30 protein-coding genes are annotated in these 42,116 nt (G+C 39.0%); 13 read left to right on the top strand and 17 right to left on the bottom strand.

Annotated elements, in window-relative coordinates:
• Nucleotides 1–959: 959 nt before the first annotated feature.
• Entirely contained in the window at nt 960–4,088 is a 3,129-nt protein-coding gene (locus HRT55_RS08495) for a S8 family serine peptidase (protein ID WP_291620403.1), read from the top strand.
• A gap of 839 nt (nt 4,089–4,927) precedes the next feature.
• Here HRT55_RS08495 and HRT55_RS08490 read toward each other — a convergent pair.
• Nucleotides 4,928–5,455, bottom strand: a complete 528-nt coding sequence (locus HRT55_RS08490; RefSeq protein WP_291620401.1) for a PEP-CTERM sorting domain-containing protein — start codon at nt 5,453–5,455, stop codon at nt 4,928–4,930.
• A 387-nt stretch (nt 5,456–5,842) separates the two neighbouring features.
• Between HRT55_RS08490 and HRT55_RS08485 the strand changes: the two genes are divergently transcribed.
• Nucleotides 5,843–6,328, top strand: coding sequence for a DUF4124 domain-containing protein (locus HRT55_RS08485; RefSeq protein WP_291620399.1), 486 nt, complete (start codon nt 5,843–5,845; stop codon nt 6,326–6,328).
• A 111-nt stretch (nt 6,329–6,439) separates the two neighbouring features.
• Here HRT55_RS08485 and clpB read toward each other — a convergent pair whose 3' ends face one another.
• The 3 genes from clpB to rluD all read right to left on the bottom strand — a co-directional run bounded on the left by clpB (nt 6,440) and on the right by rluD (nt 11,218).
• On the bottom strand, nt 6,440–9,016 hold the full coding sequence (clpB, locus tag HRT55_RS08480) for an ATP-dependent chaperone ClpB (protein ID WP_291620396.1): 2,577 nt from the start codon (nt 9,014–9,016) through the stop codon (nt 6,440–6,442).
• Between the two features lie 212 nt (nt 9,017–9,228).
• Nucleotides 9,229–10,263, bottom strand: a complete 1,035-nt coding sequence (gene pgeF / locus HRT55_RS08475) for a peptidoglycan editing factor PgeF (protein ID WP_291620394.1) — start codon at nt 10,261–10,263, stop codon at nt 9,229–9,231.
• Complete coding sequence (rluD, locus tag HRT55_RS08470) at nt 10,244–11,218, bottom strand: 23S rRNA pseudouridine(1911/1915/1917) synthase RluD (protein WP_291615373.1); 975 nt, start codon at nt 11,216–11,218, stop codon at nt 10,244–10,246. Before rluD ends, pgeF begins: the two co-directional genes overlap by 20 nt.
• Nucleotides 11,219–11,392: 174 nt before the next feature.
• Between rluD and HRT55_RS08465 the strand changes: the two genes are divergently transcribed.
• The gene (locus tag HRT55_RS08465; protein WP_291615371.1) at nt 11,393–12,151 is read left to right on the top strand and encodes an outer membrane protein assembly factor BamD; all 759 of its coding nucleotides are present in this window, start codon (nt 11,393–11,395) and stop codon (nt 12,149–12,151) included.
• Between the two features lie 172 nt (nt 12,152–12,323).
• Here HRT55_RS08465 and HRT55_RS08460 read toward each other — a convergent pair whose 3' ends face one another.
• Nucleotides 12,324–13,358 carry a hypothetical protein gene (locus HRT55_RS08460; RefSeq protein WP_291620393.1) on the bottom strand — a complete coding sequence of 345 codons (1,035 nt, stop codon included), beginning with the start codon at nt 13,356–13,358 and terminating at the stop codon, nt 12,324–12,326.
• A gap of 347 nt (nt 13,359–13,705) precedes the next feature.
• A complete protein-coding gene (glnB, locus tag HRT55_RS08455; RefSeq protein ID WP_291620390.1) occupies nt 13,706–14,044 on the bottom strand; it encodes a nitrogen regulatory protein P-II in 339 nt (112 codons plus the stop codon).
• A gap of 150 nt (nt 14,045–14,194) precedes the next feature.
• Between glnB and nadE the strand changes: the two genes are divergently transcribed.
• Nucleotides 14,195–15,040: an ammonia-dependent NAD(+) synthetase gene (nadE, locus tag HRT55_RS08450; protein WP_291620388.1), complete on the top strand. Its 846-nt coding sequence runs from the start codon at nt 14,195–14,197 to the stop codon at nt 15,038–15,040.
• A gap of 91 nt (nt 15,041–15,131) precedes the next feature.
• Nucleotides 15,132–15,758, top strand: a complete 627-nt coding sequence (locus HRT55_RS08445; RefSeq protein WP_291620386.1) for a GspH/FimT family pseudopilin — start codon at nt 15,132–15,134, stop codon at nt 15,756–15,758.
• Between the two features lie 33 nt (nt 15,759–15,791).
• On the opposite strand, the gene HRT55_RS08440 is transcribed toward HRT55_RS08445, so the two are convergent.
• On the bottom strand, nt 15,792–16,883 hold the full coding sequence (locus tag HRT55_RS08440; protein WP_291620384.1) for an ABC transporter substrate-binding protein: 1,092 nt from the start codon (nt 16,881–16,883) through the stop codon (nt 15,792–15,794).
• A 241-nt stretch (nt 16,884–17,124) separates the two neighbouring features.
• On the opposite strand from HRT55_RS08440, the gene HRT55_RS08435 reads away from it, so the two are divergent.
• The 6 genes from HRT55_RS08435 to HRT55_RS08410 all read left to right on the top strand — a co-directional run bounded on the left by HRT55_RS08435 (nt 17,125) and on the right by HRT55_RS08410 (nt 25,044).
• Nucleotides 17,125–18,384, top strand: a complete 1,260-nt coding sequence (locus tag HRT55_RS08435) for an HlyD family efflux transporter periplasmic adaptor subunit (RefSeq protein WP_291620382.1) — start codon at nt 17,125–17,127, stop codon at nt 18,382–18,384.
• Nucleotides 18,385–18,394: 10 nt separating this feature from the next.
• A complete protein-coding gene (locus HRT55_RS08430) occupies nt 18,395–19,189 on the top strand; it encodes an ABC transporter ATP-binding protein (RefSeq protein ID WP_291620380.1) in 795 nt (264 codons plus the stop codon).
• Nucleotides 19,190–19,191: 2 nt separating this feature from the next.
• On the top strand, nt 19,192–21,630 hold the full coding sequence (locus HRT55_RS08425) for an ABC transporter permease (RefSeq protein ID WP_291620378.1): 2,439 nt from the start codon (nt 19,192–19,194) through the stop codon (nt 21,628–21,630).
• A 110-nt stretch (nt 21,631–21,740) separates the two neighbouring features.
• Nucleotides 21,741–23,117: a sigma-54 dependent transcriptional regulator gene (locus tag HRT55_RS08420; RefSeq protein WP_291620376.1), complete on the top strand. Its 1,377-nt coding sequence runs from the start codon at nt 21,741–21,743 to the stop codon at nt 23,115–23,117.
• Nucleotides 23,118–24,545: an ATP-binding protein gene (locus tag HRT55_RS08415; RefSeq protein WP_291620374.1), complete on the top strand. Its 1,428-nt coding sequence runs from the start codon at nt 23,118–23,120 to the stop codon at nt 24,543–24,545.
• Nucleotides 24,546–24,609: 64 nt separating this feature from the next.
• A complete protein-coding gene (locus HRT55_RS08410; protein WP_291620372.1) occupies nt 24,610–25,044 on the top strand; it encodes a hypothetical protein in 435 nt (144 codons plus the stop codon).
• 117 nt (nt 25,045–25,161) lie between these two features.
• Here the strand turns inward: HRT55_RS08410 and pepN are convergent, their stop codons facing one another.
• The gene (gene pepN, locus HRT55_RS08405; RefSeq protein ID WP_291620370.1) at nt 25,162–27,876 is read right to left on the bottom strand and encodes an aminopeptidase N; all 2,715 of its coding nucleotides are present in this window, start codon (nt 27,874–27,876) and stop codon (nt 25,162–25,164) included.
• A gap of 582 nt (nt 27,877–28,458) precedes the next feature.
• Here pepN and HRT55_RS08395 point away from each other — a divergent pair.
• The gene (locus HRT55_RS08395; protein WP_291620368.1) at nt 28,459–29,343 is read left to right on the top strand and encodes a hypothetical protein; all 885 of its coding nucleotides are present in this window, start codon (nt 28,459–28,461) and stop codon (nt 29,341–29,343) included.
• A gap of 171 nt (nt 29,344–29,514) precedes the next feature.
• On the opposite strand, the gene HRT55_RS08390 is transcribed toward HRT55_RS08395, so the two are convergent.
• The gene (locus HRT55_RS08390; RefSeq protein WP_291620367.1) at nt 29,515–30,978 is read right to left on the bottom strand and encodes a hypothetical protein; all 1,464 of its coding nucleotides are present in this window, start codon (nt 30,976–30,978) and stop codon (nt 29,515–29,517) included.
• Nucleotides 30,979–31,211: 233 nt separating this feature from the next.
• On the opposite strand from HRT55_RS08390, the gene HRT55_RS08385 reads away from it, so the two are divergent.
• Entirely contained in the window at nt 31,212–32,678 is a 1,467-nt protein-coding gene (locus tag HRT55_RS08385; protein ID WP_291620365.1) for a MipA/OmpV family protein, read from the top strand.
• Nucleotides 32,679–32,838: 160 nt separating this feature from the next.
• Here the strand turns inward: HRT55_RS08385 and HRT55_RS08380 are convergent, their stop codons facing one another.
• From HRT55_RS08380 to HRT55_RS08345, 8 genes are all read right to left on the bottom strand, one after another.
• Nucleotides 32,839–34,164, bottom strand: coding sequence for an aminotransferase class III-fold pyridoxal phosphate-dependent enzyme (locus tag HRT55_RS08380; RefSeq protein ID WP_291620363.1), 1,326 nt, complete (start codon nt 34,162–34,164; stop codon nt 32,839–32,841).
• 101 nt (nt 34,165–34,265) lie between these two features.
• Nucleotides 34,266–34,742 (bottom strand): MarR family transcriptional regulator, encoded by a 477-nt coding sequence (locus tag HRT55_RS08375; protein WP_291620361.1) that lies wholly within the window; start codon nt 34,740–34,742, stop codon nt 34,266–34,268.
• A 63-nt stretch (nt 34,743–34,805) separates the two neighbouring features.
• Nucleotides 34,806–35,510: a TorF family putative porin gene (locus tag HRT55_RS08370; RefSeq protein ID WP_291620359.1), complete on the bottom strand. Its 705-nt coding sequence runs from the start codon at nt 35,508–35,510 to the stop codon at nt 34,806–34,808.
• Between the two features lie 31 nt (nt 35,511–35,541).
• On the bottom strand, nt 35,542–36,759 hold the full coding sequence (locus HRT55_RS08365) for a BCCT family transporter (protein WP_291620357.1): 1,218 nt from the start codon (nt 36,757–36,759) through the stop codon (nt 35,542–35,544).
• Nucleotides 36,760–36,987: 228 nt separating this feature from the next.
• Nucleotides 36,988–38,676: a choline dehydrogenase gene (gene betA, locus HRT55_RS08360; RefSeq protein ID WP_291620355.1), complete on the bottom strand. Its 1,689-nt coding sequence runs from the start codon at nt 38,674–38,676 to the stop codon at nt 36,988–36,990.
• Nucleotides 38,677–38,782: 106 nt separating this feature from the next.
• Nucleotides 38,783–40,246 (bottom strand): betaine-aldehyde dehydrogenase, encoded by a 1,464-nt coding sequence (gene betB / locus HRT55_RS08355; protein ID WP_291620353.1) that lies wholly within the window; start codon nt 40,244–40,246, stop codon nt 38,783–38,785.
• On the bottom strand, nt 40,237–40,854 hold the full coding sequence (betI, locus tag HRT55_RS08350; protein ID WP_291620351.1) for a transcriptional regulator BetI: 618 nt from the start codon (nt 40,852–40,854) through the stop codon (nt 40,237–40,239). Before betI ends, betB begins: the two co-directional genes overlap by 10 nt.
• Before the next feature lie 712 nt (nt 40,855–41,566).
• Nucleotides 41,567–42,076, bottom strand: coding sequence for a PEP-CTERM sorting domain-containing protein (locus HRT55_RS08345; protein ID WP_291620349.1), 510 nt, complete (start codon nt 42,074–42,076; stop codon nt 41,567–41,569).
• Nucleotides 42,077–42,116 lie beyond the last annotated feature (40 nt).

The following is a 42,116-nucleotide window of genomic DNA, read 5'->3' as shown; positions in this document are numbered from 1 at the left end:
ATCAAACTCTTCAATTAAAAATCGTTTGTGTAACCTCATCACAAGTGATGTGTTACTGCTCAATGAATTCTGTCGTGATACCAACCGAAGTTGATATCGCATTACATAGTCGCTACCTATCTCGCTAGAAATAAGTAACTATATTTGTTTGCATGAACATCATTCATTAAGCGTTTTTGTTTTCCTCTCGAAAGAGTCAAACTATGTAAAACAACATTAATGTGAGTGCTCACACAAATTGCATGATAACTAATTGTTAAAGAATCTCACCTTGAAGAAGGTAAGGAGCAAATAATCTCATTCGTTATTTGCTTGACTTCGTTGCTGTTACCCCGAAGCAGGTGGCGTATAATACGCTCCCTAGTTTTGATGTCAACGTTTATTTAAAATGAAATTAAAAGTCTACGTTAAGTTAACTGATTCACCTTAAAAGTAATTAGATAACATATCAAAACAGTCCTTTGATGATTCAATTTGCGTGAACCCCTTGGAACTGAGGCGCATTATAGAGAGAGTTCATTTTTGATCAAGGGTTATTTTTACTTTTACGTTTACTTGTTCACAATTCAAACACGAACATCACATACTTTATATGTGTCAGGTTTTTTTACATTACATTAACAACCAGGCATGGTAACTCATTATAAACATAAACACTTTAAAAACAGAGTGATAGATACAATCAACATCTGTTAACTATTATAAAAGTGACTAATCCTGCATTTATTCTTAATATTTATGTAAATTCTTTTTACAATTCATAAGAATTTCTTATTAGGATTATCCTAATTAGCTCTGTTAAAGCGCTACCCTGCTGCATTGTTAACAACTTTGCAACAAAGGCACTATTATTGCTTATATATGTCACTCGCTATTTTTCATTGAGCAGCTGCTAATGAAAATAAAGAAAGTGTAATAAATATACACAGCGAAGATATAACAATAAACCGGAGATAAACATGCATTTTAAGAAATCCATAGTAGGGAGTCTGATTACATTAGCAATCACGGCTGGTGCAAGCACCACTGTATTTTCTAACGAAATCACTGGCGATATTAGTAAATTTAAATCTGTAGGCAGTGAACTTAATAGCAAACAAAAAACAACTGGCTATATTATCCAATTAAAAGGTAATACTGCAATTGCCCAAGCTCAAGATATTGGTGAGCTTTTACCAAGCAATCAATTAGTCGCTAATACAGGTAATCGTTACAACGCCTATACGCCGGCAATGAAAGCCTATACTCAAGCAATGGAAAAAAAGCAAAAGAAAGTTGCTAGTTCAATTGACTCTCTCGAAATTTTACATTCTTTTAAGCATACCTATAATGGCTTTTCAGCCAAGCTGAATTCTAAGCAAAAAGCACAATTAGAATCTCACCCTGACGTAGTTGGCGTGTGGGAAGATAGATTAGAAGTTATTAACACCGCTAATACCCCTGAATTTCTAGGCCTTACAGGACCTGGTGGCCAACACACCATGAATATAAAAGGTGAAGGTGTCATTATCGGTATTATCGATACGGGTATTTGGCCTGAAAATCCAAGTTTCTCCGATGATGGTTCATACACTGATCCAGCAGACCTTGGCTGGCAAGGTGCTTGTGATACCGGTACTGATGAAGCATTTACCTGTAACAATAAATTGATTGGTGCTCGTTACTTTAATGCAAGTTTTAGCAGCCAATACGATGTTCAATATGCTTTAGGTGAATTCGACTCGGCTCGCGATGCAGACGGTCATGGTAGTCATACGGCTAGTACAGCAGGTGGTAATGAAAATGTAGCTGCTATGCTTTCAGGTGCAGCTGCAGGAACTGTTTCAGGCATGGCTCCACGTGCGCGTATCGCTGCATATAAAGCTTGTTGGAATAGTGATTATGTTAGCCCAGAAGGCAATAAAGAACGTGGTTGTTTCTACGGTGATACTATGGCGGCAATTGATGCTGCAGTAACTGATGGTGTTGATGTTATTAACTACTCTATCGGTGGTAGTAAAACAGATTTAACCATTCCATCAACTGCAGCAATGCTAAATGCCGCAGCTGCTGGTGTTTTTGTTGCAGTTTCTGCAGGTAATAGTGGTCCAGATAAAGAGACTGTTGGTACTCCTGCTCCTTGGGTAACCAGTGTCGCTGCATCTACATATAATGGAACTTCTACTATTATTGGTAAAGCGCTTGATGTTACTTCTGGTTCTTTAGTTGGTACTTCACTTATGTCTGTGCCTGCAGGTTTTGCTCCGGCAACAGTTGGTCTTGCCGGTGAGCTTGCTCTAGCAGAACCAGTTGAAGCCTGTAATGATGCACCTATAACTAATGGCGCTGAATTAGCTGGTAAAGTAGCACTTATTGCTCGTGGCTCATGTTCTTTTACTGAAAAGTTCATCAACGCGCAAAATGCTGGTGCAATTGGAGCACTTGTTTATACATATGATGGCACCTCACCATTTTCTATGGGTGGTGAAGATCCAGCAGTAGCTATTACTGGTTCAATGATCTCTTTTGCTGATGGTCAAGCATTAACGGCAAGTGTTCTAGCTGAAAGTACTTCAGTGATCTTTACTGACACAGCAGCTTCAGGTGAAGCGGTTGAAGTGGGTAATACCATTGCATCGTTCTCATCACGTGGTCCAAACTTAAACACTTACGACATTATCAAGCCAGATATTACGGCCCCTGGTGTTAAAATATTAGCGGCAACTACATCTGCACCAATGTTGGGTACACAAGGTGAGACATTTAAGTATCTACAAGGTACATCTATGTCTAGCCCGCACATTGCCGGTATGGCTGCATTATTTAAAGAATCTAATAGTTCTTGGAGTCCTGCGCAAATTAAATCTGCAATGATGACAACTGCTCGTCAAAACTTAACGAAAGAAGATGGTTCAACACAAGCTGACCCATATGATTTTGGTTCTGGTCATATAGCGCCAGTTTCAGCTTTAGATCCAGGTCTATTATTTGATACTAACCTTGCTGATTACCTAGCCTTCCTTTGTGGTCAAGACAAAGAAAGCTTTGTTGCTGCGTACGATACTAGTTGTGCTGATTTAGCAACTGCAGGTTTTAGTACCGATGCTAGTCAATTAAACCTACCTTCAATCGCTATTGCCGAGTTACTAGAACCTGAAACAATTTTCAGAACAGTTACCAATGCAACTCCGATTGGCTCTTCTTACACGGCTACAATTGAAGCTCCAGCTGGTTTTGAAGTGAGTGTACAAACGTTTGACGCTAATGGCGATGAAACAGCTGAAACTACACTAGATGTAGCAGCTGAAGGCGGCAAAGCTAGCTTTGCATTAACTTTTACTAAAACTGACACTACTGAAGTTGATGCTTGGAAATTTGGTGCAATTACCTGGACAGATAGCGCTGGTCACTCAGTACGTTTACCACTAGCAATTAAAGCTGTACCTACAGTGAAAATTGAAGTGCCTGAATTGCTATCTGCTGATCTTAACCGTGGTCGTTTCCGCTTCCCAGTTAAGATGCTTTACTCTGGTAGAACAAGTATTAAACATGCTGGTTTAGTTGCACCATTTGGAACAGCTGGTACTGTTGAAGCTGATCCAGCTAAAGAGTTTGAATTTTTAGGTGCTGGTACAACTTACCACATGTTCCATATTCCTGAAGGTACACAAGTTGCTCGCTTTAGTTTAGCTGATGCACTTGTAGCAGAGGAAGGTGCTGACCTAGACCTATACGTTTATCGTTGTGATAAATGGTCTTGTGCTCAAGTTGCTAACTCACTTACCGATGGTTCAAATGAAAACGTTATATTAACTAACCCTGAGCCTAGAGCAGATGTTAGCGTTGGTGATGTTTATTTAACTATGATTCATGGTTACTCAACAGGTGACGCTCCTTCTACAGATTACACTATGGTAGGTTGGATTGCAGATCAAGCTGAGAGTACTACGCGTGTAATGTCTAGCCGTCGTGCAATTAAAGGTCGTTTCAACTACACAACTATTATGACTAGAGGCCTACCAACAGGTACTACTTATATGGGTGCTGTTACTTACTTTAATGGTGAAGGTGAAGCTGAAGGTACTACAGTACTTGAACTAAAAAACTAGTAAATAACATTCTCTAGCAAACTCCGTTCAATTAGGATTAGCTAGCTGTTATAGACAGAGCCCACTTAAAGTAAATTTAAGTGGGCTTTTTATTAAGCTTTTCTTAGCAAACAAACTATCAACCAAACAATACTCACTACAAAACCTGCAGCCATCTGCTGTTATTACCCAAGCTTACCTTGCTGTACTTAAGCTATACATTTGCGGCAAGCTGCTTAATGCTGTCAACAACTGCAAAGCTAAAGCTCGGCTAAAAAACACTCACAATTAACTATGAGCTGGTAAAATATTTACCCTGTCATATCAGCGCTACCGCTTCCCGTTAAAGTAAGCTATTAGTTACTCTCAAAAATAGAGATAGCAATAATGCATTCATTAGGGTCTACAACATACGGTTTAAAAAATTAATAATCCAGATAAAATAAAGGCTTAGTGACTAGTGCAACAACGGTGTTATTACACTAGTAAGTTAACTAACTTTTATCTTTACCTTTAGAATTATGATTATAGAGTGTCGAGTGCAGATATGAGGCAGAGTGGAAAGGAGCTCTTATGGCGTATGAAGGATCTTCAAGTAATCACAGCGAGAGAGTAGAGAGTATCTTAGGCCCTTTTAGCTTAACAACCAAAACACGCGGCAATCAGGTATACGACAACTAGGCAAAGATAGGTTTAATTGGCTTATCTAGCTAAGTAACTAATTAGCTAGGGACTAGGACAATAGATAAACAAGTAAAATAGCAGGCATAAAAAAAGCCTTACCTAAGTAAAGCCTCTTTAACTATGTTTTAGCACTAACTCAATTTAATGCTGAACTAGAGTTTCAAAATATAGTAATACTATTTATTCGCTTTTTTACGACGAGCAGCTAAGCCTGCAACAGCTGTTAAGAAAAGCACTAAAGTAGCAGGTGTAGGAACAACGCTAGCTTCACCTAGAGTATACTCAACAAAAACATACAACGTAGGATCTGGAATTACCGATAAATCATAAGCAGCTACATCACCAGCACCAGATGCAGAACCACTCCATGAATACCAGCCAAAAACATCTTCAAGGTCGAAGTATAAATCCTGAAGACCTAAAGAATAATCTGCAGTATCAAAGCTAGCTAGAAATTGAAAACCATCTGCTACATCTGGCGCTAACATATCAATACCAAAGAAATCGAATTCTTCCCAAGTATATATAGTGCCGAAACCCCACTCATCAACTTCTGCTGGAAATGTATTAATGGTTATTGAACCAATAACATTGCCAGTTGCATCAGAGATAAAATCTTGAGTGATTAATGCGGCATTGGCACTGGTAAAACTCAAGGCTAAAGATAGTGACAAAAAAGCGCGTAAGATTAATTTATTTAACATGTTACTTCCTATTTATAATATGGCTATTTTATTTTTATAGTATTAATAACGGCGAGGCTTATAAGCGTTCAATTGCTAAAGTAAGCGACTACCGACATTGCATAGTAGTAAAGCAATTATCGCGCCTAAATAAAATTAACCTTAAATTACATGACACTACCTACAAAATAACACGTAATTAACCACCCATTAACAACAAGGTATTATAGTGTAAAAAAATCCGACACTTAACGAGCTAAGTCCAATAAAAGTAACTGTTTGTTATTATATAAATAATTTGCTAGCTTATGGTCACAAAAACAAAGCTATACTTACGCATACTTAGCTCGAAAAATAGCTGTGGTACCCGTTGTACATTACCTATAAGTTACAGGATAAGGTTTGACTATGAGCATTAAACAACTCTCTTTTACTAAAATTTTCCTAGCGGCAACGCTAATAACCTCATCAGTCATCAACATTGCTAATGCAAAAAATATCGCTATTTATCGCTGGGTTGATAAAAATAACATCGTTCACTTTAGTCAAAACCTACCACAAGGGCAGGATTATACCGAGCTAAGCACAGTTTCTTCATTTAAAGCCTTATCAAAAGCTGAAAGAAAAGCACTTGCCGAAGAAGATAAAGCAGCACAAATTGTTGAAGCACAGGAACAAAGACAAGATATTATCATCGCTCAAAATAAGAAAACCTTTGAGAAAAACTGTAAAGCTGCTCGACTTAATATAAAAATGTTAAACTCGTTAGATGATATACATATCAGTGAAGAAAAAAGTGATGGTAGTATTGGAAGTCGCCCATTAACTCAGGCAGAAAAAAAAGAGAAACTTACCTTAAGTAAAAAGCATGAAGGTCTTTACTGTAGTAAATAGTAAGATTCAATCTAATTAGCCCTACTTAAAATTAAGTAAGGCTAATTACTAAAACAAACGCTATAACAAGTTGTTTTATTCACAAAATGTCCCGCAAAATTACCTTATAGATTATTTGCAGCTAAAGGTTAATTGTCCCTCAACAACTGTCACTAAAATTGTACTGCCTTTGGCAAACTCGTTACTGAGTATTTTTTGTGCCAATGGGTTTTCAACCTCTTGCCGAATAGCCCGTTTTAAAGGTCGTGCGCCAAAAATAGGATCGAAGCCAGCAGCAGAGATTAGCGAAATGGCTTGGTCAGTGATTTCTAGGTTGAGATCTTGTGCCGCTAATCGCTGGGCCAAAGCTTGAATTTGTATTTCAGCAATTTGCTTAATTTGTCCAGCTAACAGCGGATGGAAAACAACAGACTCATCAATACGATTGATAAACTCAGGCTTAAAGTATTGTCCTAAAACATTCATTACTTCTATTTTCATTTGCTGGTATTGACTATCTCCGGCAAACTCTTGAATAACATCAGAGCCAATATTTGAGGTCATAATAATAACAGTGTTTTTGAAATCAACAGTACGACCTTGGCCATCCGTTAACCTGCCATCATCGAGTACCTGTAATAAAATATTAAAAACATCGGGATGAGCTTTCTCTATTTCATCAAGCAAAATAACAGAATAAGGTTTTCTGCGTACCGCTTCAGTTAAATAACCGCCCTCTTCATAACCAACATAGCCTGGTGGCGCACCAACTAAACGTGCTACCGAGTGTTTTTCCATAAACTCTGACATATCAACACGAATTAAGGCATCTTGAGAGTCGAATAAAAACTCGGCAAGGGCTTTGGTTAACTCAGTTTTACCGACACCTGTAGGCCCTAAAAATAAAAAAGAACCGATTGGCTGGTTAGGATCGCTCAAACCCGCCCGAGCACGTCTAATGGCATTAGCTACCGAAGTTACCGCTTCATGCTGACCAATAACACTCTGGTGTAAGCTATCTTCCATGTTTAATAACTTATCACGCTCTTGCTCGAGCATTTTAGCAACTGGAATACCGGTAGCACGACTGAGCACATCAGCAATTTCAACTTCGGTTACTTTATTAGCTAACAAGGTCATTTCTTGCATTTCAGCTTGGCTAGCTAGATCTAATTGTTTTTCCAGCTCGGGTAATTTACCGTATTGTAATTCAGACATACGATTTAAATCGCCAGTTCTTCTTGCTGCCTCCAACTCAATCCGTGCTTGCTCAAGTTCTTCTTTAATGGTGTGTGCACCATAAAGTGCGGCTTTTTCCGTGGTCCACACTTCATCTAATTCATCATACTTCAGCTGTTTTTCAGCAATTTGTTCTGAAATGAGTGCCAAGCGCTTGATAGAGGCCTCATCTTCATCTTTTGCCAAGGCTCTTTGCTCAAGCTTTAACTGAATCAATCGTCGCTCGAGCCTGTCTAAATCTTCGGGTTTCGAGTCCATTTGTAAACGAATACTCGATGCCGCTTCATCTATTAGATCAATAGCTTTATCCGGTAATTGTCGGTCACTAATATAACGATGAGATAAAGTCGCTGCCGCCACAATGGCCGGATCAGTAATATTTACCGAGTGATGTAACTCATAACGCTCTTTTAAGCCACGTAAAATTGCAATAGTATCTTCAACACTGGGCTCTTCAACTAATACTTTTTGAAAACGTCGCTCAAGCGCGGCGTCTTTTTCAATATATTTACGGTATTCATCAAGCGTAGTTGCGCCGACACAATGCAAATCGCCACGGGCCAATGCGGGTTTTAACATATTACCTGCATCCATAGCGCCATCTGATTTTCCTGCGCCGACCATGGTATGTAATTCATCGATAAAGAGAATAACTTGCCCTTCTTCTTGTGACAATTCATTCAAAACGGCTTTTAAACGTTCTTCAAATTCACCACGATATTTTGCGCCAGCAACCAGCGAACCCATATCCAGAGATAATACCCGCTTATTTTTTAAGCCTTCTGGGACTTCATGGTCAACAATACGTTGCGCTAAGCCTTCAACAATAGCGGTTTTACCAACACCTGGTTGCCCTATTAATACCGGGTTGTTTTTAGTCCTACGCTGTAAAACTTGTAATGTACGACGAATTTCATCATCACGGCCGATAACCGGATCGAGTTTGCCCTGCTTAGCAAGCTCGGTTAAATCCACCGTATACTTATTTAAAGCTTGGCGAACATCTTCAGCATTTTGGTCATCAACCTTTTGCCCACCACGAATATGTTCAATGGCCGATTTTATCCGTTGCTGATTTGCCCCTAATTCGGAGAAAACTTTTCCTAAGGCACCTTTATCTTCGATGGCTGCCAAGACAAACATTTCTGAAGAAATATATTTATCAGACATTTTTTGTGCGTGTTTATCGCAAAGGTTTAAAATTCGACCTGAGGCTGCAGATAATTGTACATCGCCACCGCTGTCTTGCACTTGTGCTAAAGACGCTAAGGCCGCTTCAATTTTCTGACGTAAAGAGCGCACATCAATAGCAGCACTTTTTAACAAGGCAATAACAGAGTTACCGTTTTGATTGAGCAAGGCTAACATTAAATGAATAGGCTCAATGAACTGATGATCTTTGCCTAAAGCAAGTGATTGCGCATCAGCAATGGATTCTTGAAATGATTGGGTAAAGCGATCTAAGCGCATTTTATCTCCTAAAGCCCAGAGGATTAATTAGTTATCTGAGTATGATTTAATCTTTAAAGCAATGTTAATGTTATAAGGCTAAAAGATTATTTTTCAATGCAATTTCAAATATAAGCTTGATATAAAACAATAAACAGGGGGGAATTGACTAAGCTATTACCTTAGGAGAAATAACACTGAAAAATCATCTTCTGCAAACTTACACCTACAAGTTAACGCCTGCAAATAATACTCGCCATACGACCCGTTACTTGCTCTTTTCGATAGGAATAATACTTATTTGTTTCTTGGTAGGTACATTCAGCTAAAGCAGAAATAGCGCTAACACCCAAGGCTTGTAACTGCAGTTGCGCAATCTGCTGTAAATCTGCCAAGTACTTACCATTTTCTTGCTTTATAAAGGCGTTATTAAAAGCCACACCTTGTTGAGTAAACGCCTCTTTAACCTCACTACCGACCTCAAAAGCATATTTACCAATACAGGGACCGAGCCAGGCCACTAGTTCGGCAGGCTTACTGTGCATTTTATCTAAGGTTTTTTCGATAATATTCGCGGCTAATGAACGCCAACCGCCATGAATAGCCGCAACTTCACTGCCATTTTTATGACTGAGTAATATAGGCAAGCAATCGGCTGTCATTATTGCCAAAGCAATATTTTTCTGACGAGTAATACTGGCATCGGCAGTTATCACTTGCTCATTTACAGCCATGACTTCTACTACTTCATTACCATGGACTTGCTTGAGCCACTGAATTTGAACGTCTTCGATGAGTTTACAATGAGGTGAAGGTTTTTGAGTTAGCTGCTGCTTGCTTAACTTTTGCTGAAGAAGTTGTTTTAACACATTACGATTATGATTCACTTTTTCGGCACTATCGCCGACATGCAAACCTAAATTAAAGGCACCAAATGGGGAGCTTTTACTGATTAACTTTTCATTTTTTAACTGCTGATTTTTTGAGGGTGTGGCTGTTAAATCTTGCTCATTTATCTTTAGTGGCGATATCTGCAGAGGAGAAAGTCGCGTTGTTTGTAGAGCGAGTATTTTATCGCTTATTGGGTATGAGGTGGCAGATGATGATTTAGACCTACTTATAGCTGTAAGTTTAGATATAAGTTTAAATGTAGGTTTAGAGGTAAAAAAAGACGACCAATTTACCAACTCAAATGCCGAGTTGGTAAATTGAAAAGGCTCATTTTCAAAAAGAGCCTGATTACTATAACTAGTATTCTTCTTCGGCATTAAGCTTGTTATCGTCTTGAAGAAGCTTAACTAACTCAACAAAGTCTTCAGGTAACTCTGCATGCCAAGTCATTTCTTCTCCGGTAATTGGATGAAATAAAGATAACATAGCAGCGTGCAGTGCTTGGCGTTTAAAGCTACGCAACTTCATTAACAGCTCTGGTGTTGCATTTTTTGGTGGACGAGGACGACCACCATAAACAGGGTCACCTACTAACGGATGGGTAATGTGTGACATATGCACACGAATTTGATGTGTGCGGCCGGTTTCTAAACGTAAACGTAAACGAGTATGTAAACGGTATTTCTCCATCACACGGTAATGTGTTACTGAAGGACGACCAACAAATGACACTGCCATTTGCGTACGCTTAGTAGAATGACGACCAATTGGCTGATCAACCAAACCACCCGCTGTCATAACACCACAGGCAATCGCTTCGTACTCACGAGTAATTTCACGTAATTGCATCGCTTCAACTAAGTTGGTTTGCGCGGCAATCGTTTTAGCGATAACCATTAGGCCAGTAGTATCTTTATCAAGACGATGCACGATACCAGCTCTTGGCACTACGCCGATTTGTGGGTAGTGATGTAATAAAGCATTAAGCAAAGTCCCATCAGGATTACCTGCACCAGGATGAACAACTAAACCTACTGGTTTATTTATCACTAAAATATATTCATCTTCATAAACAATATCTAATGGAATGTTTTGCGCTTCAAAACGTAACTCAGTTTCAACTTTGGCATTAATTTCAACAACTTCACCGCCATACATTTTCTCACGAGGACGGGTAAGTACTTCGCTATTTACCTGCACTTGTCCGGCTAAAATCCACTCTTTTATCCGTGAACGTGAATAATCAGGAAACATTATCGCTAATGTTTGGTCAAAGCGTTTACCTAAACATGATTCAGGTACAATATCTTTATGTTGAATGATTTCTGACATTAAACTCTCTTTAAACTCGATTAAACCTAGCGAATTAATCAAATTACCATTTGCACTGTGCAAGGTAAGGTTGCTAGGGTAGAATGCTTATTCTTAAATATAAAAACATTTTACCCGTTTACGCGGTGGTTTGATATTTATTTTAATTAAAACAAAGTAGCGATAATAAATTTCATGGATAAATTGACAGTAAAAATTATTTTAACCGTTTTAGCCTTGACCTTAACTGGCTGTTCATCATCTGATGATGACATAGAAAAAGTACCGGATAAATCAGCACAGTCTTTATTTGTTGATGCCCGAACAGCACTTGATAATGGTTTATATCAAAAAGCTATTCAAATACTTGGCGCTATTGACTCTCGTTTTCCTTTTGGTCCAATTTCTCACCAAGTACAGCTAGATTTAATTTATGCTTACTATAAAAGTGGTAATGCTGGGCAAGGAATTGCTTTAACCGATAGGTTTTTAAGATTAAACCCTAATAACTCAAATGTTGATTATGTTTATTACATGCGTGCGCTTATCAATATTTCTACCGAAGAAAATTTATTTCAAGATTTAGCCGGTATTGACCGTACCGATCGTGATCCTGAAGCTTCGCGTAGCGCTTTTAAAGATTTTAAGAGCATAGTGACTGACTACCCTGACAGCAAATATGCTGCCGATGCACGTAAGCGCATGATTGCGATAAAATCTCGCTTGGCACAATACGAAATAGCCGTAGCTAAATATTATATTAAACGTGAAGCGTATGCCTCTGCGGCAAATCGTGGTCGTTATATTGTTGAATACTTCGCGCCAAGCCCTGAAATAGAGCAAGCGCTTGAGATAATGATTGAGAGTTACGATAAGTTAGCACTTACAGACTTAAAGAAAAATGCTATGCAAGTACTTGCGGCTAACTACCCAAACAACAGGCTAGTAAGATAGAAAGTTAGTACTACCTAACCTCTATATTAATGAATAAAAAAGCTGAATTACCTAGGTAATTCAGCTTTTTTATATTAAGTAATTTAAGCAGTTATTTCATGAATGTCAGATCCTTTTACAGCTAACTGAAACTAACTAATCACCCTTTATTCTGTACAGTATTAATTAAAGCTTATAACAAAGAATGTTTACTTTTAACACGTAGCACTAACAAAGCAACAGCCAACAACATCAACATTGTAGATTTTGGCTCTGGCATTTCAGTAGTAGTGAAACCTGCTGGATCTCTTGCCCAAAGCGATATATGTGAAATAGCTGTGTTACCAAAGGTACCTGTCATATTAAAAGTTCCCGTTAAATTATAAGGAACGGTTAAGTCAAGCGTATTTCCTAACTCTGAGTTAATCATCTTAAAGTTAAAGTCGTAAATGGCAAAATCATTTCCCGCTTTGAATATAAATGCTAAATGGTCAAAAAAACCATTGCCAAATACAGGCTCAAGTATCTCAACTATATTAGCGACTGGTGATATTGCCCATTGACCATCTTCACATTCACCACTGGTAATAGACACCTGAAATACTACATCGAAATCATCTGTATATGAGCAACTAAAGACAACAGATAATACATCGTCAATATTTATACTGATATCTTCTCCTTCATCATCTTCTAAATCTTTCCCTGCAATAGAGCCAACAAAATCGCCTCCCTCTTGCTTACCAAGAAAAACCCAACCAGGATCTGTTTTGTTGGTATTACCATCAGTATCATCTAAATCTTGTAAATCTGTTTCAGGGTTAATAAATAGAATATTGTTATAGCCTTCACTTCCATCCTGGGCTAGCGGGCCACTTTCATCATAAAAAGGATCAAACAAAGTATTATTAGGATGCAAAGAAGGATCGGTAGCGCCACCATGAGGCTTCGTTTCACCATTAAGTAAGCCGTCTTGATATTCACCAATATTGGTACCTGGTAAAGGTTTATCATTGCCACTAAGTAGGCCAACACAGCTTGTTGAAGTACGACCATCAGCATCATATAAAGGTGGTGGAGCAGTTGGCAAGTTAAGTACTGAGCCACCGGAGACTAATTGCATTGTTGAAAGGTGCACATCGCTAGTCGCGCACATGGTAGTAGCCATAGCGACAGAGTTAGTAACAACTAAGAAAACCAAACTAATTAATTGAAAAGTGTATTTCATAACGTTTCCTCATGTTATTGAATACCATTTAACAGCATTGGTATTATTCATAGAAAAATTCGTCATAGAAATAGCTGCATAAATTGCACCAAAGTACATTTATGCATAGTTATTAATTAGTTAATAACAAGGCTAATTTACGCTGTGGCAAAGGTGTAAAATAGTAGGACACTTTTAATGGTTTGCTATGCAATTTCGAGTTTGTTTTGAACTAACAAAGCAGAATTCATAGGATCTGAACAAGAGGTATTGAAGTGAAAAGGCATTGATGCGGAGTACGACGGTAAAGCTGATTACCATCGTACTTAAACTATTACTACGATTAGAAAGTAAATAGCGCTAGAAAACTAAATAGCGTCTCGGTTTTCTTCACCCGTTCTAATACGGATAACTCGGTCAACATCGGTAATGAAGATTTTACCATCGCCAATTTTACCGGTTTGCGCTGTTTCTAAAATCGCATTAACACAACGTTCAACATCATCTTTGGCAATAACAATTTCTAATTTCACTTTTGGTAAAAAATCAACCATGTATTCGGCACCACGATACAGTTCAGTGTGACCTTTTTGGCGACCAAAACCTTTAACCTCAGAAACAGTCATGCCAGTAACACCTATTTCGCCAAGGGCTTCTCTTACATCATCCAGTTTAAATGGCTTAATAATCGCTTCTATTTTTTTCATCTGCGTTGCTCGTCAGTTAAAGTTGCATTGATTTCACTAATAAAGATATTACAGCGTGTTTAATGCTATTTAGCAATATCCAATTGGCTTTTAATTTTGTTAAACTAGTGAAAACAACATACTTTACCCACTTGCCAGCTAGGAAGTCTTATGGATCAGCAAACCATTATTGCCGAAATGAAAGTTATCCCTGAAATTGATGTTCAATTTGAAATTAATCGCCGTGTTACCTTTATCAAAAAACAATTAACGCAATCAGGGCTAAACAATTTAGTCTTGGGCATAAGCGGTGGTGTTGACTCTTCAACTTGTGGTCGATTAGCACAACTTGCGATTGATGAATTAAATGAGCAACAAGCTGAAGGCAGTCATAGCAAACGTTATCAATTTATCGCGGTACGTTTACCTTATGGTATACAAGCAGATGAAGATGATGCCCAACAAGCAATAAATTTTATTCAACCAAGTCACTGTTTAACCACAAATATACAAGTGGGTGTTGAGGGTATTCATCATGAGGTTTTACAAGCGATGAGTAAAGCTGAGCTGTTAACTGCTAATGATGCTCATATAGATTTCTCTAAAGGCAATGTAAAAGCGAGAGCACGCATGGCGACTCAATATCATATTGCCGGTATTGTTGGCGGCTTAGTGTTGGGTACAGATCATAGTGCAGAAAACATCACTGGCTTCTTCACTAAATGGGGCGATGGCGCTTGTGATTTAGCGCCACTTTTTGGTTTATCAAAAAGACAAGTTAGGGCACTTGCCAAAGAACTTGGCGCGCCAAGTATTCTCGTTGATAAGGCACCGACCGCTGATTTAGAAGAGCTAGAGCCGGGTAAAACTGACGAAGATGCTCTAGGTATAAGTTATGAGCAATTAGATAACTTCTTAGAAGGTAAGCAGGTAACCACTACAGTTAGTGAACACATCATCAATATCTATAAAAAAACACAACATAAAAGACAAGCGATACCAACAATTTACAGTTAATCCTTTCTTAAAGTACTTTTAGGCTTAGCTAAATCCATTTTTATTATCTATAACTTAATCATACCGGGCAGTTAATAAAAATGGATTTTTTATGCTTAAAACTCAGCCGCATTACCATAGCAAAGTTCCGACCAGAACATCCCTAGCTTACCTTAAAATACAGTCATGCCGAGGCATGACGCTCATCGAATTAATGCTCAGTATAGGAATTACTTCGATACTCACCAGCATTGCCTTACCTAACTTAAACCACTTTATTGTCCAGCTCAGGGTGGATAATGAAATTTCACGGCTATCCCGCTTGTTACTTACCGCCCGAAATCACGCTATTAGCAGTGACAGTAATGTTATTATCTGCCCAATAGCAGGTAATGGCGCATGTTCGAGCGACTGGCACGAAGAGCTTAGTGTATTTATTGATAACAATGGCAATCAGCAATTTGATAGCGCCAATAATGAACTATTGATTGCAACTAAGAGTAAGATAAAATCAGGTGATATACTCATATATGCAAAAAATAGAACTAAAATCACCTACCAAGCAACAGGGCATTTATTTGGCTTGAGTAATGGCACATTAAGGTATTGCCCGAAAGGCTATCAAGAGATGTCTAGGGCCATAGTAATAGCCCGTTCTGGCCGGTTTTACGCAACAACGGACAGTAACTCTGACGGTAAAGATGAAACACGTAGCAACCAAGTAATAAAATGTGATTAGCGATAATAGGCTTTCAGCAAACTAAGTTAATTTTTATTCGCCTGTTGGCGGGGTAAAGACCTTCGCTAAGTTATCAATAGAGAAAACTAATGGCTCTGCTGAAGATAGACTAAATCGTGAAAAGTCATAATGACCTAGTTGTTTTAGGCTTAACCTCTGAGTAAAGTCATGGTAATAAGTACTTAAGCTAGACTCAAAAATATCAACCACCTGATGCCTGTTATCATTTACAAGGCTGTTGTTATCAATATCTTTTAGCATAACTAATGACTTTGCCCCTAAAGCAACATGACCACCAAAGGATAAATCCACCGGATAGTTGATATCATCAATATCCCAGTTAATACCCCCTATATAGATTGGCTGAGACATTTTTGTGGCTAACACAGCTTTTTTTGCCCCAAATGCCATAGCGTCATTAGCTGCCCAAATAATATCGATGCGAGTGTGCTGCAAAATACCTGTTACTTTTTCGTAACTCTGTTGTTTAGACCAGTTCGAGACAGTGCTATCAACAGCCAGTAAGTTTTGGTTAGCTTTTAAAGCATCATTGAAGCCTAACTCTCGAGCAAGTGATGCCGGCGTTGTATAGTCCCCTTGCAGGGCAAGTATTTTGATAAGCTGTTTTTTATCCGCTTTATTTTTATGTGACTTATATAATGTCACTAAACCATTAAGTAGCTTTTTTCCAGCGTTATAGTTATTAGGAGTAACACTACCTTTTAGCAGGCGCTTTTCTTTAGCTGACAATAACACAAAATCTTTTTCATTTAGGCTATTCAATAACATAAAGCTAGCTATGTCATATCTAGCAAGCTGCTTAATAATACTTAACGCTATGCCTTTTTCATTAACTAAAACAACATATTTGGGTTTTTCTGCTGCTATCTCCTCAATTAATGATTTCATTAAAATATGATTGCGATAAGCATATACAGTAACCAATTCAATATCTAAATCTTCCGCTGCAGCATCCATAAATTGGGTAACATTAGTCCAAAAGCTGCCAGTAGTATTTTCTGTTGGAAAGCCAGGGTTTAAAAAAACAACTTTAAAACGGTCAGCGACACTATAGCTAGACTGAAATAACAGTACTAATAACACTAACTTTAAAATCTTATTCATAAAAACAATAACCATTAACTTTAATCCAATAGCTATTATAGCAAATGGTCCTTATTGGAGTTATAGACCCACAAAGCTGCGATCTAATTCCCACTTATAAATCTCGATTCCCTCCACAGGGAAACTACACAATCAATAAAATCAAAATACCATTATAAATCAATAGATAACATTTTGGCACGCTTCTAGCTTTTTAGTTTTCAATAACGATAATACCTAACCTAATTGAAAAGACTAAAGCATGGACCTAACAACGACACTGCAAAAAAAACCACAAGGCTTTAATAAAAAAGGCCTGTTAGCGATCATCACTTTATTGATGACCATATTACTACTCTGGGGCGGCGCTTCATTAACCAATGAACCACAAGTGGAACTAAGTTCACTGCGCATAGGCGAAGTTAAACAAGGTGACTTCAAAGTAAATGTCGCCGGTTATGGCCGTTTAAAAGCCAAGTATCAACGTTTATTAACCAGTCAAACTCAAGCGATTGTTGAAAGCATAACCCTCTATCCCGGCGCTAAAGTCACTAAAGACAGCATCATCATGATCTTGTCTGATCCACAACTTGAACAAGCAGTGGTAAATGCTAAGTTAGAACTTGCACGGCAAAATGCCGAATTTAACCAACAAGTGATTGCCCATAAAAGTCAACTGTTAGAGCACGATGCACAAATAGCCTTGTTGCTAAGTGAATTAGAAAATGCCGAGCTAAGAGCACAAGCAGAGCAACAGTTAATTGATAAAGGTATTGTTAGCGCCCTTGATTTCAAACGTAGCCAGTTAAACGTCCGTCAATTAAAGCAAAGAGTGGCCATTGAGAGAACCAGACAAGAACACTTGAAGGACATGCAAAAAGAACGAGTAAAGATAAGCCAAGATTTGATTACCCAATACCAACTTAACTTTAAAACCATCAAAAATCGTTTTGAGCGTTTAACCGTACGCGCAGGCCTAGATGGCATACTACAAACACTGCCGGTTGAAATAGGACAAAGCTTAACGCCCGGCACGCAACTGGCTATGGTTGGCTCTGACAAAAAGTTAGTGGCGCAATTACGGGTACAACAAAACCAAGCCGACCAAATAGCTATTGGCATGTCGGCCTCTATTCAAACCTCGGGTAAAAATATAACGGCAAAAGTCATCCGCATAGACCCCGTCGTTACCGATGGTCGAGTGATGATTGAGTTAGATTTAACCGGAGAATTACCTGCCAATGCCCGTCCTGATCTAACAGTCGAAGGCAAAATTCATGTCAAAGAAATAAACAATGCCCTCTATGTTGAACAACCTAACAATGTCTACGATTTTAAAGAAAAAAATATTTATCGCCTGCGCAGCGACGGACAAAGTGCACAACTAACCACAATACAATTTGGTACACTTTCGGGCAATCAAATTGAGGTGATTAGTGGTGCTCAGCGCGGTGACCAACTCATTGTTTCAGATATGTCTCAATGGCCGACCACGCAAAAAAACCTACTTGTAAATCAATAAAGGAATGATAATGAATAAGACAACTAGCACACTAAAAACGGTAGAAAACAGCAAAAAAAAGCCAATAATATCATTGAAAAATATTTCTAAAACCTATCATTCTTCGAATATCGAAATTAAAGCGCTGACCGATATAAACCTCGATATTATGAAAGGTGATTACTTGTCAATCAGTGGTCCATCAGGCTGTGGCAAGTCAACGCTATTATCACTATTAGGCTTATTAGACTCGCCAAGTAACGGCGAATACCTTATTGAAAATGTTGACACTCATAACCTAACCATGGATCAACAAGCAGAGTTAAGAAATCTGCATATAGGTTTTGTTTTTCAATCATTTAACTTAATTGATGAATTGAGTATTTTCGACAATGTTGCTTTACCGCTGACCTACCGAGAAGACACTTTAACTGCAAGTGAGATTGAACAAAGAGTAATACAAGCACTGACTCAAGTTGAGATGGAACATAGAAAAAGCCACAAACCTAACCAACTATCTGGTGGTCAACAACAACGTGTCGCAATCGCTAGAGCACTCGCGGGTCAACCCAGTATCTTATTGGTCGATGAACCGACCGGTAACCTAGACTCTAAAAATGGTGATGCGGTAATGGACATATTAAATAACCTGAACAAACAAGGTACAACAATTTGCATGGTTACCCATGACGTTAGGTATGCCGGCCATGCGAGTAAACAAATACACTTACTAGATGGTAAGATAATTGAGTATTCCCAAGCTCAAGAAGACATGAGTAATAACCCAGACGCGATGGCTGGCCTAGCAGAACAAGCAGTGGTGTAATCATGAGTGCTTTTATTCGAACTAAAACGCAGTTTAACCTCGCCTTTAACTCACTGAAAAATGCCCCCGGTTTTGTTGCTTCGGTAATGGTGACCATGTCACTGACACTAGCAACCTTGTTTGTGGTTTTCTCATTGGTAAATACTTACTTTTTAAAGCCACTCAATGTCTTAGATGAACAAAAGCTCTACGTGGTCGAGCAAGAAGTAGATACACCTGCAGGAACCCATAGTGGTTTTCAAAGTTATAAATCCATTATCCATTGGTATAAGACCCAGAACAGCTTTGACAAACTGACTCCAGTTAGTCCTAATAATATTATGTTAACTAGCTTACCTGGTGAGCCTAGAGTGGTAGCCACCTTTGCTATGCCAGACTATTTTGACATATTCAAAGTGCCTATGTTGTTAGGACATAGCTTTGCAACTGACCTGCCCTTAGAGCAAGCATCTGATAATGTTGTTATTTCAGAATCCTTTTGGCAAAAGTACTTTGACCGTACCCCCAATATTATTGGTAAAACACTTAATGACGGTGAACGCGCCTTTACCATTATTGGTGTGGTGGCCAAATCATTTGAAGCGCCTTATATGTTTTATAGTGGTAAAACTGATATATGGTTGCACTTTGGCTCTGACAGACGTTTTTTTAATAATGGTGAATGGGACAACCCTTGGGATAATACCTATAAATCATTAAAACTAGTCGGTATTGCCAAAGTTGGTACTAGCCAAACAAGTATCTTAAAAGACCTAGACGACCGTATTGAAGATATTCGCGCAGAATGGCTGGAAGGTTACGAGACCTCAACAGATTTTAGACCGCTAGTAACAAAATATAGAACAGTTGAGCTAGGTGATAAGGGACATTTAAGCTTGTTCTTATTGGCCGGCACTTTAGGTTTATTACTTATTGCCGTGGTTAATGTTTGTAATTTATTTTTCTCGCGTGCCCTAGCACAACATAAAACCTTAGCACTACAAGCGGTATTGGGGGCAAAACGACGACTATTATTTAACGCCATTTTAACGCAAACATTGATTCTGATGATGTCATCGGTAGCAGTAGCTTTGTTTATCTCTGCATGGGGTATTAAGCTATTCAAGCATCTAGCTGCAGGTAATCTGCCGCTAGTACAATCGCTTACCATAGACATTAACTTGCTTGGTGTGGCGATTATACTTAGCTTACTACTGGCTTATTTATTTGCCTTAGTGACCTCTCGCTTAGTCGATTACAAGGCATTAAAAAACCAGCTGCAATCGAGTGGTAAAGGCAGTGTTAATCAGGTTTCGGCCCGTACGGTAAAAGTACTTATTACTATACAAATGACCTTTGCTAGTTTGTTAATTATCTTTGCTTGTTTAGCACTAACCAAAACCCATCAAACACTAGACCGGCCAATGGGTAGCAAAGTTGATAACATGTATTCCTTTGGCGCTTTTATCCGTGGTGAAAATGATGAATTATCGGTTACCGAGCGTTTTGATAAAGTGCAAAAAATCAAACAAGCTTTCGAGAACTTACCACAAGTTGAAAAAGTATCAAACGGCCGTAGCCCGGTATCTATACGTATTACCAAATCTAACTTAACGGACATGGATGGTAAAACGACCGACTTTATTCCACAAGGGTGGGTGGGCAGTGATTATTTCGAGCACACCGGCTTAAAAATACTGAAAGGCCGCACTTTTAGTGATGAAGCGATACGTGGCGAAAAACAAGAAGTAATGGTGACGCAAAGCTTAGCCTACTTGTTAGATCCAAACGGTGATGTACTGGGTAAAGTCTATGATGGCCATGAGCCAAAAAATGAAATTGTTGGTATTACCGAAGATTTTAATCATCCGAACCACTTTGACAAAGATCAAGGCAAGCATATTTGGTGGCCTAACCAACCATTTGGCTATAACTTAATCGTTGAAACTAAGCCGGGTTACTCAATCAATCAAGAGACCATACTGTTAACTTTACGTAAAGAAGATGCGCGTTTTAATATTTGGGAGTTTCGCTCGCTAAGCGATGAATATGACCGCATCATTTATATGGACATAATCACCTTATACTTAAGCTATATTCTTGCTGCTTTCACACTATTATTAGCCAGTGTCGGAATTTACGGGGTATTGAGTTATAACTTAGGTCTACGCCGCTTTGAATTTGGTATTCGCATGGCACTGGGCGCTAAAAAAGCCCGACTCTATAAATTGCTAATTAAAGATGCCATAGTACCGTTATTACTCGGGGTAGTTTTGGCAAATATCATTATACTAGTGATTTATAACCAATTTTATCAAAGCTTAAGTCCTTGGTTAAGTTTTGATATTCGCTTTGCCCTACCGGCAATATTGTTAAGTACTGGCATTGCCATCTATGCCAGCATTAGGCCAATGCAAAAAATCATTAAAGCCAGGCCAATGAAAGCCTTAAGAAACGAGTAAACAGCAAAGATAGTAACGACATTAGCTTGCTCTCATCAGTTAATGTCGTTTTATGCTTTTTACTGAACAGCCCAACCATTAAATAACCTCTATGGAAAGTAAGTCACTTTATGAATAAAGTTCTGATTGTTGATGATCAACTTGATGTTCGCATGTCAGCATCAATCGCCTTAAGCAACCATGGTTTCTCTTGTATTGAAGCTGATAGTCCACTTCAGGCAATGCAAATAGTCACCTCTGAAAAAGTTGATCTTATCTTACTCGATATGAATTACTCCAGTGATACCACCTCTGGGCAAGAAGGTTTAACTTTTTTACAGCAACTACAAAGAAAAAATATTAGTATACCCGTCGTTGTGATGACCGCTTGGGCAAGTATCGATATTGCCGTACAGGCAATGCAGTTAAATGCTGTTGATTTTATCGAAAAGCCTTGGAAAAATACCCGCTTGGTTGCCATTGTTAAACAGCAAATTGATAGTGCAAAACTGCATAAGGAAAACGCCCGTTATTCGGCCTTAAGCCGCCCTTCGAGCAAACAGGAATATTTCGCCAAATCCCCCGTTATGCTTGAGCTACTCGCTAAAGCAAAACGTGCTGCCCAAACCGATGCCAACATTTTACTTACTGGTGAAAATGGTACCGGTAAAAGCCTACTGGCAAATTACATCCATGAACACTCCAGCCGTGCTGATAATCGTTTTGTTAGCGTGAATATGGGCGCGATTCCTGAATCTCTATTTGAAAGTGAGTTGTTTGGTCATAAAAAAGGAGCCTTTACCGATGCCAAAGAAAATCGTTTAGGCCGCTTTGACATTGCCTCAGATGGCACCTTATTTCTAGATGAAATAGGCACCCTAGGCGGTAACTTACAAAGTAAGGTATTACGGGTATTAGAAACCGGTGAGTATGAAGTTGTCGGCTCAAGCCAAACTGAAAAAACCAATGCCAGAATCATCTCGGCAACCAATGCTAACCTTGAGAAAATGATCGCTGATGAGCATTTTCGCCGAGATTTATTCTTTAGGTTAAATACCATAGAGTTGCATATCCCGCCACTAAGAGAACGCCCTGAAGATATCACTTTACTCGCTGAACATCTGCTTGATAAACATGCCGCTAAATATAATCGCAGTGGTATGACGTTATCAAGTGCTGCCCATGCTGCTATTTTACAACACCCTTGGGTAGGTAATGTCCGCGAACTTAGCCATAGCATAGAGCGCGCCGTTATTATGTCTGAACATCAGGTACTTGATGTCAATGCCCTGAGTCTGAACGGAAACATTAGTAATCATGGTACTAATCCTCAACAAAACTGGCCACTGATGACCTTAGAAGAAAGTGAAAAAAGAGCCTTGATTACTGCCATAAAACACTTTCAAGGTAATGTCATTGAAGCAGGCGATTACCTAGGAATGAGTAAATCAGCCATTTACCGCCGTTTAGAAAAATTTGCCATAGATCCTAAAAACTTGGAGTCCTAATTGAAAAGCAAGGTAGATAAAAGGAGAAAGGAAAAGCTAAATAGTAAAGTGAGTGCTGACCTGCCCGCTAAATCATCGCTTGAGCAAAAACTTATTTATCTGCTTTGCTTATTGGCACTTTTACCATTAATCCCGTGCGCATATATTATTAGTTCTCTGCAATTAGATTTACTTAGCAGCAGTACTCTAATTATTGCCATGTTAATTCCTAGCCTTTGGGCGGCTAATCGCTGTTTTTCCTATGTTACCGACACCCTAGAACGCATTGGTTTGCAGCTTGATGCCATAGGTAATGAAGAATTTAACAGCTGGCATCTTGCTGAATTTAACAGTGGTAGGGTAACCAACCTCAAGCGTGATTTTGAAAAGCTTAGTGCTAAGTTGCAAACTAAACGTTTTGAGTACATGCACAACGAATCATTTTTATCTGAATTTATTAAAGAATTGAACTTGCCCATTTTGGTGTTAGATCATCACCAACAAATTTACTCAGCTAATCACGCGGTAGAAACCTTATTAAAAAGCTCAACGGCAAATTGGCTTGGTAAAAAAGCCGAAAAATTAGGTTTAGTTTTTCAAGAGAACAAATGGCAACAAACCAGTGATTCACAATTAACACAACGATTTGAAGTAACACACCATGTGTTAAAGCGCAGTGGCCGAAATTTTCAATTATTGGTATTGTTCTCAATAGAGCAGCAACTTAGAGCCAACGAAAAACAAGTGTGGCAACGCTTAATAAGAGTACTTAATCATGAAGTAAGAAACTCATTAACGCCCATTTACTCTATGACCCAATCCTTACAAGAAATGAAGTTAATGGGCCCTTTAACACCTGAGCAAGAAAGCCTCGAAAAAAACATCTTACAAGTTATTGAAAAACGCTCGCTGCAGTTGTTAGAGTTTGTCGAAAACTACTCCGCCTTTAGTAAACTAGCGCCAGCAAAAATGGCAAAGGTATATCCAAAAGACATAGCTCAGCGCATGCAAGCCATCTTCCCTAAGCTATCAATAGAGCTTAATGAAAGCGCTTTGCCTTTTCTCGCTGATGCCGGCCAATTAGAGCAAGCGTTAATTAACTTAATTAAGAATGCTTTTGAAGCCTGTGAAAACAGTGACGCAAGTCCTGATGTACAAATGCTTTGGCAACAACCTTTTCAAGAAAATAAGCAGAAAAACCGCCAACAAAGTCATCAACAAGATAAGAATCAGACCACTATTAATATTATCGACTCAGGCCAAGGTATTGCCAATAACGACAATTTATTTGTGCCTTTCTACTCGACCAAACCACAAGGCTCAGGTATTGGCTTAATTATCAGTCGGGAATTTATCCGCAATCAAGACGGCGAGTTAACCTTAAAAAATCGCGATGATGCCCAAGGCGCGGTTGCGCGCATTAGTTTAACAACGAAGATACCCAATTAAATACTTAGTTTAAAAGTAGAGAATAAAAACCCATAAATTATTTTTACAAGGAAGTTATCAATTCATGAATATCTATTTACTCATTGCAGCCTCACTAAGTGCTATTGCCGCCCTTTTACATTTAGGCTGTATTTATTTTGGCGCCTCATGGTATCGCTTCTTCGGCGCAGGTGAGCACATGGCCTTAATGGCTGAGCAAGGTAGTTGGCAACCGACCATCATTACCTTGGTTATATTTTCAGTGTTATCACTGTGGTCAGCTTATGCTTTTTCTGCTGCAGGGCTGATAATTAGATTACCGTTTATTCGCTTAGCTCTTTCCCTGATTACCTTAGTTTATTTAGTACGAGGTTTGGCTGGTTTTACCTTGATGAGTTTTACCTTAAAGAATAATCCGATGGGACGTAGCCCTGAGTTTTGGCTGTGGAGTTCTGTGATCTGTTTAATCGTTGGTATTGTTCATGCTATTGGCTTAAAAAAGCAATGGGCTACGTTGTAACGACATTGGTATAATAGTACAGATAAAAGTAACAGCTAAAAAAGGGCATTATGAAATTCATAATGCCCTTTTATCGTTTAGATAAGATTTATCTAATCAACTACTTATTATTTGAATTTAACTTTTATTAGCGCTCGATTTTAATAACGTTAGCGCTTTAACACAGCGACCTACATTTTGATGGCTAGCTTTTACTGCTTTTAACACTTGTGGTTTCATTTTACTGTAGTCTTTAATCAGTTGCGCTAATTCCACTTCACTTGTTGGCGTACATTGAGATGGCAACATGCTACCGGCAAAAGACTCTAATAAACCCAAATCACTTCCTTCATTTAATTTAGGGATGTGCGCTAAAATCTTAGCTTTATAAGGTGCTTCTAAAGCTTGTTGCTCTGAAGGAAATAACCCCCACATAATATAGCGAAGTGTAGAAAGTTTCAGTTTGTCAGGGTTATTAATAACCACGTTAAACCATTTTGCTTTAACTTCGGCCTCAGGGCGTAAAACTTCTGCGTAAATAGCACTTTTAACACCTGAATCAGTAATATCTTTAGTTGCTTCAGAAGTTAATAATGCTTGATAATTACCATGCTGATAACGGTTCATTTTAGCGACTAATGACCAACGTTTATCTTGATCGATAGTTATACCATCAAAACTTAGCTTACCATTTAAAATGTTTTTCAAATTATCTAAATGCTTTGCTGTTTTACTTACACGAACATAACGGCTATACCAAAGTTTTTGAAAATCAGAGCCCGCTTCCGCTTTTTCTAATAAACCTAAGTATAAATCTTCAACTTCCATATAAAGCGCTGAATAATCGTTTTGCTCTAAGCGTGTTGCTACCGTTAAGTAGTTCAGGGCTGATGTTAATGTGCTGGCAATTTTACGTGTTACGTTATAATCAGTTTCACCTTCAAGGTTAGCCATAGCAAAATTCACTAGCTGGTCAGCGGCTAAATTTGCATCACGAACACTGTCAGACAAACTCTGCCATAACATTAAACGCATGGTTGCATTATCAATAGCATTGATATGTTTCTGAGCTGAAGCTAATGATTTTTCATCAAGATCAACTTTTACATACCCCCAATCGGCTTCGTTTGGATAAACCAAATCAGGACAAGCTTGACCAATAACTTCTTTAATTTCAGTGGTAGCACCTTTATACATGATTGGTGTTGCTGATGTTAAACTCATGCCATTACCATCAGAATTAACATTGTATAAACCAATCTGAACACGTTGTTCGCGTAACGTAGGATAACCTTCAGGCGCAGTTTGCTTTATAGCAAACTCACTAATTTTACCGTCGCTACATTGATAATTGACTTTAATGGTGTTTAAGCCAGCGTTAAATAACCAGTCTTGTGTCCATTGGGTCATATCCTTACCGGCAGCTTTACCTAACTCACCAATAAAGTCTTCAAGATCAGTGTTTTTGTATGAGAATTTTTTCAAATAAGTACTCACACCAACGCGAAAGTTTTCTTCACCTAAGTAATAAGGTAGCTGCTTTAACACTGAAGCACCTTTACCGTAAGTAATACCGTCAAAGTTTGACAAGGCAACACCTGTTGAAGCAACAGGTAGCTCAATTGCATGTGTATTTACCGAGTCATCAGTGCGGTAAGCCCATTGTTTAGTGCCGGAGTAAAACACATCCCAGTTATTTTCAAAGTCACTTGCTTCAGCAATAGCTAAATTAGCCATATAAGTTGCAAAGCTTTCATTTAACCATAAGCCATTCCACCAACGCATTGTTACTAAATCACCAAACCACATATGTGCCATTTCATGAGCGATAACATTCGCTAAACTCATTCGAGCACTTGTCGATTTTTCACCACGTGCGATATAACCTTCACTGAAAGTAACTGCGGCAACGTTTTCCATTGCGCCGGCGTTAAAGTCAGGTGCTACAATTTGATCATATTTTCCAAAAGGGTATTTCACTTCAAAGTATTTGTTGAAGAAGGCAAAACTTTGTTTAGTTGGGATAAACCACTCATCCGTTTTTACGTATTCCGCCAAACTTTGACGAGCAAACAAACGTAATGTCATGCCTTCAAAATCATCTTCCCAAACTGCGTAGTTACCCGCATGAAGAGAAAATACATAAGAAGAGAATTTTGCAGATGCTGGGAAAGACCAAACTTTAGTATCGCCATTTTCACTAATACTGGTTTCGCGTGTTGCACTAATGATTTGCCAATGAGCTGGTGCAGTGACTTCAATTTTGTAACTGGCTTTTAGATCAGGTTGATCAAAATGCGGAAATAAGCGGTTTGCATCATAAGGTTCAAAATCAGTGTATAAATAAACCTCACCATTTTTAGGGTCGACAAAGCGATGAAAACCAGAGCCGTCAGTCGAATAAGCACGTTCGTAATCAATAGTAATGCTTTGCTTTCCTGGGGTTAACTCAGCGGCTGGAATGGTAATAAACCATTTTTCATAGCTAAAGTTAACTTGTTTACCATTAACGGTTAATGATTTTATTGTGCCTTCATCAAAATCTATCGTTAAATCATTTTGATTATTTTCGGTCAATTCAAAATTTAGCGTTGTTGAGCCCGAAAAAGTTTCACTTTTGTTATCTATTTTTACCTGTAAATCATAGCTCACATCGCTTATTTGTTTGGCTCGCATTTCTGCGTAAGTAGCATTAAGAGATTCGCTTTTCATACGAACTATACTGCTACTGGCTGATGATGAACTTTTAACTTGCGTTGTGGTGCTTGCTTGCTCACAACCTGATAATGCAAGACCTGAAGTGACTAGTGCTAGGGTTAATGCCTTAGTCAGTTTAGATTTATTAATAAACATTTATGTTGACCTTAATAATGATAACGACTTTCTTCTTAGAAAATTATATTGTTAATACTTGTAACCCAGTATTTATAACATATAACGTTTAAGAATAATGCCTAACCATCCTGTAAATCAGAGTATCAGTCGTATTCTGAATATTATTAAAATGCTATTCACCATCACTCTGGTCAGCTTTTTCTGCTGCAGGACTGACATTTCGTCTGCCGCTTATTCGTTTAGCCCTGCCCCTCATCACTCTAATGTATTTAGTCCGTGGCTTACCCGGTTTTACATTAATAGACACTCCCATGGGGCGCAGCCCTGACTTTTTTGGTTATGGCGTTCAATAATATGCTTAACCCTAGGTATTTTCACGCCATTGGTTTAAAGAGATAGATGATAAATATTGTTAATAAATAAACTAACAATTAATAACTGTCCTTTGTCTCTTTCACTTATTTATACCATATTGATTTGATGAGCTTTTAAAATTGATGAATACGGCAACTACATTTGTGATGTATCACATTATGTGATTTAGTATGCGAGGCAATAATGTTACTAATTTCATTCAAAACAGATTAAGGAAAATCAAAAGTGGGAAAAAATGCTCAAGTTCGATTAACAGAAACATTCAAGTATTTAGATAAAATTACAGCCATTCCATCCAGTCCCTACGCTAAATTCAAATCTGCAAAAAAAAATGATCTTGCTGCATCAAAGCGAGTCAGCCTTGGCGGTGGAAGTCGGGGGACATCAACAACTGCTGAAAAATTAGAAACTCAGCGACGACATGCTTTACGCGGTTTATTATTGTGCATGGACTGGGCCGGTGGACAATCCAAAATAGCCCAAGCAAAAATTGACTATGATAAGGTAAACGAATCAACAATAAAAAAAGCCATTCAAAGCTTCTTCCCTATTACAGGTAAAAATGCACAAGACGCGGTTATCGAGGCAAAAGCTAATAAAATAACTATATATGGTCGAAATATAGATATTACTAATTTTTATAAATTCTATAGAGAAGCCGTAAAAGGAAATAAAATTAAGATGAGTGGCGCCTGCTATGAAAGTGTATGTGGTTGGATGTACTTAGCAGGAATCACTTCATTAAAGTGGATTTTAGATAATGGCAATCAGCCACGTCACGCACTACCTGTACCATGGAATTGGGGGCCATCAATCACCTCTCTTGAAACTGCAGCACAGATCCCAGCGGGTCGTATTGTTCGCTTTCTTCGTGATGAGGCAGGATTACATTACGTAATTTCTACTGGTAATGGCAAATGTATTGGTAACCATAATACCGGAGAAATTTGTGAATTTTGGCTAGATGGCTACGGACCAGCTCCAACAAGGGATGGTCACACAACTGAATTCTCTATTGCAGGCTACCTTGCTACCATGCAAGCACGCAATAGAAATACAAAGATACCTAGTTTGCGCTCCGCACCAATTGTGCCAAAAGCCCCATACTAGTCAAAGCTAGATTCAGGTATATGTTTAAAGCTTATGCTGCTGTGATATACCTGCATGTATATCAAGCTTATTAGAGTCTTTTCTAACAGCCCTTAAAAATTTCAGTATAAAAAATGCCAGCATTTAGTTGGCATTTCATTTCAAAAACTTAACTGGTTTTGTTAATAGGTATTAAGTGCATGCTGCCCAGTTAATACCATCGATTCCACATTCAAAAACTGTAGTACCATCATCTTGCTTGGTTTCTTTGCGCCACTTACCTTCATCATCTTTGTGAATCACAACATTACCCACGGCCTTACTTTTACGCCAGTAACTAACATCAATAACAACTTCATCATCAAACTTATAAGGCATGCTATCCAAAGCAGTAAAAAACTCTGCGGGGTCTAGCGCATCAGCCTTATCTTTAACATTTATCCAATCAGCTAATGTTTGAAAGTCAGCATTTATATCTCTAAAGTAAAAGTCAGCATTGTAGTCATGATCAGCTTCAACATAACTCAGGCTGAAATTACGCTCATAAGGGCTTTCTAAGCTGGTATTAATACACTCGGCAAGAGTCGGAAAGGTCACAGTAGGTATAGTATTACCAAGTTCATAATGAATACCCTCTTTATCAAAACTTATACGCTCAATATTCCCACAACGATATGTTTTATCCTCATTGATATAAATATCTGCTCGAATACTTAACCAACCCTTTAATGACTGTTCACCCCAAGCCGCCCCTAATTCATGAAGCTTAGTTAATACCACATCAACTTTATTCAATGAACCGGTATCCTTTAGCTTCACAACTTCAATAAAGTCTTCCGTGCCTATAAAAATAATTTCATCACGATACCATGCGTCTGTGTAGCTATACTCTAAATCTTTAGCCTTGTCTTGGTAGATAACAACCCGAATTTCATTTGCACTAGGATATTCCTCTGCCAATGCTTTTTTATGTTTATAAGCTGCTTTCAAGCCAGTAACAATAGACTGGGCTTTGATATAGGCTTCACTGTCATTATTGGCAATGAAATCAGCATAAATCTGCTCTGCAGACAAATTGTAATGTGCCACCAGATTTAATAACACCTCTTCTATTTCACGTTTTAAATTAGTACGTAAATTGGTATCAGCCTTAAGTTCCTCACAACTCAAATTTCCCTTACCACTCCCTTTAAGTTGACGTCTAAATTGTCCCCAAACTTCCGATGTTAATGGTGAAATATTGCGAATATCATCATCAGAAATAGGCACTATCGAAGGAGGAAAAGACATCTGGTATGCTTCAGTCACTTCACCTAGCTCTTCGTCAATAGCACCAACAGGTACATCTACATACATGGCAGAGTACGGTACACAAGATGCCTGCTCTTCAGTAAATTCAAAACTATAGTTACCCGATTCAGTAGAAACGACTGATGGCTCAGTTTGTTTATCAAATTTACCATCACCATCTAAATCCAACCACACAGTGGCACCAGAGACGTAACCGTCAATGACTTTACCGCTAAGGGCTATTGTCTGCTCTACGATAGGAACAGCTTTTTCCGGTGCAGGAGTGGGGGCAGAATCACTACCACAACCAACCAGAGATGCGGCTATTACACTGTAGACAATAAGGCTACTTTTTTTAACTAACATACAAGAACTTCCTTTTAGCGTAAAATTATTACGAGATAACTAAATTTTTAGATGAGTATAAGCATCATGAGTATTATGGTTAATACCCGCACAATATAACATCACATTAACAATTCATATACTAATTAACGACTTAAGCTCGCTTATTTCACCTTTGTTTTTATATAATTTGTCCCTAGCTAACATTAAACTGGTGTTACACTAATACACCTTAACAACCCTTAAGGATCACAATGCGTTACTGTGCCGCGATATCACTTACCCTCATTCTATTAAAGCCATTTAGTCTTTTTGCTGAAACTATCTCCGAAGAAAACACGGTAAAAAGTACCGAACAGATAACCGAACAAAGTACCACCAAAACAACTGAGCTAAGCACAGTACAAAATACTGAAAAAGAGATTGTTAGCAGCAACCAAGTAAAGTCCAATAACACGCTAACAGCAAGTACTGAGTCTGATAGAAACAAGGTATTTCAAGAGCAAACTTGGGGCTTGGGTGTATTATTCAGAAATGCGGAAATTCCCTTTGATACCGAAGCTGACAATGTCACTAGCTTTGTGCCTATGATGTTTTATCAGGGAGAAACTTTTTTTATTCGCGGTACTGAAGGCGGAGCGCATATTTATCAAAACCAAGATTGGCAATTTAACGCCATGGCACGTATGCGCTTTTTCGATATCCCTGCTGAATATCAAAATGAAGTACAAGGCGATACCATAGACCTTGGTTTTCAAGCGAGAAAATCATTCAGTGAAAATAGTTTCTTTGATGTTGAGCTTTTCAGCGATCTCGAAGGTAACCCTTACGCTAACTTAAGCCAAAGCTGGTACTTTCAACACGACAGTTGGGAGTTTATGCCTAAAGTTAGCGCGCGTTATAAAAGTGCCAGCTTTAATAGTCACTATTATGCCTTAGCTGAAATAACCGAGCAAAAGATAGGTGCTGGCATTGAAGTGAATGCCGGTGTAGAAACTCGCTATCATGTTGCCAGTAACTTTTATTTACTCGCCTCAGTAAACGCCACCATGCTTGATAAAAATGCTTATAACAGTACGGCCGTCAACCAACGCTGGCAAAGCGAAGCCTATTTAGGTTTTGCCTTCTTTAATGATATCAGTAAGCCGCAAAAATCAGAGTTAACTAATCATGGTTACCTGCGTTTAGCTCACGGCTGGGCGACGCCATCGAATATGGGTGACATTCTCAGAGGAGATAGCGTTAAAGATGAATACAATAATCAGCTCAGCTCTATATTTTATGGCTTACCACTAACTGACAACTTATTTTCACTACCGTTAGATATCTATTTAACCCCTGGTTTTGTTTGGCATTGGAACTCTGCAGTACAAGACTCAGAGCAAGAATATGTACTGGCCATTAAAGCCTATTACACTATCAAGTGGCCAGTCCGCTGGCGTATAGGCTTGGCTGAAGGATTGTCTTATGTTTCAGATGTTACTTATATTGAAGCGATTGAAATGGAAGAGAAAGGTTATCGCCCTAGTGAGTTAATGAACTATATAGATATAAGTTTTGATATTAACTTAGGTGATGTCTTCAATGTTAAGGCACTCAATGAAACTTGGTTAGGTTATAGCATGCACCATAGATCATCTATTTTTGAGAAAGCCTCTCAGTTTGGCCGTATTAAAGGCGGCAGTAATTATAATACTGTCTATATTCAGTTTGATTTCTAATAACTGTTGCTAAAAATGTGCCTTCTAATTAGAAGACTTAACATAAAATTTGATATTCATGCTCAACGTCACAATCATAAATTACATTGGCCGACATTATGAACATGAATACCACAGTGAATCAATTGCAGTGTGCCGAATTTACACACTGCAATACTCACTACTGTGCGTTAATGGCGTCCGTCATTGCTTGCTCTGCAACTTGCTCTAACCAATTAAGATCAACTGTTTGGTGAGCTTGACAAATAAACCAAGGTTCACGCGAGTCTGGCTCTAACATTACACCATTGTCTATTAAGTTCAGGGCGAATTGTGTGTAAAGATCACTGTTGGTTTGTTTCCAGTCACGATAATTTTGTGGCACTTTATTACCAAAATGTACACCAAACATAGCATCAGGTCCGGCAAAACAATGCTCAACACCTAGTTTTGTAAAAACACGTGAAAGTAAAACTTGAATTTCTTTACCAACACTGGCGATAGTTTCCAGCGCATCCGTTTCTTTAAGTACGGTTAACGTCGCTTTGGCCGCACTTAAGGCAACCATGTTCGCAGTATAAGTTCCGCCGTGTGTTACACCATCTTTAGCAAAAGAAATGGTATCCATCACCTCAGCTCGGCCACCAAAAGCAGCAATAGGGTAACCGTTACCCATGGCCTTCGCGTAAGTAGTTAAGTCAGCGTAAATGCCATACAGTGCTTGTGCGCCACCTTTGGCAACACGAAAGCCCGTTTTAACTTCATCCATGATCAACAATGAGCCATTATTATCACAAACGTCACGCAATTTTTTCATATAGGCTTGAGTTGAAGCAATAGAGCCACAGTTACCCATAATAGGTTCAATTAATATCGCGGCAATATCGTCACCATGTGCAGCAAAAACAGCGTCTATGGCTGCAAAATCATTCAGTGGCACACTCACTTGATGTTCGCGGGTGCTTGCTGGAATGCCACCACCAAAAGGCACAATTTCGGGTGTTTCTTGACTGCTTACATCCCAATTATCAACATCTGATTTCCACATAACTTCATCGTGTAAACCATGGAAGCCACCTTCAACAACAACAATTTTATTTCGTTTGGTAAAACCACGTGCAGTACGTACTGCGCCAATAACCGCTTCTGTGCCTGAGTTAGCAAAGCGCATTTTGTCGATATTAGGGCAAAGTGATTTTACTAATTCAACCACATCAGAATCAAGACCCGTGGAGAAACCTGAAATAACGCCAATCTCAGTAATAGCATTAATGACTGCATTATCTACTCGCTCATCACGATAACCTAAAATAATGGGCCCATAAGCTAAACGAAAATCAACAAAGGTCTGCTCGTCACAATCGGTAATGGTGCAACCTTTCATGCTACTTAAAAATACGGTGTTTTCTTCACCCCAGTAACGATAGCTATCAGCTACGCCTAACGGCATATTATCAACGGCTCTTATAAACAGTGCCTTGCTGTTGGGTTTGTTTTTTTTGGTCATTGGGTTCTCTCTTTTCTTAATAAATTATTTTCAATATTAGCGGTAAATTGAATGGTAGTGTTATGCGTATTTTAATGGCGGACCATAGGCTAAAACATCCATTACTGCCCTTCTTGCATCTGTCCAACCATCAATACTGGCGCAGCATCAAGTTCTTCAGCATCCATCATCGAAGCAATACGTTCAACTGAAGATAATAGCTGACTCTGCTCCCAAGACTCTAGTGCCTGATAACGCTTGATAAAATGTTCTTGCAATGGCTTTGGCGCACCTTGCAGCAGCACTTCTCCAGCCGAAGAAAGATATAGCTCAACTTTGCGCTTGTCTAACTGGCTACGCTTACGTTTAACTAATTTTTTTGCTTCCAAACGGTCAATGATACTGGTTACCGTTGCCGGGCTAAGATTAATTTCTTTAGCAACCTGTTTTGCCATGGGTGCAACTAACTGGGAAATCTTGGTCATTACCATAAGCTGAGGACCAGTTAATCCTGACTTTTTATTCAACTGTTTAGAGTGTATATCAATCGCGCGGATCACTTGACGTAATGAAATTAACAGCTGTTCGTATTTTTCCATAATATATACCAATGTAGCCCCTGAGCTAATAACAATCGCAGGGGCTAGTTAGGGCTGCGCCGGCTAAAAACTAAAGGTACGAGATACCGAGAACACTACCCGAGCATCTGCCGAATCAATGTCCATGTCAGTATTTTCAGCTGCTAGGTTAAAATCAAAACCCTGCCAGCTGGTCATGTATTCAACACGATAATGGTTATAAGCATCTTTACCGTCCCACGCCCATTTATTTTCATCCGCTGAAGTTGAGCGATCAAAGGTCACTTTAATGTTGTGTCCTGGCACTACTTCTACGGTATGAGCAACCATGGCAATGTAGTGACTTACCTCTAAACCAAAGTAATCCCAGCTGTACCAGAAGTTGACTTCACTATCACCCATAGACGAGCTGTAACCAAGTTTGGCATAAGCTTCCGGATAGTTGTAAGTACTAGAGGCGTCATCACCATGGTAGGTGTAATAGGCAATACCAGTATCTAAACCAAATTTATCATTTAGCTGAAAATACTGTCCAGCATAAACATCCCATTCGATGTTGGTGTCTTCACCTGTACCAAAATCAACATTAGAAGCCCAAGTTCCGGCATAAAAACCGCTATCCGCAGCATAATCCAAGCTCGCTTGCAGCGCAGGATCATTACCTGTTTGGCTAACACCGTTAAAGGTGTAGTCAGAAGCCAGATTAACCGTTGAAGATACGGCAGCCATAGCACCAGCAGGCAATGTTAGTAGACAAGTTGTTGCCGCAGCAATAATAGTTTTATTCATTATTTTTTTACTCATTAAATTATTTATTAGATTAGTTCATTAGCTCAATTTTATTAAAATCGATTTTATTTTCTTTCGGTGAACATTCTATCTCGCTGACCACTTTAAACTTGGTCAATATAATATAACCAAAACAAGTGAAAAATAGCCCAATAACTACGGCGCCAACCCATTGGATCTGCAAGAAGTCCAATTTGAATAACAGCGTAAGTAAGCTTAGCGCGATGAGATTACCCAAAAAGTATTTCACTCGCCCCACTCGACTGACACTCAAATTCAAGTTATCTGTATATAAACGAATCAATGAATCGAGTGAGTTAATAACAAAGGTGACGCCAACAATTGCCATCGCTATATTATAAAAACCAGCAGTTTCCAGACCGTTAGCGCTGTAGTAATACAACACGGTAAACCATATCGCGATAGGAATAGACGGGAATACCAACATAGCTAGCAAAACTTGGTAAGTACGCAAACCACCAACAAAGCGGGCGGTAAATTGGCCAATCATAATGCTCCATGCAAACCACCAATACAGGTAGAATTCATGATAATCATTTAAAGGTAAGACAAATTCATGGATATTACCAAAGTAACCGCCAAGCAAGGCAAACGTATTAGCAAATTCACCAATGCCTGAGCCTTCGACAAGAAAAGCACCTCCCCACATTAGCGCTATCAGGGCAATAAACAGCCAAGAGGTTGCCAAACTCAACAAACGTACATAACGAATACTGGTACTAGAATAAACAGCGGCCGCTATGACTAAGAAGACGATTAGATAGAAACTGCCAATAAGGGATTCACCATCACCCAGCTCAGGTATATACCAAGGTAAATTGCTTAGTAATAAATACGCAGTAAAGGCACAGGTACCAATAATAACAACATTATTAATTAGCTTGATTAATGGAATTTCGAAAAATTGCACCCGTGGCTCAATCACGCAGAAGTAAAAACAGGTTAGAAAGTAGAAACCCCAGATAAGAAACGCCCAGAAGCCAAATTCAATAGCTAACGGGTTAGTGAAGCCATATTCAGGACTGGCAGCTAGATCAGCATATCCAGCAAACTCCGTTAAAGGGAACATGATCAGGCCAACATCAAGGCCTGAGGTAAATAAAATTGCAATAAAGGTGAATGTTTTAACGGGTGTTACCCCAACACAGCGAACATTTCCCCAGCGATATAACACAAAGGCAATGGCGGCAAAGGTAAATAAAATCCCAGCAGATAACCATGGGGTCATAACGGCCCCCCGATAATTTTTTTAATGAATGTAAACACGTATTACTCCTCTTTACTTATTATAGTTAGAGCACTCGGTATCACCTAAACAACAGCAAGAGGATCAATAAATCAGTCCACTTAGTATAGGCTTCAAATTTTAACTATAGTCACCATATCAACGCTACAGACAATGTTGATGACGATAGTTAAACCCTGAAAGAGTACTCACGATTGAATAGTTGTTAGCTTAATTTTTGATTTTTCTTTTTGGCGGGTTGGCACGTTGTTGCTGTTGCCAGTTAGGCGCAATGTGCACAGCAGCCGAAGATGGTGTTAGTGTTTCATGGCCTTGAATAAGATCCGCCGCGCGTTCAGCAACCATGATGGTTGGCGCATTAAGATTACCATTTGGAATAGTCGGAAAAATTGACGAGTCAACAACCCGTAATCCGTCAATACCATGGACTTTAGTGTCTGAGTCAACAACAGCCATTTCATCTGTGCCCATTTTGCATGAGCACGAAGGATGATAGGCACTTTCAACAAATTGACGGACAAAGGCATCGATTTCTTCATCAGTTTGTACATCAATGCCGGGTTGAATTTCTTCACCTCGATAATCATCAAGCGCACTCTGGTGAATAATTTCTCGGGTCAAACGCACACAGGCGCGGAAACCTTCACGGTCTGCTTCGTGTTCAAGATAATTAAAACGTATTTGTGGATGTGCTTTAGGATCGTCGGACACCGCGTTAACAAAACCGCGACTTTTTGGTTTATTATGACCAATATGCACCTGAAATCCGTGACCGGCAAAAGCTTCTTTACCGTCGTAGCGCATTGCTGCCGGTAAGAAGTGGTATTGTAAATCTGGCCATTCAACATTCTTTTTAGAGCGAATAAAACCACAAGACTCAAAATGATTGGTCGCGCCTAAGCCTTTTTTGGTGAAGAACCAACGACTACCAATTAAAAATTTATTCCACAAGCCTAACTGGCCATTAAGCGTAATCGGTTTTTTGCACTTAAACTGGAAATAAAACTCCAGGTGATCTTGCAAGTTTTGACCGACACCGGGCAAATCATGTTTAACTTCAATGCCCGCGTCTTCAAGCACCTTTTTAGGACCAATTCCTGAGAGTTGCAAAAGATGAGGTGAGCCAATAGGCCCCGCCGATAGAATAACTTCTTTTTCAACACTAACGTCGAAAACTTTTCCTTTACGCTCATAGCGTACGCCAATAGCTTTTTTACCTGCCAGCAATACCTTATGTACCAAGGCATGAGTTATTACAGTTAAGTTTTCACGCGCCATTGCTGGGCGAAGATAAGCGTTAGATGTAGAACTGCGCACACCATTTTTAATGGTCATGTGCATAGGACCAAAACCTTCCTGTGCTGCGGCATTATAATCATCAGTGGCAAAATAACCGGCTTCAACACCTGCATCAACAAACGCTTGATACAGAGGGTTTTTCATTTCATTGCCGTTATTTACCCCTAATGGGCCACTTTTACCACGGTATTCATTACCGTCGAAAGCCCACGTTTCGGCTTTTTTAAAATATGGCAAACAGTGGGCGTAATCCCAGTTTTTCGCACCGTGTTGCTGCCATTCATCAAAATCTCTTGCATGACCTCGAACATAAACCATGCCATTAATAGATGAAGAACCACCTAAAACCTTGCCTCTTGGGCAATGCATACGGCGATCATCAAGATAAGGCTCGGGCTCAGTTTCAAACTGCCAAGCATATTTTTTGCTATTCATCGGAATTGATAATGCTGTTGGCATTTGAATAAAAATACTTTTATCACTGCCGCCGGTTTCAAGTAACAATACCCGATTATTACTGTCTTCAGTTAATCGGTTAGCCAGTACACAGCCCGCAGAGCCGGCACCAATAATAATGTAATCAAATTTTTCGTTTTTCATCTATAACTCTTATTTACTGCTTAGCTACAACTTTTATTGCTAATAATTCACACTTTCAGAATTATTAATTGCTTAGTTTATGCCTATTGCTAATCGAATCGTCCGGTTAAAAAGGGCTTTCAAGTGGCTGTAGGCCAACATATACGGCTTTAATTTGAGTGTAGTGGTTCAGTGTAATAAGACCATTTTCACGGCCGATGCCCGATTGTTTATAACCACCAACAGGCATTTGCGCAGGTGATGCGCCATAGCTGTTTATCCAACAAATTCCGGCTTGCATCTGATGAATAACCCGATGAGCACGGGTAATATCTTGGGTGAAGACACCCGCAGCTAAGCCATAATCACTAGCGTTGGCTCGAGTAATCACTTCCTCTTCATCAGTAAAGGTCAGTACCGACATCACAGGGCCAAAAATCTCTTCACGGCAAATGGTCATATCATCACGGCAATCGGTAAAGATAGTAGGCGCAATAAAATAGCCATGGGGTGCGTTTTCTGGTTGCAGCGCTGTGCCGCCATGAAGCAGTGTCGCACCTTCTTTAATGCCGATATTGATATAATTTAACACTAGATTAAAATGCTTTAACGAGATTAGTGCACCAAAATTAGTCTCAGGAGCCATTGGGTCCCCAACAACAATATTTTGGCGAGTACGCTCAAGCAATTTTTCAATAAACCTTGCATACACTGACTCTTGCACAAATACACGCGTGCCATTGGTACAGACTTCACCCTGAGTATAGAAGTTACCCAACATGGCTGCAGAAACCGCATTGTCGATATCGGCATCATCAAAAATAATCAGTGGTGATTTTCCGCCAAGCTCCATAGTGACATCTTTAAGCGTAGTGGCAGCACCTGCCATGACTTTTTTGCCCGTACCAACTTCACCGGTAAAAGAAACTTTAGCTATATCTGCATGATGGCTTAACCAAGCACCGACGTCGCCTGCGCCCTGAATAACATTAAATACGCCGTTAGGGAGTCCGGCTTCGGTAAAAATCTCTGCTAATTTTAATGCCCCCAACGGTGTTTCTTCCGAGGGTTTAAATATCATTGAATTCCCACACGCTAGCGCGGGGGCTGCTTTCCAACAGGCTATCTGTATTGGATAATTCCAAGCACCAATGCCTGCGCAAATACCCAGCGCTTCACGTCGAGTGTAATAAAAGTCACCATCAACTTGCTGTTGATTACCTTCAATGCCAGGCGCCAAACCAGCAAAGAACTCGATAGAATCAGCACCTGATTCTACATCAACCACCGAGGCTTCTTGCCAAGGTTTACCGGTATCAAGTACTTCAATTTTTGCCAGTTCATCATTCCGCTCGCGTAATAATGCCACCGCTTTAAGTAAGATTCGGCTGCGCTGTATCGCGCTCATTGCTGACCAAGTCGCAAAACCACGTTGGGCACTTGCCATGACCTGTTGTTTAATTTTTTCATCGGCGACTTCAACCTGATAGATTACTTTTCCCGTTGCGGGGTTAATCACATCAAATGTTTCACCACTGTCGTTCGCCATGTAGGCGCCATCGACAAAATTTTCATAACGTATTAACGACAATTGACATCTCCGGACTGCTTAAGCAGATCGTCTATAAATTTTTTACATAATTGTTCAGCCTGTTTAAATTCTTCTTCAGGCCTTGGGCTTAATGCACTGCGTAACCAGAAACCATCAATCATAGCCGCGGTCTGTTTAGCCGCGATAACGGCTAAATCATCAGCCAATAACTGGCGAAAAGAGAAAAGTAGATTGCTGTATAGGCGTTTGCTGTTGATATGTTGTAGCCGAGCCAATCCGGGTTGGTGCATAGATTGCGCCCAGAAGCTAAGCCACATTTTTGTTGCCGGGGCTGAACGTTGTAATTGAGTAAAGTTAGCCTCAATGATCATTGCAAGTCGCTCGGCCGCGCCGAGCGGTTGAGTAAGGTGCGGCTGATTGACACGTTCAAGCAATGCCAACTTCAATTGTTCCAGCAGATGTTTGACCGTTGCTTCGACTAATTCCTGCTTACCACCAAAATAATGACTAATGATACCTGACGATAAACCGGCGATCCTGCTAATAGTAATAATAGTGGTATTTTGTAAACCGTATAACGCCACAGATTCTAAAGTAGCATTAATTAATTGTTTTTTACGTAGGGGTTTCATTCCAACTTTCGGCACTGACTTCTCTAATTCTTTTTTAATTGAACGTTCAATTAATTACAATACTAATGAATTTTACTGAAATTATCAAGTAACAACCATTAACAAAGTTCGATGAACAGCGCCGAAATGGTTAAAAATAACGTAAAACTTCGTATAAATGACTAAGTATAATATTTACCTCATAAGGTTAAAGCTTAGTACTCAAACTATATTTATTGTTTTTTTACTTATAAAAGAACAGTAAAAAGATAGCGCGACGATTTCCTGCAACTAGAGAGAATAGAATTTAGAACTAAGAATTTTAAACATAAAAAAGCCCTAGCGAAATTCATCGTTAGGGCTTATTACTTTAGTTATTAAAGTACTACTTAGGATTTCTTAAGTGGATTTTCATTAGCCTTTTGCTCAAGCTTTTCAATTTCATTAGCAATCGCTTGCGGCGAACCCGTATTACGACATAACCAATAATAAACTCAGCTTTATATTTTACGGATTGCCATTAACCGATGAACTATTTTCACTGCCGTTATAAATATTGTTAACCCCAAATTTTAATTGGTCAGTTCGTTGGCGAAGAGGTTTAGCTGAGGGCTTGTCTTATGTATCGGGTGTTACCTATATTGAAGCTATTGTGATGGCTTACTGGTTTATTTTACATAACACCAGAAACAAGAAAGCACCAATCATTACAACGGGTGCTTTTACAGAATAAAAATCGTTTAAATAATTAAGACTGTTTCTTAAATTTACGAGATGCTAAACCAATCATACCTAATGCAAAAATAGCAAGAGTAGAAGGCTCTGGAACATTCGTTACGGCTAAAGTAGCATTATTAACCTGTAAATTATGTCCCCCACCTCCTCCAACAACATAACCAAAATTTAGTGTTATTGGTTGAGTAAAAGAGGCTAATTGGCTACGAGTTATTGTAGTCATTTGTTCTGTAAATTGATGTCCTGCTAACAGCCCGAAATTTGTCCAATCGGTACCTGAAAAGCTATAATATAGACGTCCTTTTCTATTTCCCCAACCTTGATCTTTCCAGTTAAAAGATAAAGTAAAAAAATCAAATTCATTTGTAAGTTCGACACTAAACCAATCTTGAACAGTACCTGAAGAATCAGATGAATTAACTCCTGATATGTCGAAATTAGTAATCAAACCTGCTTGCGCATTTGTGATAAAACCAATACATAATGTGAGAGGTATGAGTACCTTTAAAAAATTTAATTTCATGTGTTATTCCTTTGAACCCTTTGCATTAGAAATAAAGATA

The sequence above is a fragment of the Colwellia sp. genome, assembly GCF_013214175.1.
Taxonomy (GTDB): domain Bacteria; phylum Pseudomonadota; class Gammaproteobacteria; order Enterobacterales; family Alteromonadaceae; genus Colwellia.
The sequence above is the reverse complement of the archived record's forward strand: the minus strand, read 5'-3'. Positions and strand labels throughout refer to the sequence as shown.

Bases quoted from the DNA above. Each gene is read 5' to 3' on its own strand.
- HRT55_RS08490 (WP_291620401.1), bottom strand. From the start codon at position 5,455: ATGTTAAATAAATTAATCTTACGCGCTTTTTTGTCACTATCTTTAGCC.
- HRT55_RS08430 (WP_291620380.1), top strand. From the start codon at position 18,395: ATGAATAAGACAACTAGCACACTAAAAACGGTAGAAAACAGCAAAAAA.
- betA (WP_291620355.1), bottom strand. From the start codon at position 38,676: ATGAAAAACGAAAAATTTGATTACATTATTATTGGTGCCGGCTCTGCG.
- HRT55_RS08345 (WP_291620349.1), bottom strand. From the start codon at position 42,076: ATGAAATTAAATTTTTTAAAGGTACTCATACCTCTCACATTATGTATT.
- HRT55_RS08365 (WP_291620357.1), bottom strand. From the start codon at position 36,759: ATGACCCCATGGTTATCTGCTGGGATTTTATTTACCTTTGCCGCCATT.
- pepN (WP_291620370.1), bottom strand. From the start codon at position 27,876: ATGTTTATTAATAAATCTAAACTGACTAAGGCATTAACCCTAGCACTA.
- HRT55_RS08435 (WP_291620382.1), top strand. From the start codon at position 17,125: ATGGACCTAACAACGACACTGCAAAAAAAACCACAAGGCTTTAATAAA.
- HRT55_RS08425 (WP_291620378.1), top strand. From the start codon at position 19,192: ATGAGTGCTTTTATTCGAACTAAAACGCAGTTTAACCTCGCCTTTAAC.
- HRT55_RS08420 (WP_291620376.1), top strand. From the start codon at position 21,741: ATGAATAAAGTTCTGATTGTTGATGATCAACTTGATGTTCGCATGTCA.
- HRT55_RS08460 (WP_291620393.1), bottom strand. From the start codon at position 13,358: ATGAAATACACTTTTCAATTAATTAGTTTGGTTTTCTTAGTTGTTACT.
- HRT55_RS08390 (WP_291620367.1), bottom strand. From the start codon at position 30,978: ATGTTAGTTAAAAAAAGTAGCCTTATTGTCTACAGTGTAATAGCCGCA.
- HRT55_RS08445 (WP_291620386.1), top strand. From the start codon at position 15,132: ATGCTTAAAACTCAGCCGCATTACCATAGCAAAGTTCCGACCAGAACA.
- HRT55_RS08370 (WP_291620359.1), bottom strand. From the start codon at position 35,510: ATGAATAAAACTATTATTGCTGCGGCAACAACTTGTCTACTAACATTG.
- HRT55_RS08440 (WP_291620384.1), bottom strand. From the start codon at position 16,883: ATGAATAAGATTTTAAAGTTAGTGTTATTAGTACTGTTATTTCAGTCT.
- HRT55_RS08485 (WP_291620399.1), top strand. From the start codon at position 5,843: ATGAGCATTAAACAACTCTCTTTTACTAAAATTTTCCTAGCGGCAACG.
- HRT55_RS08495 (WP_291620403.1), top strand. From the start codon at position 960: ATGCATTTTAAGAAATCCATAGTAGGGAGTCTGATTACATTAGCAATC.
- HRT55_RS08410 (WP_291620372.1), top strand. From the start codon at position 24,610: ATGAATATCTATTTACTCATTGCAGCCTCACTAAGTGCTATTGCCGCC.
- pgeF (WP_291620394.1), bottom strand. From the start codon at position 10,263: ATGCCGAAGAAGAATACTAGTTATAGTAATCAGGCTCTTTTTGAAAAT.
- clpB (WP_291620396.1), bottom strand. From the start codon at position 9,016: ATGCGCTTAGATCGCTTTACCCAATCATTTCAAGAATCCATTGCTGAT.
- glnB (WP_291620390.1), bottom strand. From the start codon at position 14,044: ATGAAAAAAATAGAAGCGATTATTAAGCCATTTAAACTGGATGATGTA.
- rluD (WP_291615373.1), bottom strand. From the start codon at position 11,218: ATGTCAGAAATCATTCAACATAAAGATATTGTACCTGAATCATGTTTA.
- HRT55_RS08380 (WP_291620363.1), bottom strand. From the start codon at position 34,164: ATGACCAAAAAAAACAAACCCAACAGCAAGGCACTGTTTATAAGAGCC.
- nadE (WP_291620388.1), top strand. From the start codon at position 14,195: ATGGATCAGCAAACCATTATTGCCGAAATGAAAGTTATCCCTGAAATT.
- HRT55_RS08385 (WP_291620365.1), top strand. From the start codon at position 31,212: ATGCGTTACTGTGCCGCGATATCACTTACCCTCATTCTATTAAAGCCA.
- HRT55_RS08375 (WP_291620361.1), bottom strand. From the start codon at position 34,742: ATGGAAAAATACGAACAGCTGTTAATTTCATTACGTCAAGTGATCCGC.
- HRT55_RS08465 (WP_291615371.1), top strand. From the start codon at position 11,393: ATGGATAAATTGACAGTAAAAATTATTTTAACCGTTTTAGCCTTGACC.